Here is a 57,671-nt window from a genome sequence, read left to right as displayed (position 1 = left end):
GCACCCCAGTCTGTACGGGCTGTGCAGTCACCGAGAGATTTGTGCTGAAAACGAAGTACTTCTACGACGAGGAGAATCTCGAAGAATTTCGTTCAGAATACGAACAGATGGCCCTCCACGAGAAAGCAATGGAGAATACACCACTCGTTGGTGGTCTTCTCGTCAGCGTCGTACTCTTACTTGGGTTCATTCTTACGTCAGGAGTTGTCTAGCACTTTGGGGGGAACGTCACCCGACGAAAGCGATTGTCGTTTTAACAGCACGATGATCTCGATGAAGCGTACGACAGGCAGTGAATTGACACCATAGCAGGTGGTCAGCCTTCCCAGAATGCACGCTGCCTGGCTTCAATCTCGCCAAGAGCCATCGAGGGGACATCACGCCAATCACTCGGATATGATGAATCATCACGGAGTCGGTGCATCTGGGCCGGGATGGGTGTGGTCACGAGCATTGTGGTCCAATGGATGGCGGTCCCATCGATGATCGAACGTTCCCGCAACGTGATCCTCATGGTAGTGTAGCGAAAAATCGCCTTCTCGAACCAGACAACCTCTACCCGAGCGTTTTGAACACTCGATGGGTAAAATCGTATATCATACACACAGACCAGCGTTCAGGAGCGAATGCAGGTCGATCGACTTTCTGAGTAAACCGCCCGTCAGTAGCAAATCTATCACGGATGACGTCCAAGCGGTCAAAATCAATTGGGGCACCGGAGACTGAGTTAGATTCACGACTCTCATCCTGCCCAGTCATACTGCCGTTCGCTGATCAGCAGCGTCACCCGACCCGGTTGCTAATGCCCGTTCAAGAAGGTCAACCCGACGGCGAGCCGTCTTCCACGCAGAGACGACCTCCCAAACATCCTCTATCGATTGGTCAGTAGCCGATGCGTGCTTCGAGAGCGAGACCGCTTCCGGCGAGGCGACATCGAACTCCTCGGCCAACTCCTTGACTCGTGCTGCCTCAGCTTTCAAGAACTCAAGCAGCTCCGCTGACGAATACTCATCTTGGAGCGTCTGGACCCGCCGCCAGTTCAAGTATGATTGGTTACGCTCGTACGTGGCCGGCGACTCGGTAACCTGCTTCACGATACCCATCTGTTCGAACCACTTGAGGTACTCTCTCGCAGCATCAACGCCGTGGCCTGCGAGGTCAGCAACTTCGCTGACGGTCGCTGGATCGCTGAGCCCAAGCACAGCGTCAAAAAAATCGTCTCGTGTCCGCTCCCCACGGACAAGCTCTTCTGGTGAGGTCAGGGCGTCGAAATCTGGCGAGTTAGTTCGCTCCTCGCCATCGGCCTGTAGTTCAGAGCGCGGTTCTTCCATACTCACACCACGTGGTTAACAGGAATAAATCTCCCTAGCACGGATTATTCCGTTCACATGGTTCGAGGGGGACTGTATTAACCACAGACCGGCTAGATACGCCCAGACGTTGGTTAACATAGTTGTCGATGTCTCATATCTGGTGTAGTGCTTTATTACAAGTACACCGGAAATGAGACATCTGGACGTTGAGATTGAGTAGCGTTAGTTCGTCACTCTGGGCGGACAACCTCGTCGCAGGAAGTAGAGGGTCGAGCCACGAACCATTTGGCACACTCAACGCGACGACTGACGCGTTCATCGAGGTCGAGATTGAAGACCCTCTCCCCCCGTCATCGATGTGTAAATCGAACATCTCCTGCAGCTCTCAACTGGAACTTCCCTGGACATATCGCACCCCTCATCATCGATGTGTAAAAGTCGCTTTCTGTGTACAGATCTACAACAAAGAGTAATCAGGGTCACTCTGGTCGAACGACGTCATCACACGAGTAACATTCCGCGAACACACCGGTTGTACCATCTGCTTCTTCAAACTCAATCAGGGATTGGTGCGGTGCAAGTTCGTCACCGCAGTCAGGACACCGGCCAAGTATCGTTGAATCAGTCGTCATGGGGGAGTTGTGGAGACGTGTGTGACACAGATTGCCTCCAGTATAGCTACGGGGTGTCACAGCAAAGATGTTTGTCCAGAATAACTATTCATCCAATACATTCATGAATTGTGTTCATTAACTTTGTTCACTAAACGCTAGATTGCTCCGCAGACCGTTGCAATCATGCATGAGCATAGTCTCACCCAGTCATGCCGTTCGTTGTGTTCGTTCATCGGATGTGTTCAGTATATTTGTTCATTGAGTACGTTCATTAGTGAACTCAACGAATGAAGGAACCTATTGAACACAATGAATGCATGCACAGAAGATTCAAGGAGATGGTTCATCATGAACACCGTATGCTCACATATTCGACCTACAGTGAGGCGGGCGGGGTTGGGAAGACGACCACCGCAGCAAACCTGGCGGTTGCGCACGCTCGATCGGGATTGAAGCCACTGGTCGTTCCGCTTGACCCGCAAGACGGCGACCTCTCGCGTCTGTTCGGCGTCGACGACCGGCGAACTGATTCGGTCGATAACATCGTCCGGCATATGATCCGACGCCCCAACGGCGACTTTGAGAATCTCATTCGAACCGTCGAGGGTGTCGACGTCGTTCCCGAGCACAATATGCTCTCAGATTTGGCCGACTTTCTCCAGCGAGAGAAAGATCAAGCCGAAGCCATGGGCGAAGCGTTCGGAATGCACGCACAGTTACTCCGGGTGCTTCGCGAGGCCGGCGTCCCAGAGGAGTACGACGTACTGATCTGTGACCCGCCGGCAACTGAAGGCCCGCATCTCTACAACGCGATTCACGCGACGCGGTCGCTTGTCATCCCCGTCGAGCCGAGCGCAAAGGGCCGTGCAGCAGTCGAAGGACTCGAAGCTCTCGTCGCGGGCTTCGAAGACCAACTCGAAATCGACGTCGGTGTGCTTGCCGCCGTGCCGACGGGATTCAAAAACACGCGTGACCAACGGCAGGTGCTGACTGAAATCGACTATCCGATTCCGGAAATCATCAGCGAGCGTGCCTCCCTCATGGAAGGCTGTTGGATGGAGCAATGTTCGGCGTTCAAGTACGTTCGCGAGCATCGCGACCGCCGCCGTGACTACGAAATCGAGACGCTCGCCCAGTTCGACCGCATCGCGAGGCATCTCGAAGAACAGGTCGGCATCGACGCGCCGAACCCTCCGGAACCCGGTGACGTCGACCACGAGGTGATGACGGTATGACTGGCATGAAGAAAGGAGCTGGTGAAAACCCGTTCGCGGACGATTCGTCACCTGAATCGGCGACCGAGGCTGAGGAACCAGCCCCCGAACAGGCCGATGAGGGGGATTCGAACCAAGCCGAGGGTGCAGACGCAAACCAGTCTCGCCAGCAGGTCCAAATACCGTACAAATTCCGCCGCGATGGCGTCCAAGACGGCCGTGACCGGGTTCCGCTGTTCTTGCAGAAGGAGACGAAAGTCGCGGAGCGAGACGCCCTCCGAGAGTTCGAAGATAGGTTCGAAGAGAACGTCTCGCTCACCGACCTCCGTGAAGCGCTCGTGAAGGTCGGCTTGCAGCACCTCGACGAAACGGAAGAGTGCCTCGAAGAGTGGGGCTACGGGATGACCTTCGACTAGCTGAAAACGGCGCTCACAGACTGTCAGATGGCGAAACCCGACAGCCTACAGGGAGTTGGTCACAGCTCGAACCCGTGACCGGTCGAACACAATTTCTCGATGCTAAGCAACAAGCGTCGCTCGTCGGTGGCTCGTTCTAAGGACCAAGAGTTTCGGAGTTAGGATAGAAATGACATCAAAATACAAATTCTAATTGAGTCGTTGTCCGGATGAGACAACGAGGATTAGCGCCCAGGGCGAGAAAACCGGTGGCCAGTGGATATATCTAATATCGCTATACAGAATTTAAAATCGGTAGACTGTCTGAGAAACGCCGCGCCGTTGCAACAGCGACACGCAGAACGGCGAGCCGTACCCCAACGACTGCCATTCCGAGCGAGGGTCGAAGGCTGCGGTGTTGGATCAGTGTCAGTGAGGTAGAGTGTCAATCACACGGGCGACCGTCTCAGAGCGTTGGAGCCACCGATGAAGTTGAAGTTCCACCGTAGTTGTCACCGTTCACGGCCACGAACGGCGTCGTCTCAGTCATTCGGTATTCCACGCTTTGGTATAGACTACCATTAGAACTAGAGTCTTTCTCAGATGGCTACCGACTAATGGTGTATCGCTCAGGGCTGAGAAACCGCGACCACGAGGACTCTTCGCTCGCGTCGACAGGTGACGCGCGGACGCGGAACACACAGAAGACGAATCCCGTGTTCACGCTCGCAGAGCGTCGTGTAGTGAACGGGTTGTAATCTTGGCGAAAGCCGAGAGTGAGCGACGACTATCCGCAAGGATTCAAGAGCCGCTCCCAGCATACCCCCTGAATACACAGGTGGGAGTTCGCTACCGACATGTAACGTGTTGACTCGAAGATTGAGTGGTAAGAAGTCCGCAACTCGACACTCCCTTGTTCGGTTCTATTAGCTCTATGTAGAGGGCCATTAGGATTAAGTCAATTGTATATAATTACAAATCGGTGACCGTAGTTTCTCAACTGCGAGTCAGGAACGCGGTGGACGACTACTCTGGACCTCCGACCGCGCAACCGAAGCATTATGACACACTCAAATCGGCGGAAGACACGGACCGAACAGTCACCCGATAGCCGGCTCACACCGACGCGACGGCAGTTCTTGCAGGCGACCGGAATGGCTGCAGTAGCCGTGGGGGTTAGTTCACAGTCCGGTGCCGCGGCAGCGACGAATGCGCCAAGCGCCCCGGGTCGAATCTCGAATCTCGCGGCGTACCTCGAAGACCCCGAGAAAGTCGCGGAGAACGTCGAGCCGACTCACGTCACGAGCGCCGTTCCCTACGAGTCCGTGCGCGCTGCTCGGACGGCGGACGAGCCGTTTACGGAAATCGAATCGCGATTCGCGGAGTCGGAGTACGTCCAACTACTCAACGGGGAGTGGCAGTTCGCGTTTCACGAGAAGCCTGCCGACGTTCCCGACTCGTACGACGGCCTTGCGAGCGACGAGTGGGGCTCGATAGACGTCCCCGGTGTCTGGCAGACGCAGGGGTACGGCGAGCGGATTTACGCGAACAACGCCATCACGTGGGAAGCCTACGAACCGAATCAGGACGGCGATTTGGTTCCCAACGAGGGCGGGACCGTCGACGTTCCGGGCGTCGACGACGACGGCCTCAACCCCGTCGGCACGTACCGGCGGTCGTTCGCAGTCCCGGAGACGTGGGACGGGCGTGAGACGTTCCTCCACTTCGAAGGCGTCAAACAGGCCTTCTTCGTGTGGGTCGACGGCGAGTACGTCGGCTTCCGGACGGGGTCGATGACGCCCGCCGAGTTCGACGTCAGCGACCACGTCGAGGCCGGCGGAGACCACCAGGTCACGGTGCAGGTGTACCACTGGTCCGACAGCGAGGCGCTGGAGACCATCGACATGTTCCGGTACGCCGGCATCTTCCGGAGCGTCTACTTGTTCGCGACGCCGGCGGTACACCTCAGGGACTTCTACGCGCGCACCGACCTCGACGACGACTACGAGGACGGCGAACTTCGTATCGACGCCGAGATAGCGAACTACGGCGATGCTCCGGCCGGGGAGTACGCGGTTCGCGCGCACCTCTACGAGACCACCCGCACGAAACCGGGCCGCGGACCACCGCGCGGAAAAGGTACGAACGCGGCAGGCGGAAACGGCGGGAAGGAAAAGGGGAACGAGGCATCCCGGAGCCGCGGCCCGCCGGACGACGCGGGTCCCGGCGGCCGGCCGCCCCGCGGACGTAAGGTCACGACCCTCTCGTCGACCGCGACCGTGGACGAAAACGGTGCGGTGGTCTCGCTCGATGCCGACGTACCGAACCCCGCGAAGTGGTCGGCCGAACAGCCGAACCTCTACCAGCTCGTGTTGGAACTCGCACCCGCGGGCGGCACGCCAACGGAGGCGATGCTGGAGAAGGTCGGTTTCCGGACCTACGAGACCACTCGCGGACAACAGGGGGCCGAGGTTCTGGTCAACGGTGAGTCGGTCGATATTCAGGGCGTGAACCGCCACGAGACCGACCCGGAGTTCGGTCGGACGGTCCCGATAGAGCGCGTTCGGGAGGACATCGAGACGATGCGGCAGTTCAACATCAACGCGGTCCGGACGTCCCACTACCCGAACGACCCGTCGTTGTACCGACTCGCGGACGAGTACGGCCTCTACCTGCAGGACGAAGTCTGCGTCGAGTCCCACTGGTGGCAGGGACTGCTCGCCAACACCGAAGTCTACCACGACCAGGCGGTCGCGCAGTTCCGCCGAATGGTGCTTCGGGACCGCAACCACGCCTCGGTCTTCAGTTGGTCGACCGGCAACGAGGCGGGGACCGGTGCCGAGCACATCGAGATGGCGTCGCTCGCGGCCGACTCTGACGAGTTCATCCCCGGGGATACCGCCGATGTCAGCGGCGTCGAGACCGTCGAGTCGTTCGACGGGGACGTAGAGGGGGTCGCCCCTGACCGCATCCTCTATCACCAGCCGAACGGCGGCGGCTGGAACGTCGAGTACAGCGACATGCTCGGGCCTCGGTACGCCGATATCGGGACCCTGCTGTCGGTCGGTGACGGGTCGTACATCGGCGACGGGCTCCGCCCCGTCGTGATGGGCGAGTACAACCACGCGATGGGCAACAGTCTGGGACTCGTGCACGAGATGTGGAACGAGTACATAAAGCCGCCAGTCCGGGAGGCGACTGACCGGGCGGGCTCCGAGAACCCCGGCGTGCTCGTCGGCTCGCCGGAGGTCGTTCCCGGGCCGGACGCCGCACCGGGAGGCAACACCGATGGGGCGGTCGAACTCGATGCGGGCGACGCGATCGAAATCCGACGCGACGCCGAACTCGAACCGGACAGCGAGTTCACGGTCGGCGCGACGATCTCCGTCGACGGGGGAACCGGAACAGGTGACGCCCCCATCGTCGTCGACGAGGGCAGGTACGCGCTGACGATTTCGAACGGCGAAATTCGGTTCTCGGTCGGGGGCGGCGACGGGACCGTCTCAGCGCCGGTCCCCGACAGTGGCCTCGACGGCTGGACGACCGTCGTCGGCGTCGCCGGGTCCACCGAGCTCGAAATCTACGTCGACGGCGCGCTCGCGGGCGAGTCGAGTCACACCGTCTCGGGCCTTCGCGCCGGGGAGGAGCCGATTCGAATCGGTGGCGAGGCTGCCCTCGCGGTCGACGGCCTCGGCATCTACGACCGCGCTGTGAACTCCGACGAGACGAGCGATGCCGACGGCGAACTGAGGGACGGCGCAACCGTCGCGTACGATTTCGCCGACCTGCTGCGAGACAAGAGTCTCGTCGGCGGGTTCATCTGGGACTGGGTCAACCAGGACCTGAACGACACCACGGCGGACGGCGAGGCGTACCAGTTCTACCACAGCGACGGTCCCGACGGGGCGTTCTGTCTCAACGGGTTGGTCTGGTCCGACAGAGACCCACAGCCCGAACTGTGGCAACTCAAACACTGCCACCAGCCGGTCGGTGTCGCCGACGCCGACGTCGCGGCGGGAGAGGTGTACATCTCGAACCGGTACAACTTCACGTCGCTCGACGGCGTCGAGGGGCGGTGGGAACTGACCGCCGACGGCGAACCGCTCCGCTCCGGTGACTTCGGTATCGACATCAGCCCGGGCGAGACCCGCCGCGTCAGCCTTCCCGTCGAAGCGCCGTCCAGTCCCGGGGCCGGCGTCGAGTACCGACTGACGGTGCGGTTCACGCTGGCCGAAAGCACCACGTACGCCGATGCCGGCCACGAAATCGCGTTCGAGCAGTTAGCGGTTCCCGTCGACGCGCCCGAACCGGAGACCGCGTCACTCGATTCGATGGGGCCGCTCTCGGTCGACGAAGGCGGTGATATCACCGTCTCCGGTGACGGCTTCGAGTACGTCGTTACTGAAGACGCGGGGACGCTGTCGTCGATGGCGTACGAGGGAACCGACCTCCTCGAACGCGGCCCGCTGTTCAATTCGTGGCGCGCCCCGGTCATGAACGAGATTCAACAGTGGGGGAGCGCCCCCGCGCGCTCGTGGTACGAGGCGGGGCTCGACGAACTGACGCACTCCGTCGAGTCGGTCGGCGTCGAGCGCCGCGACGAGTCGCTCGTCGAGGTCGCAGTCGAGGGCTTCGCCGAAGGCGCTGAGCCGGCGCGTCGGTTGGCGACTCCGGACCGCTCCGGACACGACAACGACGGCGTGCTCGCGGGTGAGGCCGGAATCGTCACCGGTGCCGCCGGGCAGGCCGTCGAGTTTACCGACGACGGCTCGCTCTCGCTGGGGCGGTCCGAGAGCCTCGATATCACCGACCCGGGACTCACAATCGAGTTCTGGGTCCGCCCCGGCGAGCCGCAGGAGGGTGGCGCGGCGCAGGTCTACGTCTCGAAGGGCGGACGGCAGTATCTCCTCAAGCGCCGTGAGCGCGGCCGCGACGGGTATCTGGAGTTCGTGTTCAACGCCGACGGCTGGCACGTCGCCGACGGGCCGGTGCCGGACGACTGGGCGGGTGGCTGGCACCACGTCGCGGGCGTCTGGGACGGCAGCGAGATGACGCTGTTCGTCGACGGGGAGCGACTCGGAACCGGGTCCTACGAGGGGTCGCTTCAGCACGTCGACGCGCCGACGCAGGTCGGGTCGAGCGTCGCCGACGGGACCGCGCTGGACGAGGTGCGAATCTACGACCGCGCGCTCGCCGAGGACGAACTCGGTTCGCTCGCCGCGGACACACCGCTCGACGGCGCTGTGGCGTGGTTGCCGCTCGACGAGTTCAACAGTGTCGGCGATGCGAACGGCCCGGGCTTCGCCACCAGCTACCGCTACCGCATCTACGGGAGCGGCGACGTCGCGATCGACGTCGAAGCCCGACCCAACGAGGGGCTTCGCGAGACAGTCGACGGCTGGCTTCCGAAAGCCGGCGTCCAACTCGAACTCCCGGAGCGATTCGACGACTTCGAGTGGTACGGACGCGGCGAACTGGAGACCTATCCCGACCGCAAGTGGGGCGTTCCAATCGGTCGCTACGAGGGAACCGTGGACGAACAGTACGTCCCGTATCTCCCCCCGACCGACAACGGGAACAAGGCCCAGACGCGGTGGGCGACGCTCTCGGACGGTGAGGTGTCCCTCCTCGGAACGTTCGGCGAGGAGGACGCGAACGTCAGCCTCGAACAGTGGGGGAATCTCGCGGCGGCCGAACACCAGTACGAACTGGAGGACCGCGGGTCCGTCGGGTTCAACCTCGACCACCGCGTGACCGGCCTCGGCGGAACGCCGACCGAGCCGCTCGACCGGTATCAGGTCCCGGTCGAGTCCACCGCGTTCAGCGTCGTCCTTCGCCCGTTCGATTCCGACGACGACGATCCGATGGCGCTGGCGAACCGACGGCTCCCCGACCCGCAGGAGTAGCCCCCGAACCGGCGTCTCGGATTTTTCCGTCTGCGAGGCCCCGTTGAATCCTTTTTTCGCAGTTTGTCCTGCCGAAGCCGACCCTGTCTGACGACAGGTACTGTCGTGCGAACGTCCGGGGTTCCGAGAGCCCCAAACCGAAGTCGAGGGGGCGAGAATCATTTACATAATCCGAACGCCGGTCGCTCTCACGGCAGTGTCGAAGGTGAGTTTACAGAGCTATGGTTGTAATAGAATTGGATTTAACACTCCATATCTGTATAATGTGAACACATAGCATTGTAGCCATTTACATAATGTAAGATGATGACTGTCTGATGTGCAGCGCGAACGACGGGCCGCCTGTCGGGTGCGATCGTCGGAGGAGCCTCGGGAGCCCATTCCCCGCCGGGGCGTCGAACCGCGAGTTCCGATTGGGCGAGTCTAAATGTTTAATATGTTTCGCAAGAGACGTTTCGACTGTCGACATGAGTAGCGACAGAAACTACGAGCGAGAGTTCGTACGCACGTTCTTCACCTCGCCGACCGCGGTCGGCGGCGAGAACTCGGCGAAGATGTTGCAGAGCGCGGCACAACTGCGGGGGATGCAGGCCCCCGACACGTGGATTCCGGACAACGAGGACGCCACGGCACCCTCGATGCGCGACGAGGGCGTCCAGAACCTCGTCGAGGTCGTCTCCGAGCACGGCGCGGAGTTCCCCGGCGAGATTCACCCCCGCGTCGTGTGGCACCGCGACGACCCCACGACCCGGTACGAGGGCTTCAAGCAGATGCTCGAAATCACCGACCCCGAGAACGGGGCGGTCGAGCACATCGACGGCTTCGTCATCCCCGAGGTCGGCGACCTCGACGACTGGAAGAAGGCCGACGAGTTCCTCACCGTCATCGAGAACGAACACGGCCTCGACGAGGGAAGCCTGTCGATGTCGGTCATCATCGAGAGCGGGGAGGCCGAACTCGCGATGAGCGACCTCCGCGCGGAGAAGGGTAAGCCGTCCAACAACCTCGAACGGCTGTTCCTTCTGGTCGACGGGCAGGTCGACTACACGAAGGACATGCGCGCCATGACGCCGACCGGCGAGCTTCCGGCGTGGGCCGAACTCCGGCACAACACCTCTCGCGGCGCGAGCGCCGCCGACTGCATCGCCGTCGACGGTCCGTACGACGACATCCGCGACGTGGAGGGCTACCGCGAGCGCATGGTCGAGAACCGCGCCATGGGAATGACGGGTATCTGGGCGCTCACGCCCGGACAGGTCGTCACCGCCAACGAGGCACCCCTGCCGCCGAAGACCGGCAGTTGGCTCCTCGAACTCGACGACGACGAAATCGAACTCGACGACGAGGACGGCCGTCAGGTGTACGACGGCGACGAACTCTCGCTCGAACGGGTCGGCGACGACAGCTACGTGCTCCGCGTCGACGGCGAAGAACTGGAGTGCGACGGCGAGGAACTCCACGAGGAACTCCTCGACCTGACCACCTACGTCCCGAGCATGGACGACATCGTCGACTCGATGGAGGAGTTCGAGGCGGCCAAGGAGGCCGGCAAGGGCGCGATTGCGATGACACAAGCGACGACGCTGGTCATCGATGACGTTGAGGTCGACATCGCCAAGGACCGCATGTGGGACGAGGCGACGTATCAGGCCGCGATGACGCCGGTCGCCCTGTTCCAAGACGTGTACGAGCACCGTCCGGACCAACACGACGCGCTCGAAGAGATGTACGGCGCGGACATCGTCGAGCGCGCGATGGCAGTCGGGACAGACGACTAACGCAGCCAGCCGGTCAGCCAGACACGCACAACCAACCCGCGTCTGTCCTTTTGGCGTCCGACGTCCCCGAAACGAGGGTGTCCGCCTACGAGAGCTCCGCTTCTAACGACTCGACCGCGCTCAGCAGTTCGTCGGCGAACTCGCGTTCGAGCCGCGTCATGTCAACCTGATACTTCGGCCCGCCGACGCTGAGTCCGCCGACGATGCGCCCGTCGCCGTCGTGGACCGGCGCGCCGACGGCGATGAGATTCGGCGCGAACTCCTCGTCGACGACGGCGTACTCCTGGGTGGCGATGTCGTCCAGCGCGTCGAACAGTTGGTCGGGGCTCGTAATCGTCCCCTCGGACTCCCTCGGCAGCCCCCAGTAGTCGATAATCGACTCGACCTCGTCGCGGTCCAGTTCCGCGAGGATGGCCTTCCCCGCGGCCGTGTTGTGCAGGTGATACTCCGACCGGTAGCGGATGCCGTTCGCGTCCCGCCCCTCGTCGGTCGACGAGCCGTAGCACATGAGCAGCCGACCGTGTTCGAAGACGGTGAAGTTCGCCTCTTGACCGGTCGCGCGGGCCAGTTCGTCGACGACGCGTTCGACGACCTCGTCGCTCGGATACCGGTGTCTCGCACGCTCGCCCAACAGCGCCACCCGGAAGCTGACGTGGTAGACGCCGTCGCGTTTGACCAGATACCGACTCTCCAAGAGCGTGTTGAGGTGGCTGCAGATAGAACTCTTCGAACTGTCGACCATGGAGTCCAGCTCGGCGAGCGTGAGACCGTCGTGTTCGAGAATGAGGCTGAGAATCTCCAACGAGGCCTGGGTCGTCTTGAGCCGTCGCCCGGTCACGTTCTCGATCATACATCGACTATTATCATGATGGTTGATAACTGTTGCCATAATGTAAATCAACTGAACTGGCCAGCAAGCCCCGCTAATTCGGGCATGTTTCTCTACAGCCCCTTCGGGAACAAACGCAACACCGCGACGAACGCGGACGCCGAGAAGATTCAGGCGGCCGGTCCGGTCGTAGTGAATCGAGGCGCGTCTCCGTCGTCGCGTTTCAATGGTGCGAGCGCGTTCGGTGTCCCGTCGCGACTGCTCGTTCGCGCGTCAAATCGCCCGCGACCGTTTCACCCAACCGATGCGCGTGATGGCCTCCGCGCCGAGTTGTCCGAGGAGGCTCGCGGCTTCGAGGTCGTGTTCCTCGAACGCGTTGACGACCACGTCGCCGGCGCTGAGAACGCCGTGGCTCCCGATGGGGACGTACAGCCCCGACCGGAGCGAGCCCCGACTGTGGTCGTCTTCGGTGTGCTCGTGGTTCGCGTGGATGACCGGTTCGCCCGTCCGGTACGTCCGCGCGGCCGGCGTGTCCTCGCTGACCGAGTAGTTCGGGCGGTCGCCGGCGCGTTCCAGACACTCTTCGGTCGCCTCGATAGTCTGGAGCATGCTCCGGTTCTCGTCGACCAATCGGACGGTCGTATTGACGAGACCGAGGACGTTCTTCGCCGCGTCGGCCAGAATCTCCGCGACCTCCGCCTTCGAACTCGCGTTCCGTAGCTCCTGACTCGTCCGCCGGAGAATCTCGATGCGCTGTTCCTGCCGCTTCGTGTCGGTCACGTCCTGTACGACGCCGTGGAGGGTGACCGTCCGACCGTCTTCGACCAGCGGTTCGCACGCCAGCCGTATCGACCGCTCGGTCGTTCGCTCGCTCGCGTACTGCACGTCGAGAGAGAAGGACTCGCCGCGTTCGATAGCGTCGGCGAGGCGGCCCATCACGCCGTCGCGGTCGGCCTCGGCGTACTGGTCGACGACGTCCGAGACGGTCGGCGTCGCCGACGCGTCGAACCCGTGTATCCGCTTTGCCTCGTCGCTCCACCACAGTTCGTCGCTCGACACGTCGTACGTCCACACGCCGATGCCGGTCAGTCGCTGGAGGCTGGCGAGTAGTTGGTCGACCTCCGTTTCGGACGCTGTCGGGACAGCGCGTGCCACGTCAGTTTGGTTCCAGTTCGGTGACCTGACCATGAATGCGGTTACGTACCGAGGACGTGAATATAAATCCCCACCTCGGTCGTCGCGGGCGGTTCGGGGGACGAGAACGCGTCGCAACACCAGAGGATTTAATCCGTGCGTATGTGTACCATTGATGATGGCAGTCGAAGACATTCTCGACTCCCCTCGGGGAGGAGAGACATCGGCGACGACGCTAGACTTGGACCGGCCGGACGTGGCGGCGTACTCCGCGTTGGCGTCGGAGTTACGGGGCCGCGTCGACGGTGACGTGAAGTTCGACGAGTACGCGCAGGTGCTGTACGCGACCGACGGCAGCATCTATCAGGCGCGACCCGCGGGAGTCGTCGTGCCGAAGGACGCCGACGACGTGCGCGCCGCCGTCGAGACGGCGACGAGCCACGGCGTCCCCGTTCTGCCACGCGGAACGGGCTCCTCGCTGGGCGGCCAGACCGTCGGCCGGGGGTGCGTCGTCATCGATTTCACGAAGTACATGGACGATATCGTAGATATCGACCCGGAGGCGAGACGCGCGACCGTCCAACCGGGGTGCGTCCAAGACCATCTCGACGCCGCGCTCGCCGACCACGGACTGAAGTTCGCGCCGGACCCCGCCTCGTCGAACCGCTCGACCGTCGGCGGCGGTATCGGCAACAACTCCACGGGCGCGCACTCGGTCCGATACGGCATCACTGACGCCTACACCGAGGAGTTAGAGGTGATTCTGTCCGACGGGTCTCGGATTCACACCCGCGAGGTCGTCCTCGACGGCGACGAGTACGATTCGATTCTCGCCCAAGACGACTTGGAGGCGGACATCTACCGGACGGTTCGGGGCCTCGTCGAGAACCACGAGTCAGAAATAGAGAACAAGTATCCGTCGCTCAAGCGCTCGGTGTCGGGGTACAACCTCCAGAAGGTCATCTACGAGAACGACGACGGCGAGGAGGTCATCAACCTCTCGAAGCTGTTCGTCGGCGCGGAGGGCACCCTCGGCGTCATCGTCGAGGCCACCGTCTCGCTCGTCACCAAACCGGACGAGACGGCGCTCGCGCTGTACTGCTTCGACGACCTCGTCGAGGCGATGGAGGCCGTTCCCGAAGCCCTCGAATTCCCCGTCAGCGCCGTCGAACTCATGGACGACGAGGTGTTCCGCCTCGCCCGCGAGTCTGAGGGCTACGCCGAGTACGCCGAACCCATCCCGGAGGGGGCGAAGGCGGCGCTGATGCTGGAGTGGGACGACGAACTCGTCGACGACTTCGAGGCGGCGGTCGCCGACACGAACGCCCACTTCGTCGATGCCGGCGCGGCGTTCGACGTGCTCGAAGCCTACTCCGAGGAGAGCCAGGGGCGACTGTGGAAGCTCCGCAAGGCGGCGATTCCGCTGTTGATGAGCCTCGAAGGCGACCCGAAGCCCTACCCGTTCATCGAGGACGCGACCGTCCCGCCCGAGGAACTCGCGGAGTACGTCCAGAAGTTCGAGGACGTGCTGGAGGACCACGGGACCTCCGCCGCGTACTTCGCCCACGCCGGGTCGGGGACGCTTCACATCCGTCCCATTCTGAATCTCAAAGAGAACGAGGGCATCGAGAAGATGCACTCCATCACCGACGACGTGACCGACCTCGTCGTCGAACACCACGGGGCCTTTTCGGGCGAGCACGGCGACGGGATGGCCCGGACCGAGTTCAACCCGAAGATGTACGGGCCCGAACTCTGGGGCGCGTTCAAGGAGCTGAAGACGGCGTTCGACCCCGACTGGGTGTTCAACCCCGGCAACGTCGTCTACCGAGATGGACCCTCGGACCCCGGACCGGACAGCGACCGCGGCGTCGGCGCGGACATGCGCGAGAACCTCCGGTACGGTCCGGACTACCAGTCCGTCGAGCCCCAGACCGACCTCGACTTCTCCGACGAGGGGGGGTTCTCGCACCTCGTCGAACTCTGTAACGGTTGCGGCACCTGCCGACAGACCGACTCGAACACCATGTGCCCGACCTACCGCGCGTCGAAGGAGGAAGTCCAGACGACTCGCGGGCGCGCGAACATGCTCCGGGCCGCCATCTCGGGCGAACTCCCCGAGGACGAACTGTACTCCGAACGCTTCCAGACCGAGGTGCTGGACCTCTGTGTCGGCTGTAAGGGCTGTCAGAGCGACTGCCCGACCGGCGTCGACATGGCGAAGCTGAAGTCCGAGGTGAAACACCAGTACCACCAAAAGGAGGGCACCGGCCTCCGCTCGCGGGTGTTCGGCAACATCGACACGCTGTCCGAACTCGGAAGCAAACTGGCCCCGCTTTCGAACGTCGCCGCGGAGCTACCGGGGAGCCGCCTCCTGATGGAGAAGGTCCTCGGCATCGCCAGCGAGCGCGAACTGCCGACGTTCAGCAGCGAGTCGCTGGAAGAGTGGTTCGAGGCCCGCGGCGGGTCGTCGGTGTCGCCCGCCGACGCCCGGGGGAAGGTGCTTCTGTTCCCCGACACCTACACCAACTACAACTACCCCGAACCCGGCAAGGCCGCCGTCGAGGTCCTCGAAGCCGCGAACGTCCACGTGCGGATTCCGAGCGACCTCGAACCGAGCGGTCGCGCCGCGTTCTCGATGGGGATGCTCGACACGGCCCGCGACCGGGCACGACACAACGTCGGGCGGCTCCGCCCCTACGTCGACGACGGCTGGTCGGTCGTCTTCGTCGAGCCCTCCGACGCGGTGATGTTCCAAGACGAGTATCTCGACCTCCTCGACGGGACGGCCGTCGAACTCGTCTCGGGGTCGGCTTACGGCATCATGGAGTACCTCGACGTCGTTCGCGCCGACGACCACCTCGACTTCGACGCCCCCGCCGAGACGCTGACGTATCACGGCCACTGCAACCAGAAGGCGACGAACAAGGACCACCACGCCGTGGGCGTCCTGCGTCGCTCCGGCTACGCCGTCGACCCGCTCGACTCCAGTTGCTGCGGGATGGCCGGGTCGTTCGGCTACGAGGAAGAGCACTACGAACTCTCGAAGGGAATCGGCGAAATCCTGTTCGGGCAGGTCGACGAGAGCCCCGGCGACGTCGTCACGGCACCCGGCGCGTCGTGTCGGTCTCAACTCGGCGACAGACCCGGCGAGTCCCGCCCGCCGCACCCCATCGAGAAGCTGGCCGACGCCCTCGACTGACCACGTCACCGACAGCCGATAGCCTGACGCACTCCCCCGCGAACCACAACGCCCGACGCGACTCACGAACCAGCACCGAACCCGCCGCTTTGCACCCGCGGCGACTCCTCGTTTCGAAGGCTCCCGCCCGCGGAGCCGAAGTTCACGACCGGCGATACTTATTACTGACAGCAGCGGGTGCGTAGAGACGACGATGCTAGACGTACTGGAGACTGTCGAATTATCGACCGCGTTTTTCGCCTCGTTCGGCGCGCCGGGACTGTTGCTCGTGGCGTTCCTCGAATTCTTCTTGCTGCCCGTCCCGCCGGACTTGGTGCTCGTTCCCCTTTCGGCGACGAACCCCGAATTCGCGCTCCTGTACGCGGTCGTCGCCACCGTCGGGTCGGTGTCGGCGGGGCTGGTCGGCTTCCTCATGGGGAAGAAGGGCGGCCGTCGCGCGCTGGACTCGCGGTTCGCGGGCGAGCGGATCCACAAGGTGGAGCGCTACTTCGAGCGTTCGGGGTTCGCGACGGTCGCGTTCGGGGCGTTCGCGCCGATTCCGGAGGGGTACGAACTGCTCTCTATCGGGTCGGGCGTGTTCGACCTCGACCTCCGGACGTACCTCGCGGCGTCGGTGCTCGGCCGCGGCGGGCGGTACACCATCGAGGCCATACTGGCGGTCTATCTCGGTGAAGCCGCCCGGTCGCTCACCGAGGTCGACGTGTACTCGATTATCGGCGTCGCCACCGCGGTCGTCCTCGTCGCGTACGCCGTGCGCAGTCGGTGGTTCTCGGAGCCGTCTGCGGACCCGATGCAGTAACTCGACGGCGCTCAGTCGGCGACCTCGTCGCCGCTCCGCCACTGGTCGATGACTTCGAGGAGGACCTCGGTTTCGAGGTCGTCGTTCCGCCAGTCGCCGACCGCGTCGGTCAGGCCCGTCGCGTCGACGACGTTCTCCTCGTTCGCGTAGGCCGCGATGGGGTTCTCGACGACGAACGGGATCATCATCTTGTTGTCCTCGTGTTCGAGCATGTGGCAGTGCCACGGGAACTGCCCGGTGTACCCCTCGAACGTGGCGATTATCCGCACGCGCTCGTTGGGGTCGACCCGGACGGTGTCCTTCGGCCCCAGTTCGTTCGGGTCCGGGGGTTGGGTCCCGTCGGGCCCGCGGCCGATGACCCGGAACGTGACGAGATGCAGGTGAATCGGGTGCCGCCCGCCCGACTCGTTCTGCAGTTCCCATATCTCGGTCGACCCGAGTTGCGGGTAGACCGGCGCGTCCTCGTCGCCGAAGACGTGGCCGTTCAGGGTGTTCGTGACGAGACCGTTTCTCACCTCGGTCCCGAGCGTCATCTCGCGGGTCACCCGCGCGTCGCTCTCGTCGTACGAGGTCGGCGTCGGAAGCGACAGGCTCGTCGGGTCGGCGCTCGCGTCTTCCGGCGGCGTCTCGGGGTTCGAAACGCGGAACTGCACGAGGTCGGTCAGTTCGGGCCCCATGTCCGCGCCGTTGGTGAGCGTGAGCGTCTCGCCCGCGTGGTCGGAGAAGTCGACGACGAGTTCGCCGCGCTCGAAGGGCGTGAGCAGGAGCGAGTCGAGGTCGCCGCTCGGCCCGACGGGCACGACGGATTCGAGGAAGCCGTGACCGGGCGCGAACTGATACATCGTCGGGACGCCCGACCCGCTTTCGTTCTCGAACTGGAGGTCGAACGACCGGTGGTTCGCGCCGTTCACGACGCGGAGGCGGTACCGCCGCGGTTCGACCTCGACGTACGGCCACACGGCCCCGTTGACGACGGCCGTGTCGCCGAGGAACGCCGAGACGAACTCCTCGGGGTAGTGCAGCGAGCCGTCGTCGTTGAACTCCTTGTCCTGCAACAGAAGCGGGATATCGTAGTCGCCCGACGGCAGACCGAGTTCCCGCTCGGCGTCGGTCGTAATCGAGTAGAGACCGAGGAGCCCGGCGTAGCCGTTGAGCCGGGTGATTCCCAGTGTGTGGTCGTGGTACGTCGAAGTCGTCCGCCCCTGTTCCATCGGCAGTTCCTGCCACTCCGATTCGAACCGCGGCCCCTCGACCCCGCCCGGCGAGGTCCACATGTCGGACTGCCCGTCGCTCGCGGGGGCGACTTCGAGGCCGTGGAAGTGGGTGACGGTCCGGACCTCCGGAACCGGGCCGTCGTAGCCGGCGTGGTTCTCCGACGTCGTGCCGCCGATTCGCTCGTCGACGGGAAAGAGGTGCTCGCTGGGGAGGCCGCTGTTGTCGAATCGGACGTGGACCGGACTCCCGGCGTCCGCCTCGATGGTCGGCCCGGGATACGACCCGTCGAACCCCCAGACCGTCGTCTCCGGCAGGTCCGGGTGGAGCTGTTGGGTGACCTCGGAGACCGATATCTCGTAGGCGTCCGCGCCGTCTCGCTGTCCGTCGGGCTCTCGAACCGACGGAACCGGGAGCGGTTGCACGAACTTCTCCAACGCCGGTGACGCCGCCGACACGTTCGTCGTCGTCTGCGGGAGCGTTCCGGCGATGCCGAGGGCTGCGCCTGTCTGTAGAAACCGCCGCCTAGACCATTCTGTCATGATGGACCCTGAACTACGACTTGGGAGTTATTATATTAAAACTTCTGAATGTCCGAGTCAGGCCCGAGAACGCGGTTCGAGAGGCTGGAGGACGCGTGGGTTGACGGAGTTCGAGGGGGAACGGAGAAGGTGCGGGGAGGGCCAGTCGTCTCGTCGTCCCGTTAGTTCGTTCGCCGGCGCGCGAGGAAGACCGAGCCGAGCACCAGCGCGACGAGCGCGACCGAGACACCGAACCCGGGAACGGGCGTGTCCGTCGTGGTCGTCACGGGCGTGTCCGTCTCGGGGGTCGCCGTCTCGGGCGCTCCGTCGCCCGAGTCGTCGTCCGACCCGTCGTCATCGCCGCCCGAGTCGTCGTCCGACCCGTCGTCACCATCACCCGAGTCGTCACCGCCGTCGTCACCGTTGTCGTCGTCGGTGTCCTCATCGTCGCCGTCGTCCGGGGAGTCAGTGGACTCGGGCGTGTCGGAACTCCCGTCGTCTGTGTCGTCGTCATCACCACTCTCGTCGTCGTCATCGTCATCGTCAGCTCCACCGCCGCCACCGCCGCCACCGCCGGCGACTCCGTCGGAACCGACTGTGAGCGACTCGACGCCGTCGACGTCCATCTCCGTGCCGTCGGCGTCGAACTGCGCGAACCCGTCGAGTTGGTACGAGGCGTCTTCGTTCACGTCCTCGCCGGCGGTCACGCGGTACTGGAGCGTGACGCTCTCTCGGTCGCCGTAGGTGGCGAACAGTTCGTCGTTGGCGTCGCGGACGCCGGAGAAGTCCGCGCCGTCGTCGTCGACGAGTTCGACCGACGCGAACGCGGGATTGAACTCCTCGACGAGCGTGAAGTTCGTCGTCTCGTTCCCGGTTATTTCGACCGAGACGACGGTCGATTCACCGGGTTCGAGCGTCGTGTCGTCTGCCGAGCGAGTGAGGTCCCAGTTGTCGTCGGACCCGCTTTGAACGTCGAGTTCGTCGGTGCCGCCAATCGTCAGCTCCGACCCGTTCACGTCGGTGAAGCCGTCGAACTGGTACGCCGTGGCGGCGCCCGCGTCGTCGCCCGCGGTCACCTCGTAGACGAGGGTGACGTTCTCGCGGTCGCCGTAGGTAGCGAACAACTCGTCGTTAGCGTCGCGGACGCCGGAGAAATCAGCCCCGTCGTCGTCGACGAGTTCGACCGACGCGAACGCGGGATTGAACTCCTCGATGATGGTGAAGTTCGTCGCCTCGTCCCGGTCGACCTCGACCCGTACCGTGGTCGATTCGCCGGGCGCGAGTGTTTCGTCATCGACCGACCGAACCGCGCCGGAGCCGTCGTCCGACGCCTGCACGCTGATTTCGCCGGACCCGCCGGTCGCGGACTGCGAGCCGTTCGCGTCCGCGAAGCCGTCGAACTCGTAGACCGTGCCGGCCGTCGCGTCGTTGTCGGCGGTCACCTCGTAGACGAGCGTGGCCAACTCCCGCTCTCCGTAGGTGGCGAACAGCTCGTCGTTGGCGTCGCGGACGCCGGAGAAGTCCGCGCCGTCGTCGTCGACTATCTCCACCGAGCCGAACGCCGGGCTGAACTCCTCGACGAGCGTGAAGTTCGTCGCCCGGTCGCGGTCGACGGCGACCCGAACCGTGGCGGACCCACCCGGTTCCAGCGTCGCGCGGTCGATGGATCGGGCGGCCGAGACATCGCCGTCGTCGCTCGCCTCTTGTACGTCGATTTCAGTAGTTCCGGCGGTCGGCGACTCCGAGCCGTTCACGTCGGCGAAGCCGTCGAACTCGTAGACCGTGCCGGCCGTCGCGTCGTTGTCGGCGGTCACCTCGTAGACGAGCGTGACGGCCTTCCGGTCGCCGTAGGTGGCGAACAGTTCGTCGTTGGCGTCACGGACGCCGGAGAAATCCGCGCCGTCGGCATCGACGATTTCGACCGAACCGAACGCCGGGCTGAACTCCTCGACGAGCGTGAAGTTCGCCGCCCGGTCCCGTTCGACGTTGACCCAGACGGTCGCCGACTCGCCCGGCGCGAGCGTCGCGTCGTCGACCGACCGAGTCACGCTCGACCCGCCGTCGGCCGAGACGCTGATCTCCCCGTCGCCGGTGGTCGTGGCTCGGGTGTCTTCGAGACCGAAGTCGCCGTAGCCGGTGAGCTCGTGGGTCGTCGCGCCCGCCGAGTCGGCGGCGGTCACGCGGTACTGGAGCGTGACGTTCTCTCGGTCGCCGTAGGTGGCGAACAGTTCGTCGTTGGCGTCGCGGACGCCGGAGAAGTCCGCGCCGTCGTCGTCGACGAGTTCGACCGACGCGAAGCCCGGACTCAGCGCTTCGACCACGGTGAAGTTCCCCCGCTCGGAGGCGTTTATCTCCACCGTGACGGTGGTGGACTCGCCCGGCGCGAGCGTCGCGTCGTCGACCGTCCGCACGAGGGTCCCGCCGTGAGCGTCCGCGGCGACCGGCGCGACAGCCGCGCCCAGTCCGAGCGAACCGACCACCAAGAGAACTGCCACCACGACGACCGGAAGCGCGTGCCGGAGCTCCGCCGACCGCCCCGGACGTGGAATGTCCGGCCTCATGATGAGCGGGCGGACTCGGATTGTGACGGCCGCTTCGGCTCGTCTCGGCGGGGCGGGGTCGCCGGCGGTGTCTGTTCGACTCGTCGGTCGGGAGACTGGCGTCTCGGGCGCGCGCTACCTCTGGATGCGGATAGCTCGCTCTCGCTGGAAAGCATGCAGTCAGCGTGTGAATCGAAAGCGCCATGCAAATAGTTAACGATTATCCCGGAACGGCTGCGGGTCGGGCGGACCGCGACGCCGCTCACGGGACGCCGCTCGTGGGAGTTCGAGTCCGCTCGGGCCGCTGTCCGGTGTCTCGAACCGCGAATTTGGGGCCGTATCCCGCTCGTCAGCGGGCGTATTCGACCAGTTCGTCTCGCGCGCGCCGGGCCGCCTCGTCGGGTTCGTCGGGGTAGGTGTACAGTTCGAACGTCGCGAAGCCGTCGTACCCGATGTCGTCGAGCGCGCCGAAGACGGGTTCGAAGTCGAGGTCGCCCTCGCCGGGGATGAGATGGTAGTGCTTTCCGCCGCGGCCGCCCTCGATGTCTTCGAGGTGGATGCCGGTGATGTGACCGGCGCACTGTCGGATGCTCTCGGCGGGGTCCTCGCCGCAGACGGCGGCGTGGCCGACGTCGAAGTTGACGCCGAGCGCGTCGCTCCCCACGTCGTCGATGAGCGTCAGCACCTCCTCGGTGCACTCGACGAGCAGTTCCGGTTCGAACTCGATACCGAGGTCGACGCCGACGCCTTCGGCGTAGTCGGTGAGTTCGTCGAGCGATTCGAGCAGGTAGTCGTAGGCCTCGCTCGGCGGCGTCCCGGGGAGCGCCGACCCGCTTGCGACGCACGCCGCGGGCGCGTCGACCAGCGCGGCGAAGTCGAGCGCGGCCTTCGTGTACTCGATTCGCCACCGGCGGTCCTCCTCGTCGCCCGAGATGATGGTCGGGTCGAAAAAGGCCGACGGCGGCGCGTCGTCGTAGTAGCCGCACGTCGTGTTCGCGTTGACGTTCGACACGGAGAGTCCGGTCTCGTCCAGCGCGCCCAAGACGCGCTCGCGGTCGGTCTCGTCGAAGTCGGCGAGGAACGCGTGCGGTTCGTCCGCCAGTATCTCGACCCCGTCGTAGCCGTGGTCGGCGATTCGTCGGATCGCCTCCGGCAGGTCGAAACGCGAGTACCCGTTCGTAGAGAAGGCTAACTGTACCATACGTCGTGGTACAGTCACACATGAATAATTGTTTTGGTACTGCCAACGTTCGAGACGGAGCGCGATGCCCCGCGTCGCCGACGCGCCGGGCCAGTTCACGACACGTCGAACGCCGTCGACAGGCCGACCGCCGGGACGACGAACGCCGCCACGACGACGCCCCACGCGGGACTCAGCAGTCCGGCGACCGCCGCGTTCAGCACGACGAGTCCGAGGACGCACGTGCCGACCGCGGGGCCGATAGTTCCCGGACGGGGGTCGGCGTAGGCGGCGAGGAGGTCGCGGCCGGTCCACGCCGCGAACCAGGCGAGGAGTCCGCCGGCCACGGCGAGCGTCGCGGGGTCGCGCGGGTCGATGCCGACCGTCGCGGCGGCCGCGACTACCGACCCGACCGCGAGTCCGACGCCGGCTATCCCGACCAGCGCCGCCCGCGAGTCGCCCGCGCCGGTCTCCCGCTCGGCCATGTACGTGACGCCGGCGATGTAGAGCGCGACGACGACCGGAACGAGGTACACCCACGCCGGGACCGTCGGGGCCGTCGGTGCGGAGGGTGACCCCGCGACGACCGCCATGCCGAGGGCGACGTTCGCACCCCGACAGCCACCCATCGCCGCGAAGCCGAGCGGCGTGTCCTTGAGCGCGCCGTCGTAGAGCGCGATGAACGAACCGAGGACGACGGCGACGAGGCCGGCGGTGGGTCCCCCGGCCACCGCGGCGACGACGACGCCGGCACAGAGGAGTGCGACGCCGAGATTTCTCGCTCGCGTGCGCGACACGTCACCCGACGGAATCGGGCGCTCCGGACGGTGCCGTGCGTCCTCGTCGGCGTCGGCGTAGTCGTTGAGCGTCGTACCGGCCGCGTACAGCAGCCCCGAGGCGAGCGCGACGCCGGCGAGCGACGAGAGCGGAACCGACGGGCGGCCGCCGCTGACCAGTACCGCCCCGAGGATAACGTCGGGCGGCGCGGTGAACAGGTTCGGGACGCGGACGAGTCTGGCGAGGCTCGAAAGCGAGCGTCGAAGGTCGCCGGTCGCGGGTGTGGCGTTCGTTCGATTCATCGTCGGTCAGTCGCCCGGACGGGGATTCGTCTCCGACTCGGGGGGTCAGGCCCAGCCATGGGCTTCGAGGTACTCCATCGCGGTTCGGGCCGTCTCCGCCGCGGTCTCTTGGTAGGGGTACAGTTCGACCGTGACGTAGCCGTCGTAGCCGGTCGCCTCGACCGCGTCGAGGAAGCCGTCGATGTCCATCGCCCCCTCCCCGAGTTGGGTGTGTTCGTGGGTGCGGTCGCCCGGGATGTCTTCGAGGTGGTAGTGCGGCGTGTGGGGCGCGAGCGTCTCCACCAGTTCGACCGGGTCCTCGCCGACCGAGTAGAAGTGTCCCGCGTCGAAGTTACAGCCGATTCGGGGCGAGTCGACTCGGTCGAGGAGGTCGAGGAAGTCCTCGGAGGTCTCGATGAGCAGGTGCGGTTCGGGTTCGACTAGCACGTCGACGCCGAGTTTCTCCGCGGCGTCGGCGACCTCGCGGAGGCCCCGGACGAACGCGTCGAGCGCGTCGGCCCGCGACATGCGCTCGGGGACGGGCCCGCCCGGCGGAACCGAGATGCTGTCCGAGCCGAGCGCGGCCGCGGTTGCGAGCGCGTTCTTCGTGTGCTCGACCCGCGCCTGTCGGTCCTCGGGGTCGAGCTCGACGAACGAGGGGTGGTGAAACGCCTCGGTATCGCGGTTGAACGTCGCCGCCCGACTCTCCGCGGAGGGCTCGACGGCGCTGAGCATGAACGCGTTGCAGTTGCTGACTTCGATACCGCAGTCGTCGAGGAGCGTCCGAGCGCGTTCGAGGTCGTCGCCGTCGGCCGTCCCCGGGAACAGGTGCGGGTCGTCGAGCAGGATTTCGACGCCGTCGTAGCCGGCGTCGGCTATCGCCTCGACCCCCTCGCTGAGGGTTCGCTGCCGGAACGCGTTCATCGAGAAGCCGAACTCCATCGGTCACACCTCGTAGTGGAAGTTCGGCGACTGGCCGAAGAACTCCCGCGGGTTGTCGTAGACGACCTTGCGCACCTCGTCTCGGTCCCAGCCGCGGTCGAGCATCTTGTCCCGGGCCTTCGGGACCGCGAGCGGGTCCGAGGGGTCCCAGTCGGCGGCGCTGTTGAGCAACATCTTGTCGGTGCCGTACTCTTCGAGGATGTCGATGGTCGTCTCGGCGTCTATCTTCCCGGGGTAGAGCGTGAAGCCGAGCCAGCAGTCGGTCTGCAGCGAGATATCGACCGTGTTCTCGGTGTTGTGGTCGATGACGATTCGCTCTTCGGTCACGTCTTCCTCCCGAATCATCTCGACGAGTCGCTCGGTCCCCTCGGGCTTCTGGGTGTGCGGGGTGTGGATGATGACCGGCAGTTCGCGCTCCTCCGCCATCCTGAGTTGGCGTCTGAACGCGTACTCCTCGGCCTCGGTCCCCTGGTCGAGCCCGATTTCACCGAGTCCGACGACGTGCTCGCGGTCGAGGTACTCGGGAAGACCGTCCATCACGGCCTCTGCCATCTCGGGGTAGTTCGCCTCCTTGGGTTCGAGGCCGACGGTGACGTAGTGGTCGATGCCCGCCGCCCGCTCCGCCCGGTCGGTCTCGAACTCGATTATCTGCTCGAAGTAGTCGAAGAACGACGCCGCGTGTCGCTTGTCCGTCCCGCTCCAGAACGCCGGTTCGACGCAGCATTCCACGCCCGCGAGCCGGGCGCGCTCGTAGTCGCTCGTCGACCGAGAGACCATGTGCATGTGCGGGTCGATAATTGGTATCGACATGTGGCCTACCTCTCTGATGGTAGTTAATCATTGTTTCGGTGGATCGGGTGACGACGGCGGAGTGGGGGACGAAACGGCCGACTGAATCGACCCCGCACGCCGGCGGAGACAGCTATTTACTCGTCCGCGCCGACGCCGTAGTCGCATGCCGGAACACTGTCCGTTCTGCGGCGAGCCGATTGAATCGAACCGCGTCACCCCCGAGGACGGCCGTCCCTACGAGGAGTGGCGCTGCGCCGACTGCGACGAGACGTGGCGACACCCCGAGGAGACGGTGCTCGACCGGAACCTCGACTTCAGCAAGCACGGCGACCAACTCGACAGGCGGGACGCCGACACCTCCCTCGACTGGTGAGCGGTCGCCCGCCGGCACCGACGCGGAAACAGTCATGATTGACGGACAAGGTTATGTATCGGCCACCGCAATCGTGAGTCGATGACAGTCGGAGTGTGGATTATCGGAGCCAGAGGTAACGTCGCGAGCGTCTCGATGACCGGCGCGCGCGCAATCGCCCGCGGAGTCGCGGACACGACCGGGATGGTGACGGCCCGCGACCCCGTGGCCGCGCTGGACCTTCCCGCCGTCGACGACCTCGTGTTCGGGGGCCACGACATCCGGTCCCAGCGCATCGGGGAGACCGCCGAGGAGATGGCGGGTCACGGCGGCGTCGTGGCACCGGACACCCTCGACGCGGTCCGCGACGACCTGCGCGAAATCGACGAGCGGGTCGAACTCGGGACCGCCCGGCGGTGCGGCGAGGCGGTCGAGGGGATGTCCTCGGAGACGGCGAGCGCCGACGTGGCCGTCGCCGACATCGTCGAGGAGATACGGGCCGACTACGCCGCCTTCGCCGACTCGCAGGGCGTCGACCGGCTGGTCGTCGTGAACGCCGCGTCGACCGAGCCGCCGATTCCGACGCCCGGCGACTACGACACGCTGGCGGCGTTCGAGACGGCGGTCGAGCGCGACGACCCGAACCTCCCCGCGAGCGCCCTGTACGCCTACGCGGCGCTCCTCGACGGCCACCCGTACGTCAACTTCACGCCCAGCACCGGCTCCTCGCTCGGCGGCCTGCGCGAACTCGCGGAGCGGAACGGCGTCCCGCACATGGGCCGCGACGGGAAGACCGGCGAGACGCTGATGAAGTCCGCGCTCGGGCCGATGTTCGCGGGGCGGAACCTGCGCGTCCTCTCGTGGGAGGGCCACAACATCCTCGGCAACAGCGACGGGCTCGTCCTCGAAGACGACGCCAACAAGGCGGGGAAGATAGAGAGCAAGGGCAGCCTGCTGGACGACATCCTCGGCTACGAGACCCACAACGCCGTCCGCATCGACTACACGCCGTCGCTCGGCGACTGGAAGACCGCGTGGGACCACGTCCACTTCGAGGGTTTCCTCGGGACGGAGATGAAGATGCAGTTCACGTGGGAGGGAGCCGACTCGGCGCTCGCCGCCCCGCTCGTCCTGGACTTGGTCCGGTTGGCCGCCTTCGGCGACGAGCGCGGCGAGGGCGGGACGATGCCGCACCTCGCGTCCTTCTTCAAGTCCCCCGAGGGCGTCGACAGCCACGAACTGTCCGAGCAGTTCCGACTCCTCTACGACTACGCGGAGCGCCACGCGGAGGGACTGTGACGACTCACAGCCCCTCGAACGCGACCGCGTCCGACGCCGGGCGCGTCGTCGTCCTCGATATCGTCGGCCTCCAGCAGCACCACCTCGACGAGGGACTGGCACCGAACGTCGCCGACCTGCTCGCCGGAAGGCCGTCCGGGGCGCTCGAACCCTCGTTTCCGAGCGTCACCGTCCCCGCGCAGACGACGCTCTCGACCGGGCGGTCGCCCGCGAGCCACGGCGACGTGTCCAGCGGCGAGTTCGACCGCGAGCGCCAGGTCGCCGAGTTCTGGGAGCGCGACCGGGGGACGCGAACCCGACTGTGGGAGGCCGCGAGCGACGAGGCGGGCCTCACGACGGGCGCGCTGTTCTTCCAACACCTCATCGGCACGAGCGCCGACGTGGCCGTCACGCCGTCGCCCATCGAAGACGAGGACAACACCCTCGTCGAGATGGACTGCTGGACGAACCCCGACGGCTTCTACGACGACCTCCGCGAGGAGTACGGCCACTTCCCGCTGCACAACTACTGGGGGCCGGTCGCCGACGAGCGGAGCAGCGAGTGGATTCTCGCGGCCGCGCGGGAGTCGATAGCACGGTCCGACCCGGACCTGCTGTGGGTGTACGTGCCGCACCTCGACTACGACGCCCAGCGCCACGGCCCCGACTCGCCTGAACTCCGGGAGGCGGTGGGCGTCGTCGACGACCTCGTCGGCGGGTTCCTCGACTGGCTCGAAGCGACGCCCCGCTGGTCCGAGACGGCGGTGGGCGTCGTCAACGAGTACGGCTTCAACGCGGTCGACACCCCGGTGTTCCCGAACCGAGCGCTCCGCGAGGCGGGCCTGCTCTCCGTGCGCGACGACGGCGAGGGCGGCGAGGGGGTCGATATCGCCGCGTCGTCGGCGTTCGCCATGGTCGACCACCAAATCGCGCACGTGTACACCGACCGGCCGGCGGCCGCCCGAGAGGTGCTCGAAGCGCTCCCCGGCGTCGACGCGGTGCTCGAAGGCGAGGCGCGGGGCGGCGCGGACCACCCGAACGCCGGCGACCTCGTCGTCGTCGCGGACGCGGACGCGTGGTTTCAGTACTACTGGTGGGGCGACGACGCCGACGCGCCGTCGTACGCGACGGAGATGGACATCCACGCCAAGCCCGGCTTCGACCCGTGCGAACTGTTCCTCGGCGACGAGGGACTCGTGACGCTCGACCCGACGAAGGTGTCCGGGTCGCACGGTCGCGTCGACCCAGACACGCGCGGCTTCTACGGCTTCGGCGGGCCGGCGGCACCCGACGGCTCATCCGGTGGCGTCGTCGATGCCCGGCGGTTCGCCCCGACGGTCGCTGACCTCCTCGGCATCGCGGACGACGTGTCGCTCGGGTTCGAGCGCCCGTCGCTGTTCGCCGGGCCGCGAGCGTAGCTTCGCCATCGCCATCGCCGCGGCGCGCTCGAAGCACTGATTTTCCGCGTCGCTCGGTTCGAGTTCGATACGAAAGAAAAGACGCCGCGGACCGCAGTCGGAACGGGGTTCGCCCGCTCAGTTACTCGAACTCGCGATTTCGATGGTGCCGCGCATCCGGAAGCTGTGGGCGCGACAGACGTACTCCGCCATCGCGTCGGTGACGGTGAACGTGACGCTCTGTGACTCGCCCTGCGTCGCGAGGTACGACGTGGAGATATCGTTGACGACGGAGTCGTCGCCGTTGACGACCTCGAAGTTGTGGGGCGCGCCGTTTCGGTTCGTCCACGTGACCGTGTACTCGCCGCCGGCTTCGAGGGTGAGCGTCGGGTTCGTCGCGTCCGCGATGCCGGACGGCGCGACGCCGGTCCAGCCCTCGTTGCTCTCGGCTTCGAGTTCGATGGTCGACCCGGACGGGATGACATCGCTGCCGCCGTCGTCGCTGTCACCGCCGCCGCCGTCACCACTCGTCGCCTCGACGTGTTCGGTGACGCGGTCGTAGACGAGTTCCAGCCCGTTGCCGGAGCCGCCGACGCGCTTGAGTTCGGTGTCGTCGAACCACGCGGTGCCGGTGGCGTTGCCCCAGCCGCCGAACAGCAGGTTGAACTGGAACTCGCCGGGCGACGCGCCGGTCGAGAACGTCGTTTCGAGCAGTTGCCAGTCCTCGACGGGGTCCGTGTAGTAGTCCGTGACGGAACCCTGTCCGAGCGAGTGGATGTTGATGGTGACGCCGTAGGAGCTTCCGATTTCACCGAAGCCGTCCTCGGAGTTGCTGAAGTCGTCCGAGGTCCTGACCCACGCCCGGAAGCGGTACTCGGAGTTCGGTTCGAGGTCGTCGCGGTACTGCGTCCACGACGCGTCAGCGCCCTCGGTGGAGTCGACGCGGATGCTGTAGTCGCCCGTCCGCGCCACGTCCGAGGTGTAGGTGAACTCGGCCGTGCCGCCGTAGGTGATTCCCTCCCAGTTCGCCGGCCCCTCGGGGTCCGACGACGAGTCGGTGTCCGCGGCCTCTTCGAACGAGGCGTTCGGCAGGAGGTTGTTCCCGTCGGGGTCGGTCAGCGAGACGTTGTCGAACCACGCCGTCCCCGTCGCGTTGCCGAAGCCGCCGAACAGACAGTTAATCTGGACCGTCGAGGTGTCGGCACCCGTCGTGAACGTGGTGCTCACCTCCGTCCAGTCGTTCGTTCCGGTCAGCGGGTCGGTCTCGAAGTCAGTGCTGTGGACGTTGAACAGCGCGCCGCGGGCCGAGTCGCTCGCCTGCACGTTCTCGGTCCGTATCCAGCCGCTGAGGGTGTACTCCGTCTCGGGCTGGACCGAGATGCCGTCGGCGAGCCAGACCGCGTCCGCGCCCTCGGTGGACGAGATCTGGACGCTCTGGCTGCCGTCTTGACCCGCGTCCGCGTAGGTGTACTCGGCGGTGCCCGCGAACGTGTTGGTCGTCCAGTCGGCGGGCATCGCGGGTTCGCCGCCGCCGGTGCTCTCCTCGAACGAGCCGTTCGAGAGCACGTCGGTGCCGTCCGGGTCGGTCAGCGAGACGCCGTCGAACCACGCCGTACCGGTCGCCTCGCCGTAGCCGCCGAACAGGCAGTTAATCTGGAGTTCTTCGAGGTCGCCGCTGTTGATTGTGGTGCTCAGCTCCGTCCAGTCGTTGGTGCCGGTCAGTCCGGACGGGATGGTGTCCCACTGCGTGCCCGAGTCCGTGTTCGCTAGCTGCTCGACGCTGATGGTCGCGCCAAGCGGTCCCTCGCCGATTGCGGTGCCGTCCACGAGTTGGACGCTGTCGGTCCTGACGTAGGCGGAGAGCGTGTACTCGGTGTTCGGGTCGACAGCGACCGTCGCGTTCCACGAGGCGTCCGCCCCGTCGGTGGACGAGACTTGGACGCTTCGGTCGCCTTCGTAGCCGGTCTCGGCGTACGTGAATTCGGGCGAGCCGGAGTACCCCGTGGTCGACCAGCCGACGGGCATCGCGTCGGAGTCGCCGCCGGTGTCGCCGCCGGCAGGCGTCTCGAACGAGGGGTTTTCGAGGAGGTTCGGGAGGTCGTCGACGCTGTCGCCGCCGTCGCTCGTGTCCTCGTTGGCCTCGTACGCCGGGATGAAGCCGTCGGCGTGGGTCGCGCCGGCGAGCGACGCCGCGTCCACGAGGACCGTGTCCCGGTAGTTCGACTCGTCGCTAATCATCTGGTAGACCGCCTCGCCGGAGGCGTCGTCGGCCGGCGTCCGCGCGAGCGCGACGAGCGCCCACATGGCGACCCGACCGTCCTCGTCGTTGAGGAGGTCGTTGTCGAGAATCGCCCCCCGCGTGTCCGTCGTCGGCGGAAGGACGCGGAGCGCGGTGAGTCTGACGCCCGGCGAGGAGTGGGTCAGCGCGCCGAGCGCGGCCTGAATCGCGGTGCCGTTCCCGGTGTCGGCGTCGAGCGCGCCGAGGCCGTGCATCGTCCACAGCGCGTGAATCGCCGCCGGGTCGAGGTCGACCTCGTCGAGCGTCTCCGTCGTGACGAGGTCGACGAGCGAGGAGAGCGCGCCCGTCTCGTCCCGTTCGACCAACAGCCGCTGGGCCGTCCGCCGCCAGAACATGTTCGAACTCGACAGCGCCTCGACGAGGTCCGAGACGCTCGCGTCCGCGAGGTCGGTCGGCTCGTAGCCGTCGTCGTCGCCGTAGACGACGCGGAAGAGCCGGGCGGTCGCGTGGTCGCGCACTTCGGACATGTATGCGTTCCCGGGGCCGTTGTCGAAGCCGTCGGGTGTCGGGTTGTGCTGGTAGATGTAGTTGTACCAGTCGATGAACCACAGCATACCGTCCGGACCGACCGAGGAGTACGACGGCGCGAACCACGCGTCGGTCCCGCCGGCGATGTTGTGGGCGTAGTGGGTGTTGTAGCCGGCACCGTCCTGCGAGAGGAAGAACGTCCCGAGCAGGTGACCCGTTCCGCCGCCGACGAAGCCGGTGTTGTTCCAGTACTTCTGGGGATACTCGCGCGCCGTGTAGATGGTGTGGCCGGTCGCCGCGGTGTACCCGCCGTGGAGGTCGACCTGCCGGACGCGGTCCGTGACCGGGAGGAACCGATTCGTGTCCGACGCCGCGCCGAAGTCGTTCGGCCCGGTTCCCTCGATGAGGTCGTAGTACTGATGCGGGATGGCGAAGTAGTTGCTCGGTCGGCCAGAGGTCGCGGCCGAGCCGAACGCGAGGCCCTCCTCGGTGAAGCCGAGGCCGGCCTGGTTCCCCGGGAGCGCCCCGACGATTTCGAAGTCCGTGACCGAGCCGTCCTCTAACTTGAATCGGTAGACCGAGGAGCTGAAGTTCCGCTCCTCGCCGGCGATGGTGCCGCTGAAGCCGGAGTAGCCGACCTGTCCCCAAATCCAGTTGTCGATGCCGTGGACCAGTTCGTTGGGACCGGCGTGGGTGTCGCCGTTACCGTACCCGGAGAACAGGACGGTTCGCTCGTCGGCCTGTCCGTCGCCGTCCGTGTCGGCGAGGTGGACCAACTTCCCGCTCTCGCTCGGGTCATCGAGGTCGGTGACGACGACGCCGTCGTCGACGACCACCATGCTCGGCGGAATCGACAGCCCGTCCGCGAAGACGGTGAACTCGTCGGCCTGCCCGTCGCCGTCGGTATCCTCGCAGACGACGATTTTGTCGCGGCCCTGCCCCAGTTCGTTGGGGTAGTCGCGGGTGACCGACAGCCAGACGCGACCCTGTTCGTCGAACTTCGCGTCGAGGATGTTCCCCTTCGCGTCGTCCGGCAGGTCGGCCTCGGTGACGAACGGCTTGAGGTCGAACCCTTCCGGCGTAATCGTCCGCCGGACCGTCTCGCTGGGGTTCAGCGCCCGCTGCATCTTGTTCCAACTCGTCCCGCTGCCGACCTCCTCGGGGACCTCCGGCGTCAGGATACTGCCTTCGGGCGGCGGATAGTACGGGATGTCGGCGTCGATGTACTCCAGGTCGTTGAGGACCTTGGTGTCGTCGGCAATGGTGTCTTCGTTCTTCGTGACCCAGCGAATCGCGTTCTCGATAAGCGCCTTGAAGCCGTCGGTCGCCCACGGCGCTCTCCCGTGACCCCACGCGGTGTAGAAGACGCGGCCGTCGCCCTGCGTGCGGGTCCACGACCACGGCTCGCCCTGTTCGCGGCCCTCGTCGTACTCGGGGATGCTGTCCCCGTCGGGGAACTGCCCGTAGGCGAGGACGTTGATGTCGTCGTTGAGGTTCATGTGGCGATACGTCTCGTCTTCGACCGTGATGGGGTCGAGGTTCGACAGAATCGGATGACTCGGCTGGGCGAAGCTCGTCGTCATCTCGTTGTAGTTGTGGTCGGCGAACTGGCCGCCGACGAGGTTCATGTAGGCGTCCGAGCCGGTGAAACAGGCCGAGGCGCTGTGAATCGGGATGAAGCCCCCGCCGTTCTCGACGAAGTCGACGATGGACTGCTCCTGTTCCGCGGTCAGCTCTTGGCCGTAGTTCGCGCCGCGGTTGTCCATCATGATCCACGCGTCGTAGCGGTGGAGCACGTCGGGTTCGAGGTCGGCGAGGCGGTCGGTGTACTGGACCTCGATGCCGCGGTTCAGCAGGTACTCGGTGAGCTGGACCTGTCGGGCGGGGCCGTTGTGGCTGCCGCCCTGCGGACCGCCCATCATGAGGACGCTGATGTTGTCCTCGGCCGGCGGCGGCGTTATCTCGACGCTCCCCCGCATCTGCTCGGGGTGTTCCTCGGCGTAGTACATCGCCATCGACGACTCGGCGGTAAAGGTGACCGTCTGCGAGTCGCCGGACCCCTCCATCGCCGAAAAGGACTGCATCTCCTCCCCGGTCGGGTCCGCGAGGACGAACGTGATGTCTTCGTCCATGACGTTCGAGAGCTCTATCTCGTACTCCTCGCCCTCGTGCATGACGAGCGTCGGGTTGACGGTGTCTTCCATCTCGTCGGGCGCGGTCGCGAGCCACGAGAACGAGTCCGCCGAGGTCTCGACCTCCGTCCCGTTGCGCCAACTGTTGATTCCCTTCAACAGGGAGTTCGTCGTCAGGTCGCCCTGACGCCAGTCGGATATGGCGTCGGCGAGACCCGACCCCTCGATGACCGACTCCTCGTTCGTGTACGCCGCGAGGACGTCACCCTCCGTCGCGACGAGACGAATCGTGTCGTCGGTGGTGAGCTGTTTCGCCTGCGCGACGCCGCTGGCCCCGAGGAAGTTCGCCGCCCCGGCGCCGCTCACTTTCATGAAGTCGCGCCTGTTGATGTTCAGTCGCTCGCTGTCGCCGTCGCCGGCGTTCGCTTCCCGTGTCGTGTCGTCGTCGTGTGTCATGTGTGTTGCGTCGGTCGCTGTCGTCGTTGGTTACCGTGCGATTACGGGGCTGCGCCGCTCTCGCGACCGCAGCCCAGCCGCGTACCCCGTCAATGGACCGACGGAGAGGCGGCTCCCTCCCGCTTGCTCGCCCGACCTGACGGCCGGGGTGTAACAGGAGTATAGCCATTACTCCCGTCGGCTCACTGTGTTGGGCTACCAAATTTCATGAACTAATATTACTTGAATGTACTGTCCGATGGTAAGCGGAGGCCGCGAGGTTCTCCGCCGCAGCAGTCGGTGAACGTTGGACCAACCCAAATGTTAATGACGGTCTGTCGTGTTGCCACGGTTGTAAGTATGAACCGCGCATACACACAGTCTGTCGTACCGACGGCGACGCCGCGGGGTGTCGTGGTTTCGAACCACGGGGACGGACCGGCCCGACGCGAGCGGTCCACCGCGGGTGAGCGATGAGCGTCGTCATCGTCGGCACGCTCGACACCAAGGGCGAGGAAATCGGGTTCGCCCGCGACGTGCTCGAAGGGCAGGGGCTCGAAGTCCACCTCGTCGACGTCGGCGTGATGGGAGACCCCGAAATCGAACCGGACACCGACGCCGCGGCCGTGGCCGAGGCGGGCGGAAGCACGCTCGAAGCGCTTCGGGAGGCCGGCGACCGCGGCGAGGCTATCGAAATCATGGGCGACGGCGCGGCCGTCGTCGCGTCTCGACTCCACGACGAGGGCCGACTCGACGGTATCCTCGGGCTGGGCGGCGGGGGGAACACCTCGGTCGCGACGGCCGCGATGCGCGCGCTCCCGATGGGCGTCCCCAAACTGATGCTGTCGACGATGGCGTCGGGCGACACGGAGCCGTACATCGGCTACCACGACATCGCCATGATGTACTCCGTCGCCGACATCGAGGGGCTCAACCAGCTCTCGCGGACCGTTATCTCCAACGCGGCGCTCGCGATGGTCGGGATGGTGTCGAACGAACCGGACGCCGAGACCGAGGACAAACCGACCATCGGAATCACGATGTTCGGCGTCACGACGCCGTGCGTTCAGACGGCGCGCGACTGGCTCGAAGCGCGCGGCTACGAGACCATCGTCTTCCACGCGACCGGGACCGGCGGCCGAGCGATGGAGTCGCTCATCGAGGAGGGCGTCATCGACGGCGTGCTCGACGTCACGACGACCGAGTGGGCCGACGAACTGGTCGGCGGCGTCCTCGCGGCGGGCCCCGACCGACTCGACGCCGCGGCCGAGCGCGGCATCCCGCAGGTGGTCTCGACGGGCGCGCTCGACATGGTCAACTTCGGGCCGAGAGACTCCGTCTCCGACGAGTTCGACGGCCGGCAGCTCCACGTCCACAACCCGCAGGTGACGCTGATGCGGACGACGCCCGAGGAGAACGCCGAACTCGGCCGCATCATCGCGGAGAAGCTCAACGCCGCGACCGGACCCACGGCGCTCGTGCTCCCGCTCGGCGGCGTCTCGATGCTCGACGCGGAGGGCGAGGAGTTCCACGACCCCGAGGCCGACGACGCGCTGTTCGACGCGCTCCGCGAACATCTCGACGACCACGTGGAAGTCATCGAATCGCCGGCGAACATCAACGACGACGAGTTCGCGCGCACGCTCGCGAAGGCCATCGACAGCCGGATGCGAGCCTCGACGTAAGACGCCCGACATCTACCGCGGCGACGAGCGTCGCGTTTCGCCCCGCGCGCCGCCGCCCGGAGCGTCGGCTCCGGGGCTTCGCGCTCGACATCGCCCGTACGTCCTGTTTTCTACCCGGATAATCACAAAGTTTAACTATACCATGACACCATGTGACTACCAGCGTTCCGAAGAAACATGACTGATCAACCAGCGCTAACTGACGAATCCAGGCGACGCTATCTGAAAGCAATCGGGACGGCCGGACTCACGGCCGGACTCGCGGGCTGTTCCGGTGGGGGTGGTTCCGAAGGCGAGAACAACAGCGGCGGCGGGGGCGGCGGCGACTCCTCTGGCGGGGACACGTCCAACGGCGACGGCGGCGGCGAGGACTACGAGGCCATCGGAAACTTCCCGCCCGAGGGGAACTCCGTGAGCATCGGATTCAACGGGCCGACTTCCGGCGCGTTGGGTCCCGACGGCCAGGACCAGGAGAAGGGCTTCGACCTCGCGGTGAAGCACCTGAACGAGGGCGGCGGCCTCGTCGACTACTGGGACCGACTGAGCGGCGACGGCATCATGGGCTATCAGGTCGAGCCGACGAAGGCCGACACCGCCGGGAGCGCCGACACGGCACAGGACAACATCGACCGGATGATTCAGCGGGACAACATCCAGTTCTGGACGGGCGGCATGTCCAGTACGGTGACGATGGCGATGCAGAACGTCGCCCAGCGGGAGAAGGTCCCGTTCATGGGCGGCAACTCCACGTCCGCCGGCATCTCCGGCGAGAACTGCTCGCGGTACTACTTCCACCCGACGTTCCACGCGGAGATTATCGGGATGGCGATGGGCGAGGCCGCGCCCTCGGTCCTCGGCGAGGACCGCTCGCTGTTCCACATCTACATGGACTACTCCTACGGGCAGTCGAACCGCGACGCCGCCCGCAAGTACCTCACCGAACAGGGGCCGTGGGAGGACGCCGGCGGTGCCGCCATCGCGGAGGGCGAGACCGACCACAGCTCCCAGATTCAGGCGCTCGAAGACTCGGGGGCCGACACGCTGTACTTCTCTAGCTTCGGTAACTTCGCCGCCAGCGGCCTCGCGCAGTTGCGAGACGCCGGCCTGACCGACGACATCGAGGTCATCATCCCGCACGTCAGCGCGTTCACCCTCGACCCGCTCGGCGCGGACGCCGAAGGCGTCCTCGGCATGGAGCCGTGGAACCCGAACGCCGACAACGAACCGAGTCAGGTGTTCGTCGAGTCCTACCAGGAGGAGTACGGCGAGACGCCCAACCAGAGTTCGCTGCACACCTACGAGTCGATGATGGTGTACGCGGCCGCCGTCGAGGACGCGGGGACCTTCCACCCGCCGACCGTGGTCCGAACGCTCGAAGAGTTCGAGTGGAGCCTCGCGTGGGGCGACTCCGCGTTCCGGACGTGCGACCACCAGGTCGAACGGCCGTGGTACATGGTGCAGGGCGTCGGCGACGACCGCGCCGAGGAACTCGGCATCCGGACGGAAATCGTCGAGACGACCGACCCGCTCGTCTACGAGTGCAGCGAGTTCCCGGCGTCCAACTGCGCCATGGGCGACAACGAGTACGGAGACGAGTGACGACCTGACCGCGCCTCGATACGACGTACCAGACTCCCTTTTCGGCAGTCGGGACTCCCTACGCGGTCATCCCACCGCGTTCGACTGCTCGAACGCCGCTTTTTCTCTGTCGCACGGGCCTCGCGTCGACGCCCGGAGACGACCGCCGCCGCATCCGGAGAGCGGGCCGCTGGCGTGTCAGAAGCCAGCGAAGCACAAGATTAACATACTGAAGAATGCATGAATAATCGTGCACACCATGAAGTGGTTACTCACATCTGTACCGAGGTGGAAGCGATGAACGTCGACGGGGTCGTCGGATTCCTCTTTATCGCACTGAGCGTCGCGTCGCTGTATCTGCTCGTCGCGGTCGGGCTTTCCATCGTGTTCGGGTCGCTCAAATACGTGAATATGGCCCACGGCGTCCTCTACTTGAGCGGCGCGTACATCGGGCTCCTCATCGCGTCGAGCGAACAGTACGGGGGGCTCTTGAGCGGGTTCGGGCAGGTCGGACTCGACTGGGGATTCGTCCCCGCGCTCGTGTTGACGCCGGTGGTCATCTTCGTCGTCGGCGTCGCCATGGAACGTTGGATTGCGAAACCGTTCTACGAACGAGAACTCCTCGACCAACTCCTCGTCACATTCGGAATCCTCATCGCCGCCCAAGAGTTGGTCGCCATCCTCTTCGGCCGGACGGGAACCATCTACCCGCGCCCGGAGTGGCTCACGGGCGCGATATCCCTTCCCGTCGTCGGTACGCCGCCGGGGATGAGCGCGGCCTCGACGATACGCGTCCTCGTCGTCGCGCTCACGCTCCTGCTCGTCGCCGGCATCTTCGCGTTCTTCAAATACACCGACTACGGCCTCGCCGTCCGGGCGGGGACCGAAGACTCCGAGATGACCCAGATGCTCGGCATCCGTATCGGGCGACCGTTCCTGTTGATATTCGCCGTCGGGGCCGCGTACGCGGGGCTCGCGGGCGTCCTCGGCGGGTCGCTTTTCAACGTGACCTCCGAGATCGGCATGGAGATAATCATCCCGTCGCTGGTCATCGTCATCATGGGCGGCGTCGGCAGTCTGCGCGGGACCGTCGTCGGGGCGCTCCTCGCCGGGCTCACCTTCGCGGTGGCGACGGAGCTCGAACCGAGCATGACGCAGGCCAGCATCTACCTGCTGGCCATCGTGGTGCTGACGATTAGGCCGAGCGGCATCTTCCCCTCGGCGGAGGTCGGACAATGAGCACGGACAACATCCACAAGACCGTAGACGAAGAATCGCCGTTGATTAGCTGGGACACCTGGGACGGTATCAAACACACCGAGTCGTTCGTCCTCCTGTCGTCGGTGCTGTTCGTCCTGTTGTTCTCGTACGCGTTCGGTCGCGCACCGGTCGTCTCGGACATCTTCCAGGGGTATCACGGGCTGGCGATTACCATCCTCATCTGGTCGATATTCGCGCTCGGGTTCAACCTCCTGTTGGGCCAGACCGGTCTCCTCTCGTTCGGTCACGCCATGTTCTTCGGGACCGCGAGCTACGCCGCGGCGCTGTTCGCGATTCACGTGTACAACGACCCGCTCGTGGTCATCGTCGTCGGGACGCTGGCGGCGGTCGCCCTCGGTGCGGTCGCGGCGCTGATTCTCCTGCGCCTCCACACGGTGTACTTCTCCATCGTGGCGCTGGCCATCGGGCAGTTTCTCTACTTCCTCGCCCGAGAGCCGCTCGTGGAGATCACGAAGGGGATAAACGGCCTCGAAGTGCCGCGTTCGCCCGTCCTCGGGCTCTTCGAACTGGAACACCAGTACGGCGGACTCCTCGGCGAACTCGTCGTGAACAACCTCTATCTCTTCGTCGGCGTCTTCTTCGTCGCCGTCGTCGCCTCTATCACGCGCATCCGCAAGTCCCCCTACGGGCTCATCTTCAAGGCGATTCGCGAGAACGAGACGCGGACGGCGTTCGTCGGTCTCGACGTCTGGCGCTACAAGTTCGCGGCGTTCCTCCTGTCGGCGTCCATCGTCGGCCTCGCCGGGGGGCTGATGGCCGTCAACACCCAGTTCGCGGGCGTCGAGCGACTCTACTGGTCCGTCAGCGGCGACGTCGTCGTGATGACCGTCCTCGGCGGTCTCGGCACGCTCGCCGGGCCGGTCATCGGGACGTTCGTGTTCTTCTACTTCAAGGGTATCGTCAACGGCTTCCCGACGCTCGGCAACTACTGGCTCCTCCTGCTGTCGCTTTCGTTCACGACGGTCGTGTGGGTCTACCGCGACGGTATCTGGGGGATGACGACCGCCCTCACCGGCGCGCTCCGCGAGCCCCGTGAACTGCTTGACACCGTCACCGGCCGCGACTCGACCGGCGACTCCTCGGGGGGTGAGAACTGATGGCGCTCCTCGAAACCCACGGACTCACGAAGGAGTTCGGCGGACTCACGGCGCTCGACGGCGTCGACATCGAAGTCGAAGAGGGCGAACTCGTCTCTCTCATCGGCCCCAACGGCGCCGGCAAGTCCACCCTCATCAACACGATTACCGGTCGGCTGCGCCCGACCGAGGGCGAGGTGTTCTACGCCGGGAACGAACTCGTCGGCATGAAGCCGTTCGAAATCGCACAGCTCGGCGTCGGTCGGTCGTTCCAGACCGCGTCGATTCTCCCCGAACTCACGGTGCGGGAGAACGTGCAGGTCGCGTCGTTCGCGGCCGAACACGGCTCGTTCCGGGTCAATTTCTTCCGCCGCCGGGACTCGTTCGACGAGGTCCAAGCGCGGACGAACGACATCCTTGAGACCATCGGCCTCGACTCGAAGGCCCGGATGGAAGCCGGCTCGCTCCCGTACGGCGACAAGCGGCGCTTAGAGGTCGCCATCGGACTCGCCACCGACCCGGACCTGCTGTTCATGGACGAGCCGACCGCCGGGATGTCGCCGACGGAGACCCAGATAACGGTCGACCTCATCCACGACCTGCTTGCCGACTGGGGGATGACCATCTTCCTCGTCGAACACGACATGGACATCGTCTTCGACGTCTCCGACCGCATCTTCACGCTCCATCAGGGCCGGCTCATCGCGCGGGGGACCCCCGAGGAGATTCGGGAGAATCCGGCCGTCCGCGAGGCCTACCTCGGAGGTGAGGAGCAATGAGTCTGCTCGAACTGGACGACGTGCACGCCTACTACGGTCCGAGCCACATCCTCCGCGGTGTCTCCCTCGACATCGACGAGGGCGAGGTCGTCACGCTCCTCGGCCGCAACGGCGCGGGGAAGACGACGACGGTCCGCAGTATCGCCGGGACCGAACCGCCCGCCGTCCGGTCGGGGTCGATTCGGTTCGACGGCGACGACATCACGGACTGGCCGGCAGACAACATCGCCATGGGCGGCATCGGCGTCGTCCCCGAGGGGCGGCGGCTGTTCACCGAACTGACGGTCGAAGAGAACCTCGAAATGTCGAAAATCACCCGCGGCTGGTGGAACACCATCCGCCGGGGCGGCCTCGGCGGCGGTGAGAGCACGATGTCGATAGACGAGCTGTATGACCTGTTCCCGCGGCTCGACGAGCGGCGGGCCCAACAGGCCGGGACGCTCTCGGGCGGCGAACAGCAGATGCTCTCCATCGCGCGGACCCTCAGGCTCCCGAACCTCAAACTGCTGTTGCTGGACGAGCCGACCGAGGGGCTGGCCCCGCAGATCGTCAAGACGGTGGGCGACTCCGTCTCGAAAATCGCCGACCAGGGGCTGACGGTGCTCCTCATCGAGCAGAACGTCCGCGAGGCGCTCCGCATCGCGGACCGCGGCTACGTCCTCGACCAAGGCGACATCGTCTACAGGGGCACCGTCGACGAACTCGAATCCGAAGACCTCGACGAATACCTCGTCGTCTGACCGCGCCGAACGCGCGCCCTCGGCGCGCCCGATTGCGCTCCATTCAACCCTTCCTCGCTTCCGGTTCGGTTCGTTCTCGTTTCGACTCTCTCCTCGGCTCTCGTTCGATTCTCGTTCGACTCTCGTTCCGGTTCCTGTCCCGGCGCTCAGTCTCGCATTTCGAGGTTGATTCTTCGTCCCCGGTCGCCGTCAGTCAGTCGACAATATTATTTCGTGACACTCGAACACACGGGACATGAAACGGACCAACCGACGACGGTTTCTCGCCGCGTTCTCCTCGTCCGCGTTCGCGTTCGCCGCGGGGTGTCAGCGACCGGTCGCGTCAGCGTCACAGAACCACCCCGTGTCCGAGCCGGTCACCTCGTGGCCGATGTTCCGCGGGGGACGGTACAACACCGGCTACATCGGCGACGTGTCCCCGCTCGACTCGGAGCCAACCGTCGAGTGGACGTTCGAGGCGGGCGACGCGTTCTGGGGGAGCCCAATCGTCGCCGACGGCACCGTCTACATCGGCAGCGCGGATAGCTCGCTGTACGCGCTCGACGCCGAGACCGGCGAGAAACGCTGGTCCTTCGAGGCGGGACACCGAATCGAGGGGACGCCGGCGTACGCAGACGGCGTCGTCTACGTCGGGTCGTACGACAAACACCTGTACGCGCTCGACGCCGAGACCGGCGAGAAGCGCTGGTCCCGGGGGTTCGGCGGCCTGATTCGGGGGAGCCCGACGGTCTGGGACGGCACGGTCTACACCGGTGTCGGCTGTCACAACCTCGCGTGCGCGTGGTACGCCGAGGAAGCCAACGTCTCGGAGACCGGCTGGGTGTACGCCCTCGACGCCGAGACCGGCGAGACGGAGTGGCAGTACGAGGTCGGCGACGAGGTCGTCAGCAGTCCGGCGGTCACGGACGACCGCGTGTACGTCGGCTCCTCGGACGAGGCGCTGTACGCGCTGTCGCGGTCGACCGGCGAAGTCGAGTGGCGGTACGAGACGCGCGACATGATCTGGTCGAGCCCGGCGGTCGCCTACGGTTCCGTCTACTTCACCGACTGGAACGGGAACGTCCACGCCGCCGACGCGGCGACGGGCGAACGGGAGTGGCTCGCCGACACGGCGGGGCGGTACATCTCGGGGTCGGTCGCCGTCGGCGAGGAGGCCGTCTACGTCGGTCACACGCCGTACAACACGCTCGACGACCCGACGACGAACCACGCGAAGGTGTTCCGCTTCGACCGCGAGAGCGGCGCTGAGAACTGGAGCTTCGAGACGCCCGCGCTGGAGGTCGGGAGCAGTCCCGTCCTGACGGAGGACGTGCTCTACGTGGGGACGCACCGGCAGTCGGACGGCGACGGCGTCGGCGTCCACGCCATCACGACCGACGGGCAAGAAGAGTGGTTCATGGAGGTCGACGGGCGCGGCGTCGGCTCCAGTCCGGCGCTCGTCGACGGGCGACTGTACTTCGGCGGGACCGACGCGAAAGTGTACGCGGTCGAGTAATTCGACTGTGCGCGAGGCGGCCTTCGCGACGGTCCGCGTTCGGTAGCTCCTTTCGGCGCTCTCAGAAGTCGATGTCCTTGAACTTGCGCGCTTGGTCCTCGATGGCCTCCTCGGTGGCGAGGCGCTCGATGCTCGACGCACCGAAGAAGCCGACGACGCCCTCGGTGTTGTTGAGGACGTACTCCGCGTCGTCGGGCCACGCGATGGGACCGCCGTGGCAGATGACGTGCACGTCGTCGCGGACTTCCTTGGCGGCGTCGTGGTGCGCCTGCACGCGCTCGGCCGCGTCGTCGAGGTCGAGCGCCGTCTCCGCACCGATATCGCCGGAGGTCGTCAGGCCCATGTGGGAGACGATGACGTCGGCACCGGCCTCGGTCATCGCTTTGGCCTGCTCTTCGGTGAAGACGTACGGGCACGTCAGCATCCCCTGCTCGCTCGCCTCGCGAATCATCTCGACTTCCTTGTCGTAGCCCATCCCGGTCTCTTCGAGGTTCTTCCGGTAGCTGCTGTCCTCGTCGATGAGTCCGACCGTCGGGAAGTTCTGGACGCCCGAGAAGCCGCGACGGCGCAAGTCTTCGATAAACACGCTCATCTCGCGGAAGGGGTCGGTCCCGTTGACGCCGGCGAGTACCGGCGTGTCCTCGACGACCGGAATGACCTCGTGGCCCATCTCGACGACGATTTCGTTGGCGTCGCCGTACGGCAGGAGGCCGGCGAGCGAGCCACGACCGTTCATCCGGTAGCGCCCAGAGTTGTAGATGATGAGCAGGTCGACGCCGCCGCGTTCGGCGAACTTCGCGGAGATGCCGGTACCGGCACCGGCACCGATGACCGGGTCACCGGATTCGATCGTGGATTCGATACGGTCGAGTGATTCAGCACGAGTATACTTCATCCGAGTTGACAGGCCATCGCATACGACTTTAATATTTCGGAAGAAACGACCGGCGACCGGGTGCCGGGAGAGCGACGCGGTCGGGACGGCGTCGGGGAGAAACCGCTCGCCCGCGCGAGTCAGTTACCCGGGAACTCGCCGGGCGGGAAAATCGTCGCGTCGTCGTCGTCGCGAATCTCGGCTTCCGGGCCGGGCGGACAGTAGACCGCGAGGAACCGAAGCGGCTCCCACGACGTGTTGATGGTGCTGTGTTCGACGCCGCTGGGGATGTGAACCATGTCCCCCGCGCCGACCGTGCGCGTCTCGTCCTCGATGGTCTGTTCGCCCTCGCCGCCGAGGAAGTACAGTATCTCCTCGCTGTCGGGGTGGGTGTGTCGCTCGTGGCCCTTTCCCGGTTCGAGCAACACGACGCCGGCGCTGAACCCCTCAGAGCCGGTGACGTCGGGGGTGTTCATCCACTTGAGCGTGCCCCAGTCCAATCCAATCGTCTCTACGTCGTCCGCCTGGACGAACCGCTTTTCGGATACCATGACGTGTTGAGTCAAACAGTATCAATTATTAAATATTTTGGTGGCCGGAACGCGGTCAGAAGCTCGTCGAGCCTCGCGAGCGACTCGGACCATTTTCGAGAGGAAAATGGCGGCGCAGAGCCGAGGCCGACGGACAACTCCACAGAACCAGTGGTAGGTAGCCTCACACGGTGATCTGACGCTATGCGTGTCGGCGACGGTCACGTGGACGCTCCGGCCCGTTCGCGTGTTGTAAATTATTAATAGACAACCATACTCGCGGGCGAACCGTGACGGAATCTGTCGGCGACTGAACGACGTACTCCACGGGGACGAGCGGAATCGGAGCCACGTACGGGGGATTGTCCGCTCGTCGAACCCGGGCGACTGTCCTACTCACGCGAGCGGGGCGGGGTTCGACCGGCAACGACGGCTGCCGTTCGCGTGTCGAACGAGTGTGACGTGGTGACGAGTCGGACGGCTTTCGAACATCCATTTTCATATCGAAAATCTGTCGCGGTGTCACGAGGGCGGAAGATATCTGCGTCGGTACTCGGCCCGTGCTTTCGACCGTCATTACAGCCATATAGTCGTAACACTAGAATTACAAACATATGCTTGTAACATTTCTCCGCCAGCGCCCGCAGTTTACGAGACGAGGAGGAGACAGCCGTGGGGCCAACAGACAGATTCTGTCCGGTACCTCCCGCGTAGACGGTGCGAGTCTCCGCGGCGCTTGCACCCCACGAACTCCGCGTGAAAAGCGGCCGTCGCGAGGACGCGAACCGTTTACGAGACCGCAATCGAACGGCTCCGCAACTGGCGGGGGGAACCGTCTACCGGGCGCTCAGACGAGGCGCGAGTTGCGCGACCGAAACGATATTTCGAAATGTGAATCGGGAGGAATCACCGATGAACGCCTCGAATACCGCCGTCGTCGCGCTCAGTACAGAGCGCCCGCCTGTAAGACAGCCACGAGAACGGTCAGGACGGCGACGCTGGCAACGGTGGTCGTGAAGATGGTCGTGCTGAGATACTCGGGCGCGGTGATGCCGTCGACCGTCGTGTCGTCGGCGTACTCGATGGTGAGCGCCAGCGGGATGACCGCGGCGGGGGTCGCACATTCGAGGACGAACACTTTCGCGACGGTCGGGTCGCCGAACCCCAACGCGAGCGCGAGGCCGAACCCGACGAGCGGCGCGACGACGAGCTTCAGCGCCGACGGCGCGAGCGACCGCGATATCACGGACACGTTGGTCTCGGCCAACTGGATGCCGAGGATGAGCAGCATGACCGGAATCGACGCGTCGCCGACGAGTCCGACGGTCTCCATGAGCGCCGAGTCGGCCGGCGGAACGAGATCGAGCGCACGGGCGAGAACGCCGGCAACGATGGCGTACAGGAGGGGGAGCCGAAATATCTCGGTGACGGCGTCGAGCACCCCGCCATCGGAGCCGTTCGACGCGATGTAGACGCCGAGTGTGTACACGACGAGGTTCTGGATAGTGAGGTAGATGACGGCGGTCGTTCGCCCGACCTCGCCGAAGGCGAACCCGGACAGCGGGATTCCGACGAACCCCGAGTTCGGAAACGCCGCCGCCAACATGAGCGCGCCGAGGAGCGGTCCCGATTCGCCGGCGAGTCGGCCGACGCCCCACGCGATGGCAATCATGAGAAGCGCGTAGCCGACGACGCCGACGCCGAGTTTGAGGACTTCCCCGCCCCCGAGGGTCGTCGTGGCGATGCTGTGGAACGCCAACGCCGGGATGAGTACGTACAGTCCGAGCGTGTTTATCGGCCCGACGTCGATGTCCGTCGTTCGCGCGAGGAGATACCCGACGACGGCGACGCCGAGAATCGGGAGAATCGCGTTCGTGAACGCCCCCGTCAACGACATGGCTCGTACCTCGAAGTCGGTCGATTCGGCGGTCGGGCGCGCTCAACTAACACTCTGCGCTGTCGCTGTCGGCTCATGTCAGTCCCATTGCGCTTCCCGTATAAATAGTATCGGTGATCGCCGCGTGCGGGTCGGCGCTACTCACCGTCGGAGGTCGTGTGAGTGTGCAGATGTGTGAGCAAGTAGTTCCGGAGAACGCGTTTAACATAACATAGAATCGGGTCGGTAGAATAGTCATAGACATGCAAATATTCTGAATTACTACCGGGCGCTCGAACGACTGCTGGCCCACGGATAATAAACGCGGTCGGCTTGAACGTTGAGAATGTAAAAGGGATATTTCATGGGATTTCGCTCAGAATGGCAAGCCGAACACTCAACACTAATCAACAGACTAAGACCGATATTCGAGTCACTTAACGAGGAACACGGTATCTCAAGAATTACATCTCATAAGATAAGTGGTAAGAACGCAGTCGCCGGACCGATACCAGACCGGCTCGATGATTCGACGTCAAGGGCAGGTTTTGCACAGTGAATATTGTGAAAATAGAACAAGATAGTTGGTATTAATTCCGATAGTGATCGGTGGGAACGCTGTCGGAGGTCCGACGTGTCGTCTCTCCAAGTGAAAGCCGGTCGCGTGGAGTTGTACAGCGACGCCGATCAGGGCGTTCGCTGTCCGCTCACGCTCCCGAGTTCTCTCGAAACCCGCCGGCTGAGCGGTCTACGAAACCCATCCCACGGCACGCCGATTTTTCGACTTACCAAGCCCTTCGCAATGTACTCTCTCAGTGTACGGTGGGTTCACGCCGTGGATGGGCTTGCTCCATAGGAGGTGAGTAACCGCTTGACACCGTCATCGAGTGCGACCTGTGGAGCATATCCGATACGACTCTCCGCACGGGAGATGTCCGCACACGAGCGCTGGATATCTCCTCGTCGTGGGTCGCCGTGGACGATTGGAGAATTACTGGCCGTCGCGTTCTTGATGATTTCCGCGAGTTCGTGAATCGCAGTCTCAGACCCCGTACCGATATTGTATGCAACACCGAAGTCGTCTGTTTTCGCAGCGAGGAGGTTCGCACGTACGACGTCGTCGACGTAGACGAAATCGCGTGTCTGTTTGCCGTCTCCGTCGACGGTGATCGGTTCGCCCGCCCGCGCTTGTTCGAGAAAAGTATCGATGACACCACTGTAGTCTCCGCTCGATTGTCGTGGCCCATAGACGTTGAAATATCGAAGCGCCACCGTCTCCAGACCGTAGAGTTCGTGGTACAGTCGGGCGTATCTGTCTATCGAGAGCTTCTGTAAGCCGTACGGCGATTTCGGCTCTTTGGGTTCGTCTTCGCGGACCGGGACGGTGCTGGGGCGTCCATAGATTGCCGCGCTCGACGCGAGAACGACTCGCGCGTCTTCTCGCCGGGCCGACTCAAGAAGTCTGAGCGTCGCAGTCGTGTTCACAGAATGGCATCTGAACGGGTCGTCGACGGACTTGCTCACGCTCACTTTCGCCGCTTGGTGGAAGATGAGGTCGACGTCGGACGTCGCTTCGGCGATCGCGCGAGAATCCCGAATATCGGCCTGTACCAGCTCTACCGAGTCGGGAAGTCGAGAAGCAGAACCCGAAGAGAGGTCGTCGACGACTCTGACCTCGTTGTCCTCGGCAAGTACGTCTACGATGTGGCTCCCGATGAATCCGGCACCGCCTGTGACGAGAACTGTCTGCCCACTAATGTCTGCCATGACACTACCCACATCGCAATGTCGACTCAAGGTTACTTTGTGTCTTAGTCAGTGGCCTGAACGCCTCCGTCGTCAAAATTAATACCGCGGATTTTTTATTTTATAAATAATGGTATGAATTATATATTCCAGATTCAACTTCGAATGCGATATTTTCGCGCCGGCACCCGGTTTGGCGACCTGCTGTTGGATATATGTCACAACTAACTGTCAAAGCCGCCGGCTTAATCCGCACTTTCATTACAAGACTAACTATGTAATCACTTTGACCGCCAACGAAGCGGCGGATTTCGAGGCTCTCGGCCGCGTCCCCGCCGGTCACCGTGGTTGAGTCCCGTGTATACCCCCGGTATACACTACCTAATCAAACAGCGGTGAGGACAGTACCACCGACAACACTTCTCCACCGGCTATAGTTACAAACGTGTGTGATTTTCAACCCATTTTGATGTTCGTCGTGAGACCGAGTGTCACATCCACTCGTCGGTCTTCTTGACTATCGCCGAGGGTTCGGTTCTCAGTCAGCGTCGGCGGTGACTCGTCCAGACGAGCGTCAGGACAAGCCATCATTCATCGTCTGACGAAAGTATCGAATAACGGTCCTATTACTTACATCGGTTGGGTGATATCTCGAATCATAGCCTTCGAATCACGACCATGTTTCCGAAATTGAACAGGGTAGCGCACCCATCCCTCTCACAGACAGTATCGATTCAGCTTACTATCGTGACGCTACTCGCGCTGTTTTGGTTGACTCTCGGACTAGGTTCGGCCGGGATATTCGTCTCCGGTCTCAGGGTTGGAAGCGCGCTCCTCCTGTTGTTTTTCTTGCCCGGCCTCTTACTCACGCAGTTCGCTCGGCTCCGGATTACTCGGGCTGGAGAAGCCGTACTCTACGCAGTCGGGTTGAGCCTCGTCTTCCTTTCGTTGTTCGTCACCTCGGTCGGCGTACTCACACCGCTACTGAACGTCCAAGACACGTTTTCGTTGCAACCGCTGGCTATCTCCTTGACCGTCGTGTTGCTGCTGATAACCGCGCTTTTGCACGTTGTTGAAACACCAGAGGTGCGATTTGACTGGGTCGCGCCGACCCGTTTGACTGCGGGGCTGATAGCTGTTCCAGTCGTTGCGGTACTGGCCGCGGGGTTCATGAACGACGGTGGGGACGCCTCGCTGATGTTCCTCTTCGTCGTTCTCGTCGCCGCTGCTGTCGTGGTCAGCTCGACTCGGTTCCTCCCGCCGGCGCAGTACCCACTGGCCATCTTCCTCATCGGACTTGCGACGTTCCTCCATCGAAACCTCCTCACCGGCGGTGTCATCGGTGCAGACGTCCAGTTCCAGTACTTCCTCGCCCAGCATATTCAGGAGACTCACGTCTGGTCGCCCGGCGTCGGGAGTCGAATCACGGCGCTCCCGATGGTGACCGCCGTCCCGGCTGCTATCTCGACACTCGCCGACGTCTCAGTCGCGGCGGTGTTCAAGGTCGCGTACGTGTTCGTCTTTTCACTCGTCCCCGTCGGAATCTACTACGTCGGACGGCGTATCTTTGGGAACCGGGAGGCGCTGCTCGGCAGTTTCTTTTTCATCTTCTATCACATCTCGTTCTCTCTCACTCCCGGGAAGCAGTTGCTCTCGGAGTTGTTCGTCGTACTGCTTTTACTGCTCCTGTTCGAGCACGGCCTATCGACAGTCGGCAACAAAGCCGTCGCCGTCTTACTGAGTATCGGCGTTATTCACGCCCATTACGGGACGGCATTCGTGCTTGGCGGGTCGCTGCTCGCCGGACATCTCATGCTTAGTGTGGTTCGTCGCGTCGTCGACGAGTTCGAACACGATAGCTCGGTCGTATACCCCGTCACATTTCTCGGATTGGCCATCGCCTGGTACGCGACGTTTTCGCCGCAGTTACTGAACCAGATTCTGCGGATGCCGTTGGTCATCGGACAGCAGGTCGCCAATCTCGTCGCTGGCACGGCAGTCGGAACCGGTGCGAACTACATCGGTGGCCAGGTGACCGTACTCGACCGACTCAACGTCCTCGTCTACTTGGTTCTGACCGCACTGCTGGGGATTGGATTGCTGTCACGGGTCGTCACTCACGGAGTTCGATTGCGTCGCGGTGAACGCACGGAGTACGTCGAGTACACTGCGCTCTCGATACCGATGTTCGTCTTCCTCGCGTCGACGTTCTTCGTCATCGCGAACCTCTGGGCCGACAGGACGTACCAGATGGTGTTGGTCGTCCTCGCACCGTTCGTTGCCCTCGGCTTTCGGACTCTGTTCGCGGCGACGGTCACGGCGCTCGAACGCCTCGGGAAACCCAGTGACCTCCGTCCCAGGTGGTCGCTCCTCGCAGTTCTTCTCAGCGCGTTGTTCGTCCTCAACTCGGGTGCCGCGTATGCCGCGGTCGGGAACGCGGACACGGCCACGTTCGACTCGAACGCCAACGATTACGTATTCACCGACGACGAACGCGCTGGTGCCGCGTGGCTCAAGGAACACGCCGGGTTCACTGACCCCGGTTCGTACCGCTCTCCGAGTGCCGCCTCACCTTCGGACGACACAGTCACGATATACACTGACTCGGTGAGCTACCAACTGCTCCGTTCGACGACTCCGGAGACGTACTACGACGTCCGAATCGAGCGACTGCGGAGCCCTTGGCGCCCAGAGTTCGACCAGAGCCGACTGCAACGCGGGTACGTGTTCATTCGGGAACGGAGCGTCAGGGACGTTTCCGGGTCCGAGCGTCTCCCGATTACGTCTCTCTCGCGTGAGCATGCCGAGGACGTGACCGAAGCGGGAACGGTCGTCTTCCGGAACGACGAGGTGACTATCGTGAGAATCGAGGGACGACCAGACGGATACTCCGACGACTTGTGAGGGTTCGATTCGCCTTGGAGAGCCCGGAGCGAACGTACTACCCCCGAAACGCTTTTACTGAGATACGATGTTGTATCGGATGATTGTGGCATCGACAGATCCGTCCACTGACCCGCTCGTGTCGTACGTTCTGGCGACGTACAACAGGCCGGACGACCTGAGAGAGGCTATCGAGTCCATCCTCGACCAGACCTACGACCCCATCGAGGTAATCGTAGTCAGTAACTCGACGGACGAGACCTCGACCATGTTTGAGGACGGCGGTCGCTTCGACGAACCGACCGTCCACTATCACGAGTTCCCCGGCCGGATGGGCGTCCCACAGGCGCGGAATATCGGATACGACCTCGCGTCGGGCGACATTCTCGTGACCATCGACGACGATGCGGTATTGACCAGTACCGATGCGACGGAGACCGTCGTCCGTCTGTTCGATTCGAATCCCGAGATCGGTGTATTGGCCTTCCAGTGCCGCGACTACCGGACCGACGAGGTGAACCCCCACGAGACGCCCGACCCACCGCGATTCGACATGACACCGACTGTCCCGTATCACGCGACGAACTTCGTCGGCGTCGGAAACGCGATTCGAAGCGCGGTCATCGACCGAGTCGGTGATTTCCCGGAGGATTTCGTGTACGGGTTCGAGGAGATGGACCTCTCGTTCCGCGTCCACGAAAGTGGCTACGATATCCTCTTTACGCCCGAAGTCGCCGTCTGGCACAAGAAGTCGCCCGAAGCACGACGTACCGACCTCGAAACGCAGGAGCGGCTGGTCGGGAACCGGATCAAACTCGCACTCCGTAACCTCCCGATGCGCTATGTAGTGGTCTCGACGATTCTGTGGTCAGTGTATGGATTGCTACTCACTCGGCGGCCGTCTTCGCTCTTGAACATCTATCGCCGTCTCTACGACGAACGAGAGACGACCCTTGAGGCGAGACGCGTCGTCTCCCCGCGGACGATTCGGCGAATCAAATCGCGGAAGACGATGTTGTTCTTCTGGTGGTACGGTCCGCACCCCGGTCGCCTCTTCGGGAGAGATGGCACTCCGCAGCGGGTGTTCTGGGAGACGAGCAATTGAATTGAATCGCGGCTACTTATCGCTCGTCTGTCCACGCCCTGAACGCCGCTCGTCCGAAACGTAACGGGATGCTAGCAATCGAACCACGGGCAGCACGATACGGTGCCTGACGTCCGGAATCGACACGGAGAACGCGAGGTAGAGCAGTCCCCCGAGCAGTACCTGTAACACTAACGAGAACACGGTATCGACCGGGAACTGCGTCTTGACGCCGTAGACGACAGCGCCCATCGCCACTGACGAGAGCGTAAACCACCCGATGAGCGGGTACGGAATCGAGAAATCGACGTATCGTCCGAGATAGCGCGTTTGAAGGAGTGCGTTTACGACCCACGAGACGGTCGTCGCCACCGCGGCACCGACGAATCCGATAGTGACGATGAGAATCGGGCTCAGAAGTAAATTGACACCGACGGCGGCGACGGTCGCTTTTGCGGCGAGGTTCGGCCTGTTGATTGCCCTGACCGAAACCCCGACGATATCGTTGATGGATTGGAAGAACTTCTCAATCATCAAGACGACGAGGACCAGCGATGCGATGACGTATTCAGGACCGAAAAGGAATTCGAGAACCTCGGAGCCGTATATCACCGCCCCGACCACAGCGGGAATAGAAAAGAACACCGCGAACCCGATGGCAGTCGAGATGGTCGACTCTATCTGCTTCGCCGACGAATCCGCATTCCACTGGCTGATCTGTGGGAACAGCGTCAACGAGATCGACTTGCTGAACATGAGGACGAGCAGCGTTACCTGCCAGGCGACCTCGTACGCGCTGACGTAACTCTGGACGAGGAAAAACCCGATGAGGGCAGAGTCCATCCACTGGTAGATGCTCCCTCCGACGGAGTTCACGACGTCGTACTTCGAGAAATCGATCAACGACCGCATCTGTGGGAGCGCCGGCCGACCAAGGCCGATGTCGCAGGCGAGAACCGCCCAAACCAACGCGACGGCTGAGCCTGCTAAGAGTCCGTAGACAATGCCCTCGGGTCCATATCCACGCGAGACGAAAAACGAACCGAGCCCGACCCAAGTGAGTCGGCGGGCGAACTCGATCGATGCGGTACGGCCGACCCGAAGTCGGCCCCGCACCGCGTGAATGTACAGCAGCGAGAGCTCCCGGAGGAAAACGGCGAGGACCAACAACACTGCGAGGTCCCCCCCGAGATAGTCGTTGATTCGGCCCCGAAACGCGAGGACGCCGAGTGAGACCACCGTGAGCAACACCAGTTTGAGAGCGAGTGCGGAACTCAATGTCCGGACGGGGTCTTCCCCCTCACTCAGCCGTTTTTCGAGTGCGGAACGGAGGCCGAAATCGGCGGGAATCGAGAGCAATCCTTGGACGGCAAAGAACAGGAAGAAGATACCCAATTGCGTCTGCCCGAGATTTCGGGAGAAGTAGATGATGCCACCGAACATCAGTAGAGCACGTCCCGTCTTTGAGAGGAACAGCTTGAACGTCGATAGTCCTATATCCATGATGGCACGGTGTCGCTAGCGAGTGGGGAACGAATAGTTACCCTGCCGCTACGGGGTACGACGTTCTCCGACCGACACGGTTCGAATGCTGACCCGCGGCCGGGGCGTGACTGCGTCACGATGCACTGAACAGGGTGTTGAGTACACCTCGTGCGAACGGTTTGGGGTCGTCGAACGAGATGTAATCGAAGTGGGGGTGCTGGTAGACGGACGAAGCGACGTCGACGAACGCCTCCCTCATCGACGGTTTGTCGACGTTCGGGAAGTCGTCGACGAGGACGCTCCGGAGATACTGGAGTTCGCCGACGAGTAGATGCGTCGCGACGCCTTCCTCGTACCCCGGTCTGATTTCGTCCTTCCGACCCTGGTTCGTGAGCCAGTAGTCGTACGGGTAGGTAGCGCCGGCGCGGATATCGAGATTCACGGAAGCCCACACTCGCGGATTGATTTCGAGAAGGTAGAACTCGCCGGTCTCTCGTTCCTTGATGAACTGAACTGACGCGAGCCCGTTCCACTCCAAATGAGTAAGCAACGATTCGGCCAACTCCTCGACCGCTGGGTCGTGTGTCATCTCCCGGAACACGCTCATCCCGCCAGCGTACGTTTTTCCGCGAAGTTGCCGTCGGAGACTCGTCTTCACCGGCTCGCCGTGGTCGTAGAGTGCCCGAAACGAGTACTCCTCCCCCCAGTGACACTCCTGCACCACGGGAACGTGGCCAAGCATGTCTTCGATGAGCCGGTCGACGTCGGGCGAGACGCCCCTCGGGATGTACACGGGGTGTTGCCTGCCTTCACACTCCGTCGCCTCTAGATGGTTTACGTAATCGTGAGTGAGGATTCCGTACCGAGGTTTCACGATGAGCTCTCGATCCCAGTCTGTCACGTCCGTGAGGCGTTCCGTCTTCGGAACGCGGAGTCCGATGTCTTCCGCAACAGTAGCCAATCGATACCCGTCCTGCGCGACCCTGACTGCATCGAACGACGGCCAGCCGGTCTCGACATGCGGTTTAAACTCCTCGACGTACCGTGAGAGGACGTAGGCGTCTTCCTCCCTGATGGGGAGTATTGCTTCCACGTCGGGGCGCATCGAGAGCGAGACGAGCGCATCTTTGTACGCGATGACGTCCTCGTGCGGTGATGGAACGACGACGGTCTCGTCCGCGTACTTCGATGCGAACGCCGGGACAGTTTCGTCCTCCGAAACGACGACTGTATGAACCCCTTCGGGCGAGAGTGACCGAAGCGACGCGACGACGCTCACAGATTGATTCGCTGGAACGATGATCGACTTCCACATGATTGTCTTCTCCTCCGCTACTTTTCACCACATCATGATTGATTATCAAGATGATTCACGTTGTGCTTGAGAGTCCGTGTTTGCTGAACGAAGAGGCGCTCAAGAACGTAAATTGACTTGCGATTAGGGTGACTTCCTCGTCGGGTGCGCGCTACCCGCAACTATTTGCGCGTTCCCGGGATAGTCTTCCCCGATGACCTTCGTCTCCAAAATCGGGGACCTCCTGTGGGGGACCCCGGCGTACAGCGTCGGCAACAGACTCTTCGAGACGACAGTCGAGATGTATCTACGCACCCGCCCGGCCTACGAGTTCTCCTGCGGAGAGGCGACAGCCACGTTCCGCCCTCGTACGTTCGTCGAGTGGAACAACCTTCGGCACAGAATCCGGGACGAGGCCGAAGTATTGGAACACGTGCTCTCGAACGTACGGGCTGGCGACGTCTTTTACGATGTCGGCGCAAACATGGGGATCTATGCCTGCCTCGTCGGGTCCGGCGTCCCCGACGTGGCTGTCGTCGGATTCGAACCGTATCCACCGAACACCGAGTCGCTTCGACGGAACCTCGCCGAGAACTCGATTGACGCGACCGTCGTCGAACGGCCGCTCTCCGACGGGAGTTCGGAAGAGAGGTTTCACCTCTACGACACCCTCGATGCGGGTGCACAACACGGATCGCTCGACACGAGGTATCCCACCGGAGAGGCGCTCACATCCATACCCACGACAACGATTGCTGGAGACAGTCTCGTCGAAGCCGGTCGAATCCCCGAGCCGAACGTCGTCAAAATCGACGTTCAGGGGACTGCGCCGTCCGTACTCATGGGGCTGGAATCGTCACTCACCGGACAACGGTGCCGGCTCGTCTACGTGGAGGCGCACGACAACGCAAGCGAGATTACAACCATATTATCGAGGTTCGGATACCGGATATCGACACTCCGCGTCGACCGACCGAACAAAGACCCCACGGTAGTGGGACGGAAGGGCGAATGACCGCGAACCGGCCGCCTGACCTTCGGTTTCGAAGCACAAATCGAACATTGTGACCTTACCACCAGACATAATTTCTCACATCTAGTATTAAATTCCATGAGGTAGAGTAATCAATAGATTAAATACGTCGTGAGTTGACGTGTTAACCGGAGATACCGATCCGAAGCTTGATGAGCGACGCTGCACCCAGGGACAGCGGTCGGGCAGACGACTCGGTGAGTGATTGGAATGCGGGAACACGGGAAAATATGAGCCGCTACTGGCAGTCGATACGAGGACGGGGGGTGGTCGGGAGATGAAGCGAGAAAACGGGTCACACGAACGAGATGCTGAGCAACCCGCTATCGGATTTGTCGCGACCGACGAAAACGTCCTCGCGTTGCCACGAGACGTCGTCCACACTCGAAACAACGGGTTCGACGTCTTCGTCACGTATCAGCGGTCTATCGACGAAGACGAATTAGATGTCGTCTCCGAGCTGGGCGCAACCGTCGTCGACCCAGTTATCGAGGCAGGACGGGTCAATCCGTACAAGACGTTCGCGAGCGCGCTCGACCGTCAGACCCTCGTCATCGTCTTCCACCTGAACGACTCCGTCGAACAAGTGTTCGTCGACGCCGATGCAACGACAGGCGCGCTGGACGAATCGAACAAGCGTGACACAGACGTCCTGTCTCGGCCCATTCGGGGAGACTCGGACGGCTCCGTCGAACCGACGGAGCGTTCCTCAGCGAGACCGCGAGAGCGGACGAACGGCGACCAGTTACAATCGGCGAGTGAATCGCCGGCTATCGTCGCAATTCCGGCATACAACGAGGCGACGACGATAGCGTCCGTCGTACAAAGCGTCGCACCGTATGTCGACGAGGTCCTCGTCGTCGACGACGGGAGCGGTGACGAAACGGCCATCGCTGCACGCGATTCGGGTGCGACCGTCATCGAACACGAAACGAACCGCGGGTACGGGGCCGCGTTGAACACGGCGTTCAGAGAAGCGGACAGGCGGAACGCGAACAGGCTCGTAACCATCGATGGAGACGGACAGCACGACCCGAACGACGTCCCGAAGTTACTCCGTAAGCTGGACGAGACCGCCGCCGACATCGTGATCGGGAGCCGGTTCGTAGCGGGGGCCTCGACGAACGCACCGGTCTATCGACGGTTCGGTCTCAAAGTCATCAACCTGATGACCAACTTGAGTATGGGCGTCGTCAGACGAGACTCTCGTGTCGCGGACACACAGAGCGGGTTTCGCGCATACAACGACCAGGCGATACGCTCGATCAACTTAGATTCGGGTATCGGCGACCAGATGAACGCGAGTATCGACATCTTGTATCACGCCCATCACAACGATTACCGGCTCGAAGAGGTCGGAGTCACGATAGACTACGACGTCGAAAACGCGAGTAGCCACCATCCTATCGCACACGGGCTGTCTCTCGTGTCGAATATCCTGAAGACCGTCGAACTCGAACGCCCGTTGACTGCACTCGGCGTTCCCGGGTTCTTCGGTTCGACCGTCGGAATCTTCACCGCCTATCTCACGATTTCTAACTATCTGACCACAGGAGAGTTCCAACTCGGTATGGCCGTCACTTCGACGCTGTTCGTGCTCGCTGGGTTGCTCGCTTGCTTCACCGCGATCATTCTCCACTCGATGAGTCGGCTGTTCGAATCCAGTCGGTCGTCGTCGACCGAGTATCCTCCGTTCGACCGCTGACGATGGGACCGTCTGACCCGGTTGGAGGGCGGGAAGCGAGTTTGCAGATAGACGAATCGGGTGAATCAGGACTCGACACCGAGGGGGCTCACTGTAGATAGCCGAGGTCGCGCAGTTGAGTCTTCTGCTCGTCGCTGAGCCCGGCGTCTGACGCCTCGTGTGTCGCTCGTTCGAGATGCGAGGGGACGACGCGTTGCGCTTCGTCTCTGGTGAAATCCGGGGCACCGTAGGTCATGCTGCTCGTCAAGGCGATAGAGAGCATGTTCAGCGCCTTCGCCGGAGACAGGTTCCCGAGCCACGCCGGGGAGTACCCCCGGAATACATTGTCGTATCCGATCGCACCGAGTCGTTGGACCGAAGACTTTCGGTGGAAGACGTATCCGCCCGACCGATTCCACGCGGATGTCGCGGCGTAGACGGAGAGTTCGACCGCTCTCCCCGCGACGTCGACGTCGAGATGCTGCCAGACGTCCGAACGCACTTTTCGGGTCGGTCGTGGAGTGGACCGCCAGAGGTCGACACCGTCCACGTCTGCGGGCGGTGCTCCGCGCTGCGCAGAGATGACCGTTGGGGCGACGTCGACGCCGCTCAGAAGTGGGTCGTACGTCTCGCCTTCGGGCAGTCCCGCCCCCGCGAAGACGACCGGAACTTCCACGTTCTCCGGGGCCATCGGGTGGCCGTGCCCAAAGCGCCCACCGTTGCTCCATTCGCCGAGACACTGACCGTGGTCGCTCGTG

At 63.9% G+C, this 57,671-nt stretch carries 38 protein-coding genes and 1 pseudogene (2 of these 39 cut by a window edge); 21 read left to right on the top strand and 18 right to left on the bottom strand.

The window, feature by feature from the left end:
• Positions 1-212, top strand: the 3' portion of a protein-coding gene (locus tag FY251_RS10115; RefSeq protein WP_148414599.1) for a restriction endonuclease. 1,147 nt of this gene lie to the left of the window's left edge; 212 of the gene's 1,359 nt are visible here — the last part of the coding sequence; the start codon falls outside the window, past its left edge; the stop codon is at positions 210-212.
• A gap of 104 nt (positions 213-316) precedes the next feature.
• Here the strand turns inward: FY251_RS10115 and FY251_RS23370 are convergent.
• Together FY251_RS23370 and FY251_RS10105 are read right to left on the bottom strand one after the other, a co-directional pair.
• Positions 317-759, bottom strand: a pseudogene (locus tag FY251_RS23370) (hypothetical protein).
• Entirely contained in the window at positions 756-1,331 is a 576-nt protein-coding gene (locus FY251_RS10105) for a hypothetical protein (protein ID WP_148414598.1), read from the bottom strand. Before FY251_RS10105 ends, FY251_RS23370 begins: the two are co-directional and overlap by 4 nt.
• Before the next feature lie 955 nt (positions 1,332-2,286).
• Between FY251_RS10105 and FY251_RS10100 the strand changes: the two genes are divergently transcribed.
• From FY251_RS10100 to aceB, 4 genes are all read left to right on the top strand, one after another.
• Complete coding sequence (locus FY251_RS10100; protein WP_148414774.1) at positions 2,287-3,162, top strand: ParA family protein; 876 nt, start codon at positions 2,287-2,289, stop codon at positions 3,160-3,162.
• Positions 3,159-3,557 (top strand): hypothetical protein, encoded by a 399-nt coding sequence (locus FY251_RS10095; protein ID WP_148414528.1) that lies wholly within the window; start codon positions 3,159-3,161, stop codon positions 3,555-3,557. The genes FY251_RS10100 and FY251_RS10095 overlap by 4 nt, the downstream gene beginning before the upstream one ends.
• Before the next feature lie 1,040 nt (positions 3,558-4,597).
• Complete coding sequence (locus FY251_RS10090; RefSeq protein ID WP_148414597.1) at positions 4,598-9,442, top strand: glycoside hydrolase family 2 TIM barrel-domain containing protein; 4,845 nt, start codon at positions 4,598-4,600, stop codon at positions 9,440-9,442.
• A gap of 467 nt (positions 9,443-9,909) precedes the next feature.
• Positions 9,910-11,220, top strand: a complete 1,311-nt coding sequence (gene aceB, locus FY251_RS10085; RefSeq protein WP_148414596.1) for a malate synthase AceB — start codon at positions 9,910-9,912, stop codon at positions 11,218-11,220.
• Positions 11,221-11,305: 85 nt separating this feature from the next.
• On the opposite strand, the gene FY251_RS10080 is transcribed toward aceB, so the two are convergent.
• A complete protein-coding gene (locus FY251_RS10080; protein WP_148414595.1) occupies positions 11,306-12,070 on the bottom strand; it encodes an IclR family transcriptional regulator in 765 nt (254 codons plus the stop codon).
• 252 nt (positions 12,071-12,322) lie between these two features.
• Positions 12,323-13,204, bottom strand: a complete 882-nt coding sequence (locus FY251_RS10075) for a GAF domain-containing protein (protein WP_148414594.1) — start codon at positions 13,202-13,204, stop codon at positions 12,323-12,325.
• Between the two features lie 154 nt (positions 13,205-13,358).
• Between FY251_RS10075 and FY251_RS10070 the strand changes: the two genes are divergently transcribed.
• On the top strand, positions 13,359-16,385 hold the full coding sequence (locus FY251_RS10070; RefSeq protein WP_148414593.1) for an FAD-binding and (Fe-S)-binding domain-containing protein: 3,027 nt from the start codon (positions 13,359-13,361) through the stop codon (positions 16,383-16,385).
• A 193-nt stretch (positions 16,386-16,578) separates the two neighbouring features.
• A complete protein-coding gene (locus tag FY251_RS10065; protein ID WP_148414592.1) occupies positions 16,579-17,184 on the top strand; it encodes a YqaA family protein in 606 nt (201 codons plus the stop codon).
• An 11-nt stretch (positions 17,185-17,195) separates the two neighbouring features.
• Here the strand turns inward: FY251_RS10065 and FY251_RS10060 are convergent, their stop codons facing one another.
• The 6 genes from FY251_RS10060 to FY251_RS10030 form a co-directional block, all read right to left on the bottom strand.
• On the bottom strand, positions 17,196-18,854 hold the full coding sequence (locus tag FY251_RS10060) for a multicopper oxidase family protein (RefSeq protein ID WP_148414773.1): 1,659 nt from the start codon (positions 18,852-18,854) through the stop codon (positions 17,196-17,198).
• Between the two features lie 245 nt (positions 18,855-19,099).
• Positions 19,100-21,478, bottom strand: a complete 2,379-nt coding sequence (locus FY251_RS10055; RefSeq protein ID WP_187367384.1) for a PGF-CTERM sorting domain-containing protein — start codon at positions 21,476-21,478, stop codon at positions 19,100-19,102.
• A gap of 328 nt (positions 21,479-21,806) precedes the next feature.
• Positions 21,807-22,658: a sugar phosphate isomerase/epimerase gene (locus tag FY251_RS10045; protein ID WP_148414591.1), complete on the bottom strand. Its 852-nt coding sequence runs from the start codon at positions 22,656-22,658 to the stop codon at positions 21,807-21,809.
• Between the two features lie 95 nt (positions 22,659-22,753).
• On the bottom strand, positions 22,754-23,716 hold the full coding sequence (locus FY251_RS10040) for a UbiA family prenyltransferase (protein ID WP_148414590.1): 963 nt from the start codon (positions 23,714-23,716) through the stop codon (positions 22,754-22,756).
• 45 nt (positions 23,717-23,761) lie between these two features.
• Positions 23,762-24,637, bottom strand: a complete 876-nt coding sequence (locus FY251_RS10035) for a sugar phosphate isomerase/epimerase (protein WP_148414589.1) — start codon at positions 24,635-24,637, stop codon at positions 23,762-23,764.
• Between the two features lie 3 nt (positions 24,638-24,640).
• Positions 24,641-25,420 carry a TatD family hydrolase gene (locus FY251_RS10030; RefSeq protein ID WP_187367392.1) on the bottom strand — a complete coding sequence of 260 codons (780 nt, stop codon included), beginning with the start codon at positions 25,418-25,420 and terminating at the stop codon, positions 24,641-24,643.
• A 172-nt stretch (positions 25,421-25,592) separates the two neighbouring features.
• Here FY251_RS10030 and FY251_RS10025 point away from each other — a divergent pair, with 172 nt between their 5' ends.
• The 3 genes from FY251_RS10025 to FY251_RS10015 all read left to right on the top strand — a co-directional run bounded on the left by FY251_RS10025 (position 25,593) and on the right by FY251_RS10015 (position 28,477).
• Positions 25,593-25,802 (top strand): hydrogenase expression protein HypA/HybF, encoded by a 210-nt coding sequence (locus FY251_RS10025; protein ID WP_148414588.1) that lies wholly within the window; start codon positions 25,593-25,595, stop codon positions 25,800-25,802.
• 81 nt (positions 25,803-25,883) lie between these two features.
• Complete coding sequence (locus FY251_RS10020; protein ID WP_148414587.1) at positions 25,884-27,080, top strand: inositol-3-phosphate synthase; 1,197 nt, start codon at positions 25,884-25,886, stop codon at positions 27,078-27,080.
• On the top strand, positions 27,077-28,477 hold the full coding sequence (locus FY251_RS10015; RefSeq protein WP_148414586.1) for an alkaline phosphatase family protein: 1,401 nt from the start codon (positions 27,077-27,079) through the stop codon (positions 28,475-28,477). Before FY251_RS10020 ends, FY251_RS10015 begins: the two co-directional genes overlap by 4 nt.
• 117 nt (positions 28,478-28,594) lie before the next feature.
• On the opposite strand, the gene FY251_RS10010 is transcribed toward FY251_RS10015, so the two are convergent.
• Entirely contained in the window at positions 28,595-33,811 is a 5,217-nt protein-coding gene (locus FY251_RS10010; protein WP_148414585.1) for a PVC-type heme-binding CxxCH protein, read from the bottom strand.
• 452 nt (positions 33,812-34,263) lie between these two features.
• Between FY251_RS10010 and FY251_RS10005 the strand changes: the two genes are divergently transcribed.
• The 7 genes from FY251_RS10005 to FY251_RS09975 all read left to right on the top strand — a co-directional run bounded on the left by FY251_RS10005 (position 34,264) and on the right by FY251_RS09975 (position 42,424).
• On the top strand, positions 34,264-35,475 hold the full coding sequence (locus FY251_RS10005) for a Tm-1-like ATP-binding domain-containing protein (RefSeq protein ID WP_148414584.1): 1,212 nt from the start codon (positions 34,264-34,266) through the stop codon (positions 35,473-35,475).
• 177 nt (positions 35,476-35,652) lie between these two features.
• Positions 35,653-37,074 (top strand): substrate-binding protein, encoded by a 1,422-nt coding sequence (locus FY251_RS10000; RefSeq protein ID WP_148414583.1) that lies wholly within the window; start codon positions 35,653-35,655, stop codon positions 37,072-37,074.
• Positions 37,075-37,350: 276 nt separating this feature from the next.
• Positions 37,351-38,292 carry a branched-chain amino acid ABC transporter permease gene (locus FY251_RS09995; protein WP_148414582.1) on the top strand — a complete coding sequence of 314 codons (942 nt, stop codon included), beginning with the start codon at positions 37,351-37,353 and terminating at the stop codon, positions 38,290-38,292.
• Positions 38,289-39,431 carry a branched-chain amino acid ABC transporter permease gene (locus tag FY251_RS09990; RefSeq protein WP_089780718.1) on the top strand — a complete coding sequence of 381 codons (1,143 nt, stop codon included), beginning with the start codon at positions 38,289-38,291 and terminating at the stop codon, positions 39,429-39,431. Before FY251_RS09995 ends, FY251_RS09990 begins: the two co-directional genes overlap by 4 nt.
• Entirely contained in the window at positions 39,431-40,189 is a 759-nt protein-coding gene (locus FY251_RS09985; RefSeq protein ID WP_148414581.1) for an ABC transporter ATP-binding protein, read from the top strand. Before FY251_RS09990 ends, FY251_RS09985 begins: the two co-directional genes overlap by 1 nt.
• Positions 40,186-40,929 carry an ABC transporter ATP-binding protein gene (locus FY251_RS09980; protein ID WP_148414580.1) on the top strand — a complete coding sequence of 248 codons (744 nt, stop codon included), beginning with the start codon at positions 40,186-40,188 and terminating at the stop codon, positions 40,927-40,929. The genes FY251_RS09985 and FY251_RS09980 overlap by 4 nt, the downstream gene beginning before the upstream one ends.
• Before the next feature lie 235 nt (positions 40,930-41,164).
• A complete protein-coding gene (locus FY251_RS09975) occupies positions 41,165-42,424 on the top strand; it encodes a PQQ-binding-like beta-propeller repeat protein (RefSeq protein ID WP_148414579.1) in 1,260 nt (419 codons plus the stop codon).
• Between the two features lie 61 nt (positions 42,425-42,485).
• Here FY251_RS09975 and FY251_RS09970 read toward each other — a convergent pair whose 3' ends face one another.
• From FY251_RS09970 to FY251_RS09955, 4 genes are all read right to left on the bottom strand, one after another.
• Positions 42,486-43,319 (bottom strand): phosphoenolpyruvate hydrolase family protein, encoded by an 834-nt coding sequence (locus FY251_RS09970; protein WP_042665776.1) that lies wholly within the window; start codon positions 43,317-43,319, stop codon positions 42,486-42,488.
• 119 nt (positions 43,320-43,438) lie between these two features.
• Complete coding sequence (locus FY251_RS09965; protein WP_148414578.1) at positions 43,439-43,849, bottom strand: cupin domain-containing protein; 411 nt, start codon at positions 43,847-43,849, stop codon at positions 43,439-43,441.
• Positions 43,850-44,771: 922 nt separating this feature from the next.
• A complete protein-coding gene (locus FY251_RS09960; RefSeq protein WP_148414577.1) occupies positions 44,772-45,725 on the bottom strand; it encodes an AEC family transporter in 954 nt (317 codons plus the stop codon).
• Positions 45,726-46,532: 807 nt separating this feature from the next.
• Entirely contained in the window at positions 46,533-47,471 is a 939-nt protein-coding gene (locus FY251_RS09955; protein WP_148414576.1) for an NAD-dependent epimerase/dehydratase family protein, read from the bottom strand.
• Between the two features lie 657 nt (positions 47,472-48,128).
• On the opposite strand from FY251_RS09955, the gene FY251_RS09950 reads away from it, so the two are divergent.
• Together FY251_RS09950 and FY251_RS09945 are read left to right on the top strand one after the other, a co-directional pair.
• Entirely contained in the window at positions 48,129-50,354 is a 2,226-nt protein-coding gene (locus tag FY251_RS09950; protein ID WP_148414575.1) for a DUF2206 domain-containing protein, read from the top strand.
• Positions 50,355-50,433: 79 nt separating this feature from the next.
• A complete protein-coding gene (locus FY251_RS09945; protein WP_148414574.1) occupies positions 50,434-51,438 on the top strand; it encodes a glycosyltransferase family 2 protein in 1,005 nt (334 codons plus the stop codon).
• 12 nt (positions 51,439-51,450) lie between these two features.
• Here the strand turns inward: FY251_RS09945 and FY251_RS09940 are convergent, their stop codons facing one another.
• Together FY251_RS09940 and FY251_RS09935 are read right to left on the bottom strand one after the other, a co-directional pair.
• Positions 51,451-52,920 carry a flippase gene (locus FY251_RS09940; protein WP_148414573.1) on the bottom strand — a complete coding sequence of 490 codons (1,470 nt, stop codon included), beginning with the start codon at positions 52,918-52,920 and terminating at the stop codon, positions 51,451-51,453.
• Between the two features lie 115 nt (positions 52,921-53,035).
• Positions 53,036-54,181, bottom strand: coding sequence for an ATP-grasp domain-containing protein (locus tag FY251_RS09935; RefSeq protein WP_255516654.1), 1,146 nt, complete (start codon positions 54,179-54,181; stop codon positions 53,036-53,038).
• A 229-nt stretch (positions 54,182-54,410) separates the two neighbouring features.
• Here FY251_RS09935 and FY251_RS09930 point away from each other — a divergent pair, with 229 nt between their 5' ends.
• Complete coding sequence (locus FY251_RS09930) at positions 54,411-55,211, top strand: FkbM family methyltransferase (RefSeq protein WP_148414571.1); 801 nt, start codon at positions 54,411-54,413, stop codon at positions 55,209-55,211.
• 295 nt (positions 55,212-55,506) lie between these two features.
• Positions 55,507-56,934, top strand: a complete 1,428-nt coding sequence (locus FY251_RS09925; protein WP_148414570.1) for a glycosyltransferase family 2 protein — start codon at positions 55,507-55,509, stop codon at positions 56,932-56,934.
• An 88-nt stretch (positions 56,935-57,022) separates the two neighbouring features.
• Here the strand turns inward: FY251_RS09925 and FY251_RS09920 are convergent, their stop codons facing one another.
• Positions 57,023-57,671, bottom strand: the 3' portion of a protein-coding gene (locus FY251_RS09920) for a sulfatase-like hydrolase/transferase (protein ID WP_187367383.1). 521 nt of this gene lie beyond the right edge of the window; only the last 649 of its 1,170 coding nucleotides appear in the window; its start codon lies off the right edge, out of view; it ends in the stop codon at positions 57,023-57,025.

Source organism: Haloferax sp. KTX1 (genome assembly GCF_902410085.1).
Classification (GTDB): domain Archaea; phylum Halobacteriota; class Halobacteria; order Halobacteriales; family Haloferacaceae; genus Haloferax; species Haloferax massiliensis.
Note: the sequence above shows the minus strand (reverse complement) of the source record. Positions and strands in the feature narration are given on the sequence as shown.

Excerpts from the sequence above, each read along its gene's own strand:
- FY251_RS10105 (WP_148414598.1), bottom strand. The coding sequence starts at position 1,331 with ATGGAAGAACCGCGCTCTGAACTACAGGCCGATGGCGAGGAGCGAACT.
- FY251_RS10100 (WP_148414774.1), top strand. The coding sequence starts at position 2,287 with ATGCTCACATATTCGACCTACAGTGAGGCGGGCGGGGTTGGGAAGACG.
- FY251_RS10095 (WP_148414528.1), top strand. The coding sequence starts at position 3,159 with ATGACTGGCATGAAGAAAGGAGCTGGTGAAAACCCGTTCGCGGACGAT.
- FY251_RS10090 (WP_148414597.1), top strand. The coding sequence starts at position 4,598 with ATGACACACTCAAATCGGCGGAAGACACGGACCGAACAGTCACCCGAT.
- aceB (WP_148414596.1), top strand. The coding sequence starts at position 9,910 with ATGAGTAGCGACAGAAACTACGAGCGAGAGTTCGTACGCACGTTCTTC.
- FY251_RS10080 (WP_148414595.1), bottom strand. The coding sequence starts at position 12,070 with ATGATCGAGAACGTGACCGGGCGACGGCTCAAGACGACCCAGGCCTCG.
- FY251_RS10070 (WP_148414593.1), top strand. The coding sequence starts at position 13,359 with ATGATGGCAGTCGAAGACATTCTCGACTCCCCTCGGGGAGGAGAGACA.
- FY251_RS10065 (WP_148414592.1), top strand. The coding sequence starts at position 16,579 with ATGCTAGACGTACTGGAGACTGTCGAATTATCGACCGCGTTTTTCGCC.
- FY251_RS10055 (WP_187367384.1), bottom strand. The coding sequence starts at position 21,478 with ATGAGGCCGGACATTCCACGTCCGGGGCGGTCGGCGGAGCTCCGGCAC.
- FY251_RS10045 (WP_148414591.1), bottom strand. The coding sequence starts at position 22,658 with ATGGTACAGTTAGCCTTCTCTACGAACGGGTACTCGCGTTTCGACCTG.
- FY251_RS10040 (WP_148414590.1), bottom strand. The coding sequence starts at position 23,716 with ATGAATCGAACGAACGCCACACCCGCGACCGGCGACCTTCGACGCTCG.
- FY251_RS10035 (WP_148414589.1), bottom strand. The coding sequence starts at position 24,637 with ATGGAGTTCGGCTTCTCGATGAACGCGTTCCGGCAGCGAACCCTCAGC.
- FY251_RS10030 (WP_187367392.1), bottom strand. The coding sequence starts at position 25,420 with ATGCACATGGTCTCTCGGTCGACGAGCGACTACGAGCGCGCCCGGCTC.
- FY251_RS10025 (WP_148414588.1), top strand. The coding sequence starts at position 25,593 with ATGCCGGAACACTGTCCGTTCTGCGGCGAGCCGATTGAATCGAACCGC.
- FY251_RS10020 (WP_148414587.1), top strand. The coding sequence starts at position 25,884 with ATGACAGTCGGAGTGTGGATTATCGGAGCCAGAGGTAACGTCGCGAGC.
- FY251_RS10010 (WP_148414585.1), bottom strand. The coding sequence starts at position 33,811 with ATGACACACGACGACGACACGACACGGGAAGCGAACGCCGGCGACGGC.
- FY251_RS10005 (WP_148414584.1), top strand. The coding sequence starts at position 34,264 with ATGAGCGTCGTCATCGTCGGCACGCTCGACACCAAGGGCGAGGAAATC.
- FY251_RS10000 (WP_148414583.1), top strand. The coding sequence starts at position 35,653 with ATGACTGATCAACCAGCGCTAACTGACGAATCCAGGCGACGCTATCTG.
- FY251_RS09995 (WP_148414582.1), top strand. The coding sequence starts at position 37,351 with ATGAACGTCGACGGGGTCGTCGGATTCCTCTTTATCGCACTGAGCGTC.
- FY251_RS09990 (WP_089780718.1), top strand. The coding sequence starts at position 38,289 with ATGAGCACGGACAACATCCACAAGACCGTAGACGAAGAATCGCCGTTG.
- FY251_RS09985 (WP_148414581.1), top strand. The coding sequence starts at position 39,431 with ATGGCGCTCCTCGAAACCCACGGACTCACGAAGGAGTTCGGCGGACTC.
- FY251_RS09980 (WP_148414580.1), top strand. The coding sequence starts at position 40,186 with ATGAGTCTGCTCGAACTGGACGACGTGCACGCCTACTACGGTCCGAGC.
- FY251_RS09975 (WP_148414579.1), top strand. The coding sequence starts at position 41,165 with ATGAAACGGACCAACCGACGACGGTTTCTCGCCGCGTTCTCCTCGTCC.
- FY251_RS09970 (WP_042665776.1), bottom strand. The coding sequence starts at position 43,319 with ATGAAGTATACTCGTGCTGAATCACTCGACCGTATCGAATCCACGATC.
- FY251_RS09965 (WP_148414578.1), bottom strand. The coding sequence starts at position 43,849 with ATGGTATCCGAAAAGCGGTTCGTCCAGGCGGACGACGTAGAGACGATT.
- FY251_RS09960 (WP_148414577.1), bottom strand. The coding sequence starts at position 45,725 with ATGTCGTTGACGGGGGCGTTCACGAACGCGATTCTCCCGATTCTCGGC.
- FY251_RS09955 (WP_148414576.1), bottom strand. The coding sequence starts at position 47,471 with ATGGCAGACATTAGTGGGCAGACAGTTCTCGTCACAGGCGGTGCCGGA.
- FY251_RS09950 (WP_148414575.1), top strand. The coding sequence starts at position 48,129 with ATGTTTCCGAAATTGAACAGGGTAGCGCACCCATCCCTCTCACAGACA.
- FY251_RS09945 (WP_148414574.1), top strand. The coding sequence starts at position 50,434 with ATGATTGTGGCATCGACAGATCCGTCCACTGACCCGCTCGTGTCGTAC.
- FY251_RS09940 (WP_148414573.1), bottom strand. The coding sequence starts at position 52,920 with ATGGATATAGGACTATCGACGTTCAAGCTGTTCCTCTCAAAGACGGGA.
- FY251_RS09930 (WP_148414571.1), top strand. The coding sequence starts at position 54,411 with ATGACCTTCGTCTCCAAAATCGGGGACCTCCTGTGGGGGACCCCGGCG.
- FY251_RS09925 (WP_148414570.1), top strand. The coding sequence starts at position 55,507 with ATGAAGCGAGAAAACGGGTCACACGAACGAGATGCTGAGCAACCCGCT.